24 protein-coding genes (1 of these 24 running past the window's edge) are annotated in these 57,671 nt (G+C 69.0%); 14 read left to right on the top strand and 10 right to left on the bottom strand.

The genetic code is table 11. The features are described 5' to 3' along the window. A partial coding sequence (locus NS1_RS21145; protein ID WP_157125326.1) for a non-ribosomal peptide synthase/polyketide synthase occupies positions 1–22,850 on the bottom strand: 22,850 nt, incomplete at its 3' end. A 419-nt stretch (positions 22,851–23,269) separates the two neighbouring features. Further along, positions 23,270–24,013 carry a precorrin-4 C(11)-methyltransferase gene (gene cobM / locus NS1_RS21150; protein WP_062987028.1) on the bottom strand — a complete coding sequence of 248 codons (744 nt, stop codon included), beginning with the start codon at positions 24,011–24,013 and terminating at the stop codon, positions 23,270–23,272. Positions 24,014–24,105: 92 nt separating this feature from the next. Here cobM and NS1_RS21155 point away from each other — a divergent pair, with 92 nt between their 5' ends. After that, the gene (locus tag NS1_RS21155) at positions 24,106–24,795 is read left to right on the top strand and encodes a thioredoxin-like domain-containing protein (RefSeq protein ID WP_084503888.1); all 690 of its coding nucleotides are present in this window, start codon (positions 24,106–24,108) and stop codon (positions 24,793–24,795) included. 172 nt (positions 24,796–24,967) lie between these two features. Here the strand turns inward: NS1_RS21155 and NS1_RS21160 are convergent, their stop codons facing one another. The 3 genes from NS1_RS21160 to NS1_RS21170 are packed head-to-tail and all read right to left on the bottom strand — an operon-like array spanning position 24,968 to position 27,248. Beyond that, complete coding sequence (locus tag NS1_RS21160) at positions 24,968–25,393, bottom strand: PPOX class F420-dependent oxidoreductase (protein WP_062987032.1); 426 nt, start codon at positions 25,391–25,393, stop codon at positions 24,968–24,970. A 59-nt stretch (positions 25,394–25,452) separates the two neighbouring features. Next, positions 25,453–26,070 (bottom strand): LuxR C-terminal-related transcriptional regulator, encoded by a 618-nt coding sequence (locus tag NS1_RS21165; protein WP_062987034.1) that lies wholly within the window; start codon positions 26,068–26,070, stop codon positions 25,453–25,455. After that, entirely contained in the window at positions 26,067–27,248 is a 1,182-nt protein-coding gene (locus NS1_RS21170) for an ATP-binding protein (protein WP_062987085.1), read from the bottom strand. Before NS1_RS21170 ends, NS1_RS21165 begins: the two co-directional genes overlap by 4 nt. Positions 27,249–27,378: 130 nt before the next feature. Between NS1_RS21170 and NS1_RS21175 the strand changes: the two genes are divergently transcribed. The 4 genes from NS1_RS21175 to NS1_RS21190 all read left to right on the top strand — a co-directional run bounded on the left by NS1_RS21175 (position 27,379) and on the right by NS1_RS21190 (position 31,039). Further along, positions 27,379–28,419 carry an ABC transporter permease gene (locus NS1_RS21175; protein ID WP_062987036.1) on the top strand — a complete coding sequence of 347 codons (1,041 nt, stop codon included), beginning with the start codon at positions 27,379–27,381 and terminating at the stop codon, positions 28,417–28,419. A gap of 85 nt (positions 28,420–28,504) precedes the next feature. After that, the gene (locus NS1_RS21180; RefSeq protein ID WP_062987087.1) at positions 28,505–29,215 is read left to right on the top strand and encodes an ABC transporter ATP-binding protein; all 711 of its coding nucleotides are present in this window, start codon (positions 28,505–28,507) and stop codon (positions 29,213–29,215) included. A 34-nt stretch (positions 29,216–29,249) separates the two neighbouring features. Next, positions 29,250–29,681: an NYN domain-containing protein gene (locus NS1_RS21185; protein WP_062987038.1), complete on the top strand. Its 432-nt coding sequence runs from the start codon at positions 29,250–29,252 to the stop codon at positions 29,679–29,681. 47 nt (positions 29,682–29,728) lie between these two features. Then, the gene (locus tag NS1_RS21190; protein ID WP_056814132.1) at positions 29,729–31,039 is read left to right on the top strand and encodes a chloride channel protein; all 1,311 of its coding nucleotides are present in this window, start codon (positions 29,729–29,731) and stop codon (positions 31,037–31,039) included. Here NS1_RS21190 and NS1_RS21195 read toward each other — a convergent pair. Continuing rightward, positions 30,999–31,601, bottom strand: a complete 603-nt coding sequence (locus NS1_RS21195) for an SACE_7040 family transcriptional regulator (protein ID WP_062987040.1) — start codon at positions 31,599–31,601, stop codon at positions 30,999–31,001. The genes NS1_RS21190 and NS1_RS21195 overlap by 41 nt on opposite strands. Before the next feature lie 88 nt (positions 31,602–31,689). Here NS1_RS21195 and NS1_RS21200 point away from each other — a divergent pair, with 88 nt between their 5' ends. The 9 genes from NS1_RS21200 (at position 31,690) to NS1_RS21240 (ending at position 42,698) form a co-directional block, all read left to right on the top strand. Next, on the top strand, positions 31,690–33,297 hold the full coding sequence (locus NS1_RS21200; RefSeq protein WP_255284628.1) for a carboxyl transferase domain-containing protein: 1,608 nt from the start codon (positions 31,690–31,692) through the stop codon (positions 33,295–33,297). Between the two features lie 5 nt (positions 33,298–33,302). Next, positions 33,303–35,396: an acetyl-CoA carboxylase biotin carboxylase subunit gene (locus NS1_RS21205; protein WP_062987091.1), complete on the top strand. Its 2,094-nt coding sequence runs from the start codon at positions 33,303–33,305 to the stop codon at positions 35,394–35,396. Continuing rightward, entirely contained in the window at positions 35,393–36,553 is a 1,161-nt protein-coding gene (locus NS1_RS21210) for an acyl-CoA dehydrogenase family protein (protein ID WP_062987042.1), read from the top strand. The genes NS1_RS21205 and NS1_RS21210 overlap by 4 nt, the downstream gene beginning before the upstream one ends. 92 nt (positions 36,554–36,645) lie before the next feature. Beyond that, complete coding sequence (locus tag NS1_RS21215) at positions 36,646–37,110, top strand: MaoC family dehydratase (RefSeq protein ID WP_056814141.1); 465 nt, start codon at positions 36,646–36,648, stop codon at positions 37,108–37,110. A gap of 40 nt (positions 37,111–37,150) precedes the next feature. Continuing rightward, positions 37,151–37,966, top strand: a complete 816-nt coding sequence (locus NS1_RS21220) for an HpcH/HpaI aldolase/citrate lyase family protein (RefSeq protein ID WP_062987044.1) — start codon at positions 37,151–37,153, stop codon at positions 37,964–37,966. A 56-nt stretch (positions 37,967–38,022) separates the two neighbouring features. Then, the gene (locus NS1_RS21225) at positions 38,023–39,966 is read left to right on the top strand and encodes an acetoacetate--CoA ligase (RefSeq protein WP_062987047.1); all 1,944 of its coding nucleotides are present in this window, start codon (positions 38,023–38,025) and stop codon (positions 39,964–39,966) included. Between the two features lie 12 nt (positions 39,967–39,978). Beyond that, positions 39,979–41,193, top strand: coding sequence for a TetR/AcrR family transcriptional regulator (locus tag NS1_RS21230; protein ID WP_062987049.1), 1,215 nt, complete (start codon positions 39,979–39,981; stop codon positions 41,191–41,193). A gap of 81 nt (positions 41,194–41,274) precedes the next feature. Next, complete coding sequence (locus NS1_RS39205; RefSeq protein WP_062987051.1) at positions 41,275–41,688, top strand: DUF1254 domain-containing protein; 414 nt, start codon at positions 41,275–41,277, stop codon at positions 41,686–41,688. Then, on the top strand, positions 41,664–42,698 hold the full coding sequence (locus NS1_RS21240; RefSeq protein WP_062987053.1) for a DUF1214 domain-containing protein: 1,035 nt from the start codon (positions 41,664–41,666) through the stop codon (positions 42,696–42,698). The genes NS1_RS39205 and NS1_RS21240 overlap by 25 nt, the downstream gene beginning before the upstream one ends. Before the next feature lie 8 nt (positions 42,699–42,706). Here NS1_RS21240 and NS1_RS21245 read toward each other — a convergent pair whose 3' ends face one another. The 4 genes in view from NS1_RS21245 to NS1_RS21260 are tightly spaced (at most 30 nt apart) and all read right to left on the bottom strand, a layout consistent with a single transcriptional unit that may run on beyond the window. Continuing rightward, positions 42,707–43,366, bottom strand: a complete 660-nt coding sequence (locus tag NS1_RS21245) for a putative DNA-mimic protein (protein WP_063816219.1) — start codon at positions 43,364–43,366, stop codon at positions 42,707–42,709. Positions 43,367–43,396: 30 nt separating this feature from the next. After that, a complete protein-coding gene (locus tag NS1_RS21250) occupies positions 43,397–43,612 on the bottom strand; it encodes an MbtH family protein (RefSeq protein WP_056814159.1) in 216 nt (71 codons plus the stop codon). Then, a complete protein-coding gene (locus NS1_RS21255; RefSeq protein WP_062987057.1) occupies positions 43,609–45,735 on the bottom strand; it encodes an AMP-binding protein in 2,127 nt (708 codons plus the stop codon). The genes NS1_RS21250 and NS1_RS21255 overlap by 4 nt, the downstream gene beginning before the upstream one ends. After that, positions 45,735–57,671, bottom strand: partial view of a non-ribosomal peptide synthase/polyketide synthase gene (locus NS1_RS21260; protein ID WP_255284629.1) — the 3' portion only. It continues 6,033 nt past the right edge of the window; only the last 11,937 of its 17,970 coding nucleotides appear in the window; its start codon lies beyond the right edge, outside the window — the gene reads right to left on this strand; the stop codon is at positions 45,735–45,737. Before NS1_RS21260 ends, NS1_RS21255 begins: the two co-directional genes overlap by 1 nt.

Here is a 57,671-nt window from a genome sequence, read left to right on the forward strand (position 1 = left end):
TTGACGATCGCGCCATGGCTGACCGCCACACCCTTCGGACGACCCGTCGAACCCGACGTGAAGATCACATACGCCGTGTTCTCCGGACGCAGCGGCACGATGCGCTGGGCATCGGTGACGCGGGTATCGGCATAGCCGTCCAGGTCGAGCAGGTCGATCCTGACCTGTGCGGTGTCGATCTCCAGATCGGTGCCCGAGGTGAGCACACAGACCGGATCCGCCGTCGCGAGAATGTATTCCGTGCGCTCGGCCGGATGATCGGGGTCCAGCGGCACGTAGGCGCCACCGGCCACGCTCACCGCGTACATGCCGACGACCAGGTCGATCGAGCGGCGCATGCCCAGCGCCACATAGGTTTCCGGGCCGACACCGCGGTCGATCAGCCAGCGCGACAGGCGGTAGACCCGCTGGGCGAACTCGGCGTAGGACAGACTCGTGCCCTCGAAGGACAGGGCGGCGGCCTGCGGCGTGCGCGCTACCTGGGCCTCGAACATCGAGACTAGGGTGGCCCGCTGGTCCACCTCGTGCGCGGTGGCGTTCCACTCACGCACGACGAGTTCCCGTTCGGCGGCGTCGAGCAGTTCGATATCGCCCACGGCGACCGTCGGTTCCGTGGTGATCGCGGTGAGCACCCGGATCAGGCGCTCGGCGATGCGATGCACGGTGGCGGCGTCGAACAGGTCGCTCAGGTAGCCGGCGCGCACGCGCAGCTGGGTGTCGAGCTGGGCGATCAGCGACAGCGGGTAGTGGGTGGCGTCGGCGGCGTCGAGGCCGGTGACAGCCATGCCGTCGATGTCGGCGGCCTGTGCCTTGATGCCCTCGGCGTCGACCGGGTAGGACTCGAAGACCACCAGCGAGTCGAACAGGCCACCGATTCCGGCCGCGGACTGGATCTCGGCGAGGCCGATGTAGTGGTGGTCGAGCAGGTCGGCCTGCTCGCCCTGGGTGCGGGTCAGCACGTCGCGCACCGTTTCGGCGGCGTCGAAGCGCACGCGCACCGGGACGGTGTTGATGAACAGACCGACCATGGATTCCACGCCCGAGAGCTGCGCGGGACGGCCCGAGACGGTGGTGCCGAACAGCACGTCGTCGCGGCCGGTCATCCGGCCGAGCACGATCGACCAGGCCACCTGCAGGACGGTGTTCGGGGTGACGCCGAGGTCGGCGGCCAGCGCCACGAGCCGCGCCGTGGTCGGCTCGTCGAGGTCGAACAGGTACTCGTCGGACAACGCGGCGATCTCGCGGCTCGCGTCGGGGCGGGCCAGCATGGTCGGCTCGGTGACGCCGCGCAGCGCGTGCGACCAGGCTTCGACCGAGACCGAGTGGTCCTGGCGGGCAACCCATTCCAGGAAGTGGCGGTAGGAGCGAACGGCGGGCAGCGCGCTCGCGTCGCCGTGCAGGGCGTAGAGCGCGAGCAGGTCACGCATGACCAGCGGCGTCGACCAGCCGTCGAGCAGGATGTGGTGGTTGGACACCACGAAGCGCCACTCGTGCTCGGCGATCTGGATCAGCGTGAAGCGGATCAGCGGCGGGTTCGCCAGGTCGAAGCGCGCGGTGCGGTCGGCCTCGACGAGGTCGGCGTATTCACCGGTCTCGATGCGATCGTGTTCGGTCCACGCCACGCGGGTGGTGTCGAGGACGACCTGCACGGCATTGCCGTCGTGGTCGGTGACGAACGCGGTCCGCAGGGTTTCGTGGCGGTCGAGCAGCGCCTGGGCGGCGGCGCGCAGACGGGTGGCGTCGACGCGACCGGTGAGCGTGAGGACCGCCTGGGCGGTGTAGACGTCGACCGAGGTGGCGGCCAAACGGGCGTGGAAGAACAGACCCGCTTGCAGCGCGGCCAGCGGCCACACCTGGGTGAGCTCGGGGTAGCGCTTCTCCCAGGTGTCGATATCGCGCTGGGTGGAGCGCACGAGGGCGAAGTCGGACGGTGTGTGACCGCCCGCGTCGGACGAATTGGCGTGCCGGGCAACAGCTTCCAGCGCGGTGATCCACAGGTCGGCGAACTCGCGCACCTCGGCCTCGGCGAGCAGCGTGCTCGGGTAGCCGATATTGGCGCTGAGCTTGTCGCCGACGACGATCGCGTTCACGTCCAGTGGCGCCATCGCGGGCATGTCCGCGTCGTAGGCGCCGCCGAGCGCTGCCAGCTCGGGTGCGGGGATCCAGCCGAAGCCGCGCAGGGCATCGGGGACATCGCTGTCGGCGACGCGACCGAGGTAGTTGAAGCTGATCTGGCCGGGGAGCTGCGTGGGCAGTTCGGCGGCGGTCTCGGCGTTCATGTACCGCAGCAGGCCGTAGCCGATGCCCTTGTCTGGCACCGAGAGCAGCTGTTCCTTGACCACCTTGACGGCCTGGCCGAGCGCCGGTCCACCGGCGAGAGCGGCGTCGATGTCGATGCCGGCCAGGTCGAGGCGGACCGGGAAGATGGCGGTGAACCAGCCGACGGTGCGTGACAGGTCGGCGCCGGGCGCGACCTCTTCCTCGCGACCGTGGCCTTCGAGGCGCACGAGCAGTGCGTCGCTGGTCGAGTCGGCGCGGCGGCCGTCACCCAGCGCGCCGGGGCCGGTGCGGGTGGAGCGCCACTTGGCGGCGGCCAGCGCGAGCGCGGTGAGCAAGCCGTCGTTGACGCCACCGTGGAACAGGGCGGGGACCGTGGTGAGCAGTGCCTTGGTGACCTCGGCGGAGACCTCGACCGGCAGCTTCTCGACCACGCCGGAGACGTCGACCGCCGGGTTCATCGCCCGCTCGGTGAGCAGCGGGTCCGGGGTGTCGACGACCGCGCGCCAGAAGTCGAGCTCGGCGGCGCGTTCGGTGCTCCTCGCCTCGTCGGCGAGGGCGTGCGCCCAGGCCCGCATCGAGGTCGCGGGGGCCACCAGCTCCGGCTGTTGACCGGCCGAGAGCTGACCCCACGCGGCGACGAAGTCGGGGACGAGGATGCGCCAGGACACGCCGTCGACCACCAGGTGGTGCGCGACGACGATCAGTCGACCCGCCCGTGCGGCGGACCTGGTGGACGCGGCCGAGTCGCCGGCGTCCGGCGCGGCGGGCTCGAGCCACACGAATCGCACCACGACACCGTCGGCGGGATCGAGGCGATCCAGGCTGGCATCCAGTGCGGCAGAGGCGATGTCGACGAGCTCGGCGTCGGAGACGGTGGGATCGAAGACGGTGTGGTCGATACGCGCGGCGGCGTCGACCGTGCCTGCGGGGGCGGTGTCGACGACCCAGCGGCCGTCGACCTGGTGCAGGCGCGAGCGCAGCATGTCGTGACGGTCGATCACCGCGCCGACGGTGGCGGCGATGCCCGCGCGGTCGATGCCGACCGGTAGCTCGAGAGCCATGGTCTGGTTGAACCGGTTGAACGAACCGGACCGCTCCGCCATGAACCGCACGACCGGGGTCAGCGGCATCTCACCGACGCCGCCACCGGGCAGCTCGGCGAGGGTGATCGCGGAAGCCGCGGCGACATCGGCGGTTTCGGCGACCGAGGCCAGCCCCGCGACGGTGCGCTGTTCGAAAACGTTGCGCGGGGAGAACAGCACGCCACGGGCCTTGGCCCGGGAGACGAGCTGGATGGAGACGATCGAGTCGCCGCCGAGGGCGAAGAACGAATCGTCCACGCCCACGCGCTCCACACCGAGAACCTCGGCGAAGACCTCGGCGATGGTCTGCTCGATCGGGTTGCGCGCGGCGCGGAAGGTGACCTCGGTGGCGAAGACCGGCTCCGGCAGCGCCTTGCGGTCGAGCTTGCCGACCGGGGTCAGCGGCACGTGGTCGATCACCATGATCGACGACGGCACCATGTACGCGGGCAGACGATCCTCGACATGCGCGGTCAGGGCGGCGACATCGATCGAATGACCCGGTGCGGCAACCACATACGCGACCAGCGAGACAGCGCCCGCGGTGCTCTTGTGGCCGACGGTGGTCGCGAAGTCGACGGTCTCGTGCGAGGCGAGGGCGGAGTCGATCTCGCCCAGTTCGATCCGGAAGCCGCGGATCTTGACCTGGAAGTCGGAGCGGCCGACGTACTCGACGGTGCGATCAGCGGTCCAGCGCACCACGTCACCGGTGCGGTACATCCGCTCCCCCGGAACGAACGGGTCGGCGATGAACCGGTCGGCGGTGAGCCCGGCGCGGGCGTGGTACCCACGGGCCAGCTGGATGCCCGACAGATAGAGCTCACCCGCCACACCCACCGGAACAGGCTGGAGCTGGGCATCCAGGATCAGCGAACGCATGCCGCGGGTGGGGCCACCGATGGTGACCAGCTCGCCCGGCGCCAGCGCGGCGCTGATGTTGGTCATGATCGTGGTCTCGGTGGGGCCGTAGCCGTTGTGGAAGGCACGAGTCGTGCCGTCCGCCAACGGAACTGCCCACTTCGACACCAGATCGGCGGGCACCGCTTCGCCACCGGCGACCAGGACACGCAACGAGTCGAGACCGCTGGGGTCGAAAGTCGCCAGGGCGGCGGGGGTGATGAAGGCGTGGGTGACCCGCTCGGTGCGGATCAGCTCGGACAGTTCGTCGCCGCCGTAGACGCCCGGCGGCACCACGACCAGCGCGCCGCCAGGGGCCAGCGCCAGCAGCAGTTCGAGGATCGAGGCGTCGAACGAGGGCGAGGCGAAATGCAGTGCGCGAGTGTCGGTGTCGAGGGCGTAGCGCTGGGCCTGTTCCTCGCCGAAGTTCGCCAGACCGGCATGGGTGACGACGACGCCCTTGGGCACGCCGGTGGAGCCGGAGGTGTAGATGACGTAGGCGGGCTGCTCGGGGGTGGTCATCCGCACGAGTTCCGCGTCCGCGATCGGACCACCGTCGACGGTGGCCGGATCCAGCTCGTCGAGCACCAGCCAGCGCGCCGAATCCGGCAATCCGTCACGCACGGAGGCGACGGTGAGGCCGAGCGGCGAGCCGGAGTCGGTGACCATGTGCGCGATGCGGTCGGCCGGGTAAGTCGGGTCGACCGGCACGAAGGCAGCGCCGGTCTTGGCGACGGCCCATGCGGCCAGCACCGAATCGGCCGAGCGCGGAACCGCGACGGCAACGAGATCTTCGGCGCCGATGCCCTCGGCGATCAGCAAGCGCGCCAGCCGGTTCGAGCGTTCATCGAGCTCGGCGTAGGAAACGCTCGCCCCCTGGAACACCACGGCGGGGCCGGTCGGGTTCTGGGCGACGGCCTCGGCCAGGAGGTTGCGCAGGGTGCGGGCGGCTACCGGCGGTTCACCGACGCGGAACACCAGATCGGACCGCTCAGCGGCATCGAGGACATCGATCGCACCGACCGTGATCGCGGCATCGGCGGCGACGGCCTCGAGTACGCGCTGCCAGCGCACCGCGATGGCGGCGACGGTGTTCTCGTCGAACAGTTCGGTGGCGTAGTTCAGTGCCAGCGCCATCCCGCCGCTGCCGGGCTCGCCCAGCTCGGACAGGGTGAACTGCAGGTCGAAGCGGGCAACGCTCTCGTCGAGATCGAGCGCCGAGACAGCGAGCCCCGGCAGTTCGAGGGTGGTGCGGTCCAGGTTCTGGAAGGCCAGCATCACCTGGAACAGCGGGTTGCGCGACTGCGAGCGCTCCGGCGCGAGCAGTTCGACCAGACGCTCGAACGGGACGTCGGCATTGCCGTAGGCGTCGAGGTCGGCCTTGCGTGCGCGTTCCAGCAGGTCGGTGAACGACTCCGCCGGGCTGACGCCGGTGCGCAGGACGAGGGTGTTGACGAACATGCCGACCAGGTCGTCGAGGGCCTGCTCGCCACGGCCCGCGATGGGGGTGCCGATGGCGATGTCGTCGGAGCCGGACAGCCGGGCCAGCAGCACCGCGAGGGCGGTGTGCATGACCATGAACAGCGACGCGCCTTGACGACGGGCGACCTCGTCGAGCTTGGCGATCAGCTCGGGCGAGAGCTCACGGTGCACGGTGGCGCCGTGGTGCGAGGCGATCGCCGGGCGGGCGCGGTCGAACGGCAGGGTCAGTTCGTCGGGGACGCCGGCGAGCTGGGTCTGCCAGTAGCCGACCTGGCGCGACATCAGCGATTCGGCGTCGTCCTCGGTGCCGAGCACGGCGCGCTGCCAGATCGCGAAATCGGCGTACTGCACCGGCAGCGGCGCCCAGCCGGGGGCGGTGCCCTGGGCGCGGGCGGTGTAGGCACGCATCACGTCACGGGTCAGCGGCGCGATGGAGAAACCGTCGGCGGCGATGTGGTGCACGACCACGACCAACACGTGCTCGACGGGGGCGCTGTCGGCCGATCCGGCCACGCTGAACAACCGCGCGCGCATCGGAACCTGTTCGGCCACATCGAAACCGGTGGACACGAACTCGGTGACCGTCTCGAACAGCTCGTCACGATCGATCGCGACGGGGCGCAGATCCAGCGAGATCCGTTCCGCGGCAACGATCTGCTGCACCGGGGTACCGCCGTGCTCGGGGTAGCGGGTGCGCAGCGACTCGTGCCTGCGGACCAGGTCGGCGAGCGCGAGCGCCAGTGCCTCGGTATCGAGTTCGCCGGTGAGGCGGATCGCGACGGGCAGGTTGTAGGCAGCCGAGGTGGTGTCGTACTTGTTGAGGAACCACATGCGCTGCTGGGCGAACGACAGCGGAACCAATTCGCCTTCGGCGCGCTCACGGGCGACCAGCGCCGCGCGGGCGGTGCCGCCGGTGTGCGATTCCACCCGTGCGGCAAGGGCTTCCACGGTGGAGGCTTCGAACAGGGCGCGCACCGGCACCGTGGCGCCGAGCGCCGCGCCGATGCGGGCCACCACGCGGGTGGCGATCAGCGAGTTGCCGCCGAGGCCGAAGAAATCGTCGTCGACACCGACCCGGTCCAGGCCGAGGACATCGGCGAAGACCGCGGCCACGGTTTCCTGCACCGGTGTGACGGGTGCGCGGAAGGCCCGCGCCTGCACCGCGGGGGCGGGCAGCGCGCGGCGATCCAGCTTGCCGTTGACGGTCAGCGGGATCCACTCGAGGCGCACGAGCGCCGCGGGAACCATGTAGGCGGGCAGCTGTTCGGCCGCACCGCTGCGAATGACCTCGAGGTCGGGCTCCAGGTCGCCCTCGGCGACCACGTAGGCGACGATCCGCTGGTCACCCGGCTGATCCTCGCGCACGATCACCGCGGCCTGCGCGATACCCGGCTGCGCGAGCACGGCGGCTTCGATCTCACCGAGCTCGATACGGAAACCGCGGACCTTCACCTGGTCGTCGGCGCGGCCGAGGTATTCGAGTTCGCCGAAGCGGTTCCAGCGGGCGAGGTCGCCGGAGCGGTACAGACGCGAGCCGCCCTGATTCGGCCCTGCGAGGGGATTGGCGACGAAGCGGGTAGCGGTCAGGTCGGGGCGACCCAGGTAGCCGCGCGCCAACTGCGGTCCGGCGACATACATTTCGCCCGCGACACCCACCGGCACGGGACGCAACCGGTTGTCGAGGACGTACACGCCGAGCCCGGCGATCGCCCGGCCGACGACCGAACCCGCTGCGGCGGCAATGGTTTTCGCGTCCAGGGCACGGAACGACACGTGTACCGTGGTCTCGGTGATGCCGTACATGTTGACCAGCGTCGGCGAGCTGTCACCGTGGCGGGCGACCCAATCCGACAGACGACGCAGCTCGAGGGCCTCGCCACCGAACACCACGTAGCGCAGGGCCAGGGGCTCCAGGCCGGGTCCGGCGTTCCGGTCGGCCTCGGCCAGCTGGTAGAACGCCGACGGCGTCTGGTTGAGCACCGTCACCTGCTCCACGCGCAGCAGTTCCAGGAACTGCTCGGGCGAGCGCGAGGTGTAGTAGTCGACGACGATCAGCGAGCCGCCGAACAGCAGCGGGCCCCACAGCTCCCACACCGAGAAGTCGAAGGCGTAGGAGTGGAACAGCGTCCACACATCGCGCGGGCCGAAGCCGAAGTCACGGTCGGTGTTGGCGAACAGCCGCACCACATTGCGGTGCGCGACCGCGACGCCCTTGGGGCGACCGGTCGAACCGGAGGTGTAGATGACGTAGGCGACGTTGTCCGGCGAGAGCGGTGCCAGCCGGTCGGCGTCGGTGATCGTGGCGTCGTCGGCGTCTTCGATATTGCCGGTTTCCACGGCGAATCCGTCGAGCACCACCGAGGGCAGATGCTGCGGCACCGTCACCTGGACGGTGGAATCGAGGACCACGCTGGTGGGGCGCGAGTCTTCGAGCACGTAGGCGATGCGCTCGGCCGGGTACGTCGGGTCCACCGGCACGTAACCCGCACCGGTCTTGACGACGGCCAGCAGCGCGACGACGAGATCGAGCGAGCGCGGCAGGATCACCGCGACCAGTGATTCCGGGCCCGCGCCGTCGTCGATCAACCTGCGCGCCAACACATTCGCGCGGCGATCGAGTTCGGCGTAGGTCAGCGACTCGACCCCGAACTTGGCGGCGATGCGGTCCGGGTAGGCGGCGGCCGCGGCGTCGAACAGGTCGACCAGGGTCGTGTGCTTGTTGCCGAACAGCCCGCGCCGGTAGCCCGCGGGGGTGCTGGCGTCGTGGATGACCGGCAGACCGATGGCGTCGGCGCCGGAGGACACCCAACGCTGGGCGACATCGCGCTGTTCGGCCTCGCCGAGCAGGTCGATATCGCCGACGATCACGTCGGGGTTCTCGGCGACGCTGCGCAGGATGCGCACCAGCCGGTCACCGAAGGCGGCGACGGTCTCGGGGTCGAACAGATCGGTGGCGTAGTTCCACGACAGTGCGAGGGAGCCGTCGGCGGCTTCGCCCACGGTGAGCTGCACGTCGAACTTCGCTGTGCCCGGATCGAAATCGACGACATCGAGCTCGAGGCCCGGCAGTGCGATGGTGCCGGTGTCGGCGGCGGTGGCCGCCTCGAAGGTGAGCGCCACTTGGAACAGCGGGTGGTGCGCCTGCGAACGGGTGGGGCTGAGGACGTCGACGAGGCGCTCGAACGGCACATCGGCGTTGGCGAAGGCGGACAGGTCGACCTTGCGGATCTGATCCAGCAGGTCGCTGAAGCTCGCGCCGGAGTCGACCTCGCTGCGCAACACCAGGGTGTTGACGAACATGCCGACCAGGTCGTCGAGCGTGCGCTCGCCACGACCGGCGATGGGAGTGCCGATGGCGATGTCGGTGCTGTTGGACAGGCGCGCGGCCCAGGTGGCCAGTGCCGCGTGCATCACCATGAACAGGGTGACCCCGCGAGCGCGGGCGATCTCGGTGAGCGCATGGTGCAGGTGCGCGTCGATCGAGAAGCGGTGCAGGTCACCGGCATTGGTGGCGACCTCGGGACGCGGACGATCCGCGGGTAGCTCGAGCTGATCCGGCAGGTCACGCAGTTGCTCGGTCCAGTAGGTGAGCTGGCTCGCGGCGACCGATTCGGGATCGGACTCCTCGCCGAGGACCTCACGCTGCCACAGGGTGTAGTCGGCGTACTGGACTTCCAGCGGCGACCAGGCGGGGATCTCGCCCCGGGTGCGCTCGGTGTAGGCCACCACGACATCGCGCAGCAGCGGCCGCAGCGAGAAGCCGTCACCGCTGATGTGGTGCATCACCAACACGGCCACGTGATTACGGTCGTCGACGCGCAGCAGGCTCGCGCGGAAGGGAACCTCGCGGGTCACGTCGAAGTGGACGCTCGCCAACTCGACCACACGCGCGACCACGTCGCTCGCGGCGACCGGCTGGGCGGGCAGCGCGAGACGGACCTCGTCGGCGGGCAGGACCTGCTGGTAGCCGGCGCCTTCGTCGACCGCGCCCGCGGCGACGTCGGATGCCGGGTAGAAGGTACGCAGTGATTCGTGCCGGGCCACCACATCGGCGACGGCCGCTTCGAGCGCGGCGACGTCGAGGTCACCGGTGAGGCGGATCGCGACGGGGATGTTGTTGACCGCGGTGCGGTTGTCGAAACGGTTGAGGAACCACATCCGCTGCTGGGCCTGCGACAGCGGCACCAACTCGGGACGCGGGCGCGGGACGAGCGGGATCCGGCCGCCACGACCGGTATGCGTTTCCACGCGAGCTGCCAGCGCCGCGACGGTCGAGGCCTCGAACAGCGCGCGCAGCGGCACCTGGGTGTCGAGCGCCTCGGACAGGCGCGCCGCGGCCCTGGTGGCGACCAGCGAGTTGCCGCCGAGTTCGAAGAAGTCGTCGTCGAGGCCGACCTGACCGGCGCCGAGTACCTCGGCGAAGGTGGCGGCGACGATCTGCTGCACCGGGGTGACCGGCGCCTGGAAGGTGCGGGTGGCGACCACCGGCGCGGGCAGCGCCTTGCGGTCGAGCTTGCCGGAAGCGTTGAGCGGGAACGCGTTCAGGACCACGTACGCGGCGGGCACCATGTAGACGGGCAGCTCGGCGCCGAGGGCGTCCTTGACCGCGTCGGTGTCGATGGTGGCGCCGGTCTCCGGGATGACGTAGGCCACCAGCTGATCGCCGGTGTGCTCGTCGGCGCGGACCACGACCACCGACTGGGCGATCTCCGGCAGCGCGGTGAGCGCCGACTCGATCTCGCCCAGTTCGATGCGCAGACCACGCAGCTTCACCTGGAAGTCGGTGCGGCCCAGGTACTCCAGCTCGCCGTCGGCGGTCCAGGTGACGAGGTCGCCGGTGCGGTACATGCGCTCGCCGCCCGCGAACGGGTCGGCGACGAAGCGGTCCATCGTCAGGTCGGCGCGACCGACGTACCCGTGGGCCAGCTGCACGCCCGCGAGGTAGAGCTCACCCGCGACACCCACCGGAACCGGTCGCAGTCGCGAATCCAGCACGTACAGACGGGTGTTGAACACCGGGGCGCCGATCGGCACCGTCTCGGTGTCGGCGTCGGTGACCTCGTGATAGGTCACGTCGACCGCGGCTTCGGTCGGACCGTAGAGGTTGTGCAGTGCGGCGCCGGTCAATTCGCGCAGACGCTGCGCGGTCGGCGCGGGCAGACCCTCACCGGAGGCGAACACATTGCGCAGCGAGACACACTCGGCGGCCAGCGGTTCGGTGACGAACACCGCCATCATCGACGGCACGAAGTGCACCGTGGTGACCTGTTCGGCCCCGATCAGCCGGGCCAGGTAGGCCGGGTCGCGATGCCCGTCCGGCTTGGCGACGACCAGGCGCGCGCCGACCTGCAAGGGCCAGAAGAACTCCCACACCGACACGTCGAAGGTGGCGGGGGTCTTCTGCAGCACCACGTCGTCGGCGGCGAGGCCGTAGGCGGCGTGCATCCAGACCAGGCGGTTGACGATCGCCGCGTGACTGACCGCGACGCCCTTCGGACGACCGGTCGAGCCGGAGGTGAAGATGACGTAGGCGGTGTTGTCCGAGCGCAGCGGGCGGTGCCGGTCGGCATCGGTGACCGGCGCGTTGGAGTGGCCGGACAGGTCGAGCTGGTCGATGCGCACCTCGCGACCGGCGGCAGCGGGCAGGCTCTCCCCGGAGGTCAGCACGCAGACCGGCTGCGCGGTCTCGAGGATGTGCTCGATGCGCTCGGTCGGATGGTCGGGATCGAGCGGCACGTACGCGCCACCGGCGGCGGACACGGCGTACATACCGACCAGCAGGTCGATCGAGCGCCGCATGCCGAGTGCCACATACGATTCCGGGCCGACACCGGCGTCCTTGAGCCAGCGCGCCAGCTGACGCACCCGCCCGGCGAACTCGGCGTAGGACAGACTCGTCCCCTCGAACGTGAGCGCGATCGCGTCGGGGGTCCGCGCGACCTGGGCCTCGAACAGGGCGTGGAGAGTGGCCGGTTCGTCGTCGCTCGGCGTGCTCAGCGCGGCGTCGACGGCGAATTCGGTGTCGTTCCAGCGATCGAGCACCAGGGCGCGCTCGGCGGAGTCGAGCAGTTCGATGTCCCCGACGGGGGCCGAGGGGTCGACCACGACGGCGGTGAGCACGCGCAGCAGTCGGGCGCCGAAGGTCGCGGCGAAGCCCGCGTCGAAAAGGTCTGTCGCGTAGACGAGTTCGGCGTCCATATGGCTGTCGTCGTCGGCGGGGACCTCGCTGAGCGCGAGTTGCAGATCGAACTTGGCCATGTGCTGGTCGATGCCCAGCTCGGAGACCGTGAGGCCGGGCAGTTCCAGGGTGGTGCGGCCCAGGTTCTGGAACGAGAGCATCACCTGGAACAGCGGGTGCCGCGACTGCGACCGCGTCGGGTTGAGCACCTCGACGAGGCGCTCGAACGGTACGTCGGCGTGCGCGAAAGCGGCCAGGTCGTCTCCGCGGACCTGAGCGAGCAGCTCGGTGAAGCTCGCGCCCGGGTCGACCTGCGCGCGCAACACCAGGGTGTTGACGAACATGCCGACCAGATCGTCGAGCGCCTGCTGACCACGGCCCGCGACCGGGGTGCCGATGGCGATGTCGGAGGTGCCCGACAGCCGCGCCAGCAGGACGGCGAACGCGCTGTGCACCACCATGAACAGGGTGGTGCTGTGCTCGTGGGCGACCCGGTTCAGTGCCTCGACGAGCTCGCCCGGCACTTCGAAGCGGTGCGTGCCCGCCTGGTAGCTGGCCTGCGCGGGCCGCGACTTGTGGCCGAGGCGCAGTTCGTCGGGCAGGTCGGCCAGCGCGCCGCGCCAGTGCTCGAGCTGCTCGGAGATCAGCGAGGTGGGATCGGTTTCGTCGCCGAGGACTTCGCGCTGCCAGAGCGCGTAGTCGATGTACTGCACGGCCAGCGGCGGCCAGCCGGGTTCGGTGCTCGCGGTGCGGGCGACATAGGCGGTCATCAGGTCGCGCACCAGCGGGCGCAGCGAGAAACCGTCGGCGGCGATGTGGTGGACCACCATCACCAGCACGTGCTCGCGTTCGCCGAGCTCGTAGACCCGAAGGCGCACCGGCGCGTTCGCGGTGACATCGAAACCGCGGCGGGCGAACTCGTAGAGCGAGATCGCCATATCGGTCTCGTCGGCCTCGATCAGCTCGACGTCGGGAATGGAGCCCGCGGCGGCGAGGACCTTCTGGTACGCGGTGCCTTCCGCCATGGTGGCGCGCCCCGACTCGGGGGCCACGTACACGGGGTAGACCGTGCGCAGGGTCTCGTGGCGGGCGATCACGTCGGCGACCGCGCCGCGCAGGGCGGGCAGGTCGAGCAGGCCCTGCAGGCGGACCGCCACCGGGATGTTGTAGGTGCCGGTGTCGGCGACGTCGAAGCGGTTGAGGAACCACATGCGCTGCTGCGCGAGCGACAGCGGCGGGTGCTCCGGACGCGGACGGGCGGTGAGCTCGGCGCGCAGACCCGAACCCGCGTGCGATTCCACCCGCGCGGCCAACGCGCCGACGGTGGGCGCCTCGAACAGCGTGCGGACGCCGACCTCGGCGTTGAGCGCCTTGCTCAGGCGGGCCGCGACCTGGGTGGCCACCAGGGAGTTGCCACCGAGGGCGAAGAAGTCGTCGTCCACGCCGACGCGCTCGGCGCCGAGCAGGTCGGCGAAGATCTCGGCGACGATCTCCTCGATCGGGGTCGAGGGCGCGCGGAACACCTTCGCCTCGAACACGGGCGCGGGCAACGCTTTACGGTCGAGCTTGCCGGAGGCGTTGAGCGGGAAGGCATCGAGCACGACCAGAGCCGAGGGCACCATGTAGGTGGGCAGCTCGGCGGTGACGCCCGCCTTCACGGTGGCCACGTCGACGGTCGTTCCCGCTTCGGGCACCAGGTAACCGACGAGCTGGTCACCGGCGTGCGCGTCGGAGCGCACGACCACGACCGACTGCGCCACGCCCGGCTGGGCCAGCAGGGTCGCCTCGATCTCACCGAGTTCGATGCGCAGACCGCGCAGCTTCACCTGGAAGTCGGTGCGGCCCAGGTAGTTCAGTTCACCGTAGGAGAGCCCGTTGCCGGCGGACACCGCGGTCCAGGTGACGAGGTCGCCGGTGCGGTACATCCGCGAGCCTGCCGCGCCGTACGGGTTGGCGACGAAACGGTCAGCGGTCAGGTCGGCCCGGTTGAGATAGCCCACGGCCAGCTGATCGCCCGCGAGATAGAGCTCACCCGCGACACCGGGGGCCACGGGGTGCAGCCGCGAATCCAGCACGAACACCCTGGTGTTCCACACCGGGCGGCCGATCGGCACCGACTCCACATCGGCGTCGACGACCTCGTGATAAGTGACGTCGACCGCGGCCTCGGTGGGGCCGTACAGGTTGTGCAGGCGGGCGCCGGTGAGCTCGCGCAGCCGCTGCGCGGTGGGCGCGGGCAGCGCCTCACCGGAGGCGAACACCTGACGCAGGCGCACCGCGTCACCGTTGCCGTTGCTGCCGAGGGTCGAGACGAACACCGACAGCATCGAGGGCACGAAGTGCGCGGTGGTGATGCGGCGCTCGGCGATGATCTGGGCCAGGTACACCGGGTCGCGGTGGCCGTCGGGCTTGGCGACGACCAGGCGGGCGCCGGTCTGTAAGGGCCAGAAGAACTCCCACACCGACACGTCGAAGGTGGCCGGGGTCTTCTGCAGGACGGCGTCGGCGGCGTCGATCGGGTACTCGTGCTGCATCCACAGCAGCCGGTTGACGATCGCCGCGTGGTCGACCGCGACGCCCTTGGGGCGACCGGTCGAGCCGGAGGTGAAGATCACGTAGGCGGTGTTGGTGGCCCGAAGCGGCTGCACGCGTTCGGCATCGGTGATCGGGGCGCCGCTGAAATCGGCGGGCGAGAAGATGTTCTCGACCACGTGCACGGTGACGCCGTCGGCCTCGAACGAGTCGCGACGGCTGGTGAGCACCAGGCGCGGCCGCGCGGTCTCGATGATGTGGCCGATGCGGTCGGCGGGCTGATCGGGATCGAGCGGCACGTAGGCGGCGCCGGTCTGCAGCACCGCGTACATGGCGACGACCAGCTCGGTGGAGCGCCGGATCGCCAGTGCCACATGGTCACCGGGGCCCACGCCGTCGGCGATCAGGCGGCGCGCGATGCGGTTGGCCCGCTCCTGGAGCTCGCGGTAGGACAGTTCTTCCTGCTCGAAGACCAGGGCGACGGCGTCCGGGGTCCGCTCGACCTGCGCGTCGAACAGCGACACCAGCGTGCCCTGCGGGACCGCGTGCGCGGTGTCGTTCCAGTCGACGAGAACCTGCGCGTGCTCCTCGGGCGCGAGCAGATCGATATCGCCGACGAACACCTCGGGATCGGCGACGATCGCGGCGAAGATGTTGTCGAGCCTGCGCGCGAACGCGGCGATCGTCGATTCCTCGAAAAGGTCGAGCGCGTAGGAGAACTCGGCCGCCATGCCGCCGGCTTCGCCGTCGGAGTCCTGCACCTCGGTGAGCGTGAGCTGCAGGTCGAACTTGGCCAGCTGTGGGTCGTAATCGATGCCGCTGACCGCGAGGCCGGGCAGCTGGAGCGAAGCCTGCTTGTTGTTCTGGAACGACAGCATCACCTGGAACAGCGGGTGGCGCGCCTGCGAACGGGCCGGGTTGAGCACCTCGACGAGCCGCTCGAACGGCACGTCGGCGTGCGCGAAGGCCTGCAGGTCGGTCTCGCGGGCCTGGTCGAGCAGGGTCGCGAACGGGGTGGCGCCCTCGACCTGCGAGCGCAGCACCAGGGTGTTGACGAACATGCCGACCAGGTCGTCGAGCGCCTGATCACCACGGCCCGCGACGGGGGTGCCGATCGCGATATCGCTGGTGCCGCTGGCGCGGGCGAGCAGCACGGCCAACGCGCTGTGCATGACCATGAACAGCGAGGCGTTGTAGCGGCGCCCCAATTCGACCAGGGCGCGCTGGGTTTCGCTCGCGATCACGAAGCTGTACGTGCCGCCCCGGTAGGAGGCGGCGGGCGGGCGCGGATGATCGGCCGGGAGGACCAGCTCGTCGGGTAGGTCGGCGAGTTCCTTTGCCCAGTAGGCGATCTCGGAGGAGATCAGCGACTGCGGATCGTCCTCGGAACCGAGCACCTCACGCTGCCAGAGCGCGTAATCGGCGTACTGGACCGGCAATTCGGCCCAGGTCGGCGCTTCCCACGAGGTGCGGGCCGCGTACGCCATGATCACATCGCGCGAGAGCGGCGCCATCGACCAACCGTCGGCGGAGATGTGGTGCACCACCATACCGAGCACGTACTCGGACTCGGACACCTCGAAAAGCCGTGCGTGCAGCGGCACTTCGCTGGTCACGTCGAACGCCATCGACGCCAGGTCGATCAGGTGATCGATGAGGTTGTCCTCGGTGACCCGGTACGGGGTGAGGTCGGGGACGATCTGCGCGGCGTCCAGGACCACCTGCACGGGGCCGGTGCCGGAGTCGGGGAACACGGTGCGCAGCGACTCGTGCCGGTCGATGACGTCGATGACCGCGACCTGCAATGCGGCCACGTCGAGATCACCGGAGAGCCGGATCGCGACGGGGATGTTGTTGACCGCCGAGGCGGTGTCGAAGCGGTTGAGGAACCACATGCGCTGCTGTGCCAGCGACAGCGGCACCCGGTCGGGGCGCTCGCGGGCGACCAGCGCCTTGCGCGCGCCGTCGCCGGCCTGGGACTCCACCCGGGCGGCCAGCGCCGCCACCGTGGGAGCCTCGAACAGCATGCGGACCGGGACACGGGTATCGAGGGCGATACCGATGCGGGAGGCGACCTGGGTGGCGATCAGCGAGTTGCCGCCCAGCTCGAAGAAGTCGTCCTCGACGCCGACGCGGCCCAGTTCGAGCACGTCGGCGAAGATCTGCGCGACGATCTGCTCGATCGGGGTGGTCGGGGCACGGAACTCGCGCACCTCGAACACCGGCGCGGGCAGCGCGCGACGGTCGAGCTTGCCGTTGACCGTCAGCGGGATCGCGGCGAGCACCATGATCGACGAGGGCACCATGTACGCGGGCAGGCGCTGCGCGACGTGGTCGGTCAGTTCGGCGATCTCGATCGATGTACCGGGAACCGCGACGACATAGGACACCAGCGAGGTGCTGCCGCCCTTGTTCTTGTGGCCGATGCTGACCGCGAAATCGACGGTCTCGTGCGAGGCGAGCGCGGAGTCGATCTCGCCCAGCTCGATACGGAAACCGCGGACCTTCACCTGGAAGTCGGAGCGGCCGACGTATTCCACATTGCGATCAGCGGTCCAGCGCACCACGTCACCGGTGCGGTACATCCGCGCGCCGGGGGCGTAGGGATTGGCGACGAATCGGTCGGCGGTCAGTGAGGCGCGCGCGTGGTAGCCACGGGCCATACCGACGCCGCCGATGTAGAGCTCACCCGCGACGCCCACCGGCACGGGGCGAAGGCGGTCGTCGAGGATCAGGGTGTGCACGCCGCGGATGGGTCCGCCGATGACGACCCGCTCCCCCGGGATCAGCCCTTCGCTGAGGTTGGACGCGATGGTGGTCTCGGTGGGGCCGTAGACATTGCCCAGCATGCGGCGTGAACCGTCGGGCAGGCGCACCGCCCACTTGGCGACCAGCTCCGGCGGCACCGCTTCGCCACCGGCGGCGAGCACCCGCAGGTGATCGAGGCCGCGCGCGTCGAAGGTGGCCAGCGCGGCGGGGGTCACGAAGGCGTGGGTGACCTGTTCGGTGATGAGGATGTCGCGCAGTTCCTCACCGCCGTAGACGCCCGGCGGGACGACGACGAGGGTGCCGCCGCGACCGATCGCGAGCAGCAGTTCCAGCACCGACGCGTCGAACGAGGGCGAGGCGAAATGCAGTGCGCGCGTGTTCGAGTCGAGCGAGTAGAGGTCGATCTGCTCGGCGCAGAAGTTGGCGACGCTGGCATGGGTCACCACGACGCCCTTGGGCACACCGGTGGAGCCGGAGGTGTAGATCAGGTACGCGGGCTGCGCGGGATCGGTCGGGCGGACCAGTTCGCGCGGGGCCAGCGGGGCATCGGAGATGTAGTCGAGGTCGAGGTCGTCGACCACCAGCCAGCTCACCGAATCGGGCAGCTCGCCTGCTTCCCCGGTGACCGTGATACCCACGGACACACCGGCATCGGCGATCATGTGGGCGATGCGATCAGCCGGGTAGTTCGGGTCGACGGGCACGAACGCGGCGCCGGTCTTGGCGACCGACCACACCGCCAGCACCGACTCCAGCGAACGCGGCACGGCCACGGCCACGAAGTCCTCGGCGCCCAGACCCTGCTGGATCAGCAAGCGCGCCAACTGGTTCGAGCGCCGATCGAGTTCGCCGTAGGAGACAGCTGTCCCCTCGAACACCACGGCGGTCGATTCGGTGTCGCGGGCGGCCTGGGCGATGAGCTGCGGCAGGGTGCGCGCCACCGCGGCGGTGGCGCCGAAGCGGGTGACCAGGTCGGTGCGTTCGGCGGCGTCGAGCACATCGATCGCGCCGACGGTGACGGCCGGGTCGGCCAGGATCGCGTCGAGCACGCGGCGCCAGCGCAGCAGCAGCTCTTCGACGGTCGACTGGTCGAACAGGTCGATGGCGTAGGTGAGCACGCCGGTCATACCCGACAGCGAGCCGGTGCCGGTGTGTTCCTCGGTCAGCGTCCACTGTAGGTCGAACTTGGCCATGTCGACCTCGACCTCGTCGGCCGTGACCGTGAGACCGGGCAGCTCGAGCGTGCCGTGCGACATCTCCTGGAACGACAGCACCACCTGGAACAGCGGGTGCCGGGCCTGCGAGCGCGACGGGTTGAGTACGTCGACGAGCCGCTCGAACGGCACGTCCGCGTTGGCGAACGCGCTCAGGTCGGTTTCGCGGGTGCGGGCGAGGAATTCGGTGAACGGCTGGGTGGGGTCGACGTCGGAACGCAACACCAGGGTGTTGACGAACATGCCGATCAGGTCGTCCAGCGCCTGCTCACCACGGCCGGCGATCGGGGTGCCGACAGCGATGTCGGTGGTGCCCGACAGACGCGCGAGCAGCACCGCCAGGGAGGCGTGCACCACCATGAACAGGGTGACGCCGTTGGCGCGGGCCACGGCGGCGAGCTGTTCGTGGGTGTCGGCGTCGATCTCGAATCCGACGCGTGCGCCACGGAAGCTCTGCTGCTGCGGGCGCGGGCGGTCGCTGGGCAGGTCGAGCTGGTCGGGCAGGCCCTCGAGCGCGCGCTGCCAGTAGTCGAGCTGACGCGCGGCCATCGAGGTCGGGTCGGACTCGGCGCCGAGCAGATCGTGCTGCCACTGGGTGTAGTCGCGGTACTGGACCGGCAGCGGCAACCAGGCCGGGGCCTCGCCCGCGGCACGGGCCAGGTAGGCGGTGGCGACGTCGCGGGCCAGCGGGCCGAAGGAGAAACCGTCGGCCGCGATGTGGTGGACGACGAAGGCCACCGCGTATTCCGGTGTGCCCGCGCCGTGACCGGCGGGCTCGGAGGCGGTAGCGGAGCGTGACCACGCAGAGCCCTCGGGAGCGGCGCCGTTGGACTCAGCCGTTCCGCCGACCACCTTGAAGATCTGCACGCGGATGGGCAGTTCCAGGGTGACGTCGAATCCGGTGGAGGCGAAGTCGATCAGTTCCTCGCGCAGGCGCGACTGGTCGATCGGGGTCACCGCGATGCCGAGATCGAATTCGTCGGCGCCGAGCACCTGCTGGAAGCCGCCGTCGGCGTCGGGGAAGATCGTGCGCAGCGATTCCTGGCGCACCACAACATCATTGAGCGCGGCGATCAGGGCGTCGACATCGACGCGGCCCTTCATCTGCACCACGAAGGGCAGGTTGTAGGTGGGCGCGGTGGGGTCGAACTGGTTGATGAACCACATCCGCTGCTGGGCCAGCGACAGCGGGACCTGCTCGGGATGGGGCTGCGCGACCAGCGGCGGACGCGCGGCGGAAACATCGGCGGGCGTGGCGGATTCGGCCCGCGAGGCGAGACCGGCCACGGTCGGGGTCTCGAACAACGCGCGCACACCGAGCTGGATGCCGAACGCGGCGCCGACGCGGGCGACGACCTGGGTCGCGACCAGCGAGTTGCCACCGAGTTCGAAGAAGTTGTCGTCGGCGCCGACCCGAACCTGGCTCAGCACGTCGGCGAAGATGCCGGCCACGATCTGTTCGGCCGGGGTGCGCGGTGCGCGGAAATCGCCTGCGGCGGCGGTGAAGACGGGCTCTGGCAGGGCCTTGCGGTCGAGCTTGCCCGAGGTGTTGAGCGGGAACGCGTCGAGCACCATGATCGACGCGGGCACCATGTAGGCGGGCAGCTTCTCGGACACGAAGCGGGTCAGCGTCGCCGGGTCGGCGGACTGACCCGGCGCGGGCACGATGTAGGCCACGAGCTGCTGGCCGGTCGCGGTGTCGACCACGAGGACCGCGGCCTGGCTGACGCTCGGGTGCGCGAGCAGGTCGGTTTCGATCTCACCGAGCTCGATGCGCTGACCACGGAACTTCACCTGGAAGTCGGTGCGGCCGATGTATTCCAGCACGCCGTCGGCGTTCCAGCGCACCAGGTCACCGGTGCGGTACATGCGCTCGCCGGGGGCCCCGACGGGGTTGGCGACGAAGCGATCCGAGGTCAGATCGGGGCGGCCGCGGTAGCAGCGGGCAAGCTGTCGACCGGCCAGATACAGCTCACCCGGCGCGCCGATCGCGGCCGGTCGCAGCCGCGAATCCAGTACGTAGACTTCGACATTCCACTCCGGGATACCGATCGGCACCTGGGTGGTGTCGGCTTCGGTGGCCTCCCAGTAGGTGACCGAGACCGCTGCCTCGGTGGGGCCGTAGAGGTTGTGCAGGCCGGCATCGGAGATCGCGCGCAGACCTGCGGCGGTCTCGGGAGGCAGCGCTTCACCGATGACGAAAACCGCACGCAGCGTGGCACATTGGGCCTGCGTCGCGTGGGAGACGAAGACCGTGAGCATGGACGGGACGAAGTCCGTCACGGTGACGCCGTGGCGTTCGATCATGTCCGCGACGTAGAGCGGGTCGCGGTGGCCGTCGGGGCTCGCGATGACCAGCTTCGCGCCGACCATCAGCGGCAGGAAGTAGCCCCACAGCGACACGTCGAAGGTGGTCGCGGTCTTCTGCAGGTAGACGTCGTCGGCGGTCAACCGGTATTCGTCGAGCATCCACAGCTCTTGGTTGACGATCGCGTGGTGGGTGACCGCGACGCCCTTAGGGCGACCGGTGGAACCCGAGGTGTAGATGACGTAGGCCGTGTTGTCCGGGCGCAGCGGGGACAGGCGGTCGGCATCGGTGACAGGTGTGGCGTCGAAACCGGTTGTGTCGAGTCGATCGATCTCGACGCGGGCGACGGTGTCGGGCAGGTCGAGGTCGTCGCCGGTGGTCGTCAGGACGCAGACCGGTGCCGCGGACTCGAGGATGTAGGCGGTGCGGTCGGCCGGATGATCCGGGTCGATCGGCACGTACGCGCCACCGGCCCGCAGCACGGCGTGCATGCCGATGACCAGGTCGAGCGAGCGGCGCATGCCGAGCGCGACGAGGGATTCCGGGCCGACGCCGTCGGCGATCAGGAAACGGGCCAGCCGGTTCACCAACGCGGCGAACTCGGCGTAGGTGAGGGTTTCGCCTTCGAAATCGAGGGCGATGTTGTCCGGGGTGAGCGGGATCTGCGCGTCGAGCAGCGCGGGCAGGGTGGTGGCGGGGACCTCGTGGGCCGCGTCGTTCCACTCCGTGAGCGAGCGTTCCAGCTCGGCCGTGCCGGTGACCGGCAGCTTCCACACCGGCAGCTCGGCGTCGGCGGCCAGGAACCGGTCGAAGAACTCGAGGAACCGGCCGTGATGGGTTTGCGCGTCGGCGGCCGAGTACAGGTTCGGGTTGGTCTCGAAGTCGATGTGGGAGCGGGTGCCACCGTGCGACTGATAGAAGTTGACGCCGAGGTCTTCGATGCTGCCTGTGGACAGCACGTTGAGCGTGCCCTCCATGCCACCGAAGCTCAGGTGGTTGTCGAACAGCATGATGTTGACCCACGGGCCGAAGAACTCCGTGGAGACTATGCCGTCGCCCGCCGAATCACGGCGGATGTCCTCGTGACGATAGCGCTGGTGGCGCAGGGCGCCGGAGACCTCGGTGGTCACCGAACGCAGCAGCTGCGCGACGGTGGTGTCGTGGCCCACACGCAGGCGCAGCGGGACGATGTTGGAAGTGACGCCGCCGGAGCGACGCATCACCGCGGTGGTGCGAGCGGTGACCGGCAGACTGAGGATCACGTCCTCGGTGCCGGTGATCTGGGCCAGATACGCCGCGAAACCCGCGATCAGCAGCGGTGCGGCGGTGCTGTCGTGGCGGGCGATCGCCGCGGTGAGCAGCTCGTCCTGCGCCGTGCTCAGCGCCGCGCTGGTGACGTCGTTGACCGGGGAGGGCGGGGCCGAGCGGCCGGTGAGGCTGCTGCCCTCTTCCAGACCCGCTACGCGCTGGGCCCAGTGTTGTTTGTCGGACTGGAAACGGGTGCTGTCGCGGTAGACGAGCTCGGACTCGTAGAGCGCGCGCAGGTCGGTGGCTTTGTTCGGCGGGGCCGGGGTGCCGGTGACCTCGGCGGTATAGAGCTCCGCCGTGCGGTTGACGAAGTTGTTGGCGCCGAAACCGTCGAGCACGATGTGGTGGACGCGGGCATACCAGTACCAGCGATCATCGCTGAGCTGCAGCGCGGCGGCCTGGACGAGGCGGTCTTCGACGATGTCGAGCGGGCGGCTGTACTCGGCGCGCATCCACGCGGCGGCGGCCGCTTCGGGGTCGGACTCGCCACGCAGATCGACATAGATCAGCGTCGCGTCCTGGGTGGGGTCGATGGTCTGCATCGGCTCACCGTCGACCTCGACGATGCGCAACCAGCCCGATTCGAGGTCGGTGGCCGCGTCGGCGCTCGCACGCTCGAGCACGGCGACATCGAGGCGTCCGCGCAGGTCGACGTACTGGGCGATATTGATCGGCACCTGTGGGTCGACGTGCTGCGCGTACCAGATACCCAGCTGTGCGGGCGAGAGCGGGAAGTACTCCGAGGAGCCTCCACGTCCGTCACCAGTTTCGCCGTTTCCGCCGAAATCCAGCCGGTCCAACCCAAACCTCGCTTCCGGAACACCCAATCAGGCGCTCCCCGACGACACCGGAACGCGAGCGCCCACCTAACTACCAGCGTGGCGCCCGCGTCTCGGGTTCAGTTCTCGAATCAATCAGGCAAAATGTCCATTGGCACTATCTGTCGCCCGGGTCGGTCTCGTTACACAGCCGAGACCATGCACCTGACCGTCCGGCCGCCAGCGCCGGTCTACTCGTCGCAAACCATCGCACCAATCTACCGGTGTGGCCGCCCCGCAACCAACCACCTCCATAGCTCGCAAACATCGCCCCTGGTGGAGCCACTGCCCCACGTTTGCTGACGCTTGTCCGCGTTCTCACATCCCTGCCCGATCAGCGGTGCACCGCAGGAACTGAGTGATGGCTCACACCGATCGGTCTGCTGTCGCGGCAGCGGGTGTTACCGGGTCCTGGCGGGGTCGTAGAGGTGCGACTGGGCGCAGTCGATGGCTGTGGACAGCGCGCGCCCGACCAGGATCACCGCGGCTTGACGGAGGTCGGCGGCCTCCACCTGGTCGGCGATGTCGGCCAGCGTGCCGCGCAGAACGAGTTGTTCGGGTTGGCTGGCGCGATAGACGACGGCGACCGGGCAGTCCGCACCGTATTCGGCGACCAGCTCCTCGGCCAGCCCCCTGATCCGGGTGATGGCGAGATGGAGGACGAGGGTCGCGCCGGTGGCGGCGAAGTTCCCCAGGGCCTCGCCCGCCGGCATCGCGGTGGAGCGGGCCTGGGTCCTGGTGAGCACGACCGACTGGACGACCTCGGGGACGGTCAGTTCGGTCCCTAGCGCCGCCGCGGCGGCCGCGTAGGCGGGGACGCCCGGGGTGATGTCCCACGGCACGTTGCGGGCATCGAGTCTGCGGGTCTGCTCGGTGAGGGCCGAGTAGAGGGAGGGATCGCCCGAGCACAGCCGCGCCACGTCACGGCCCGCCTCGGTAGCGCACACGAGATGGTCGATGATCTGGTCCAGGTTCAGATGCTGGGTGTCGATCATTTCGGTGTCGGGCGCGCAGTGCGCGAGGACCTCGGGGTCGAGGTAGGTGCCCGCGTAGAGGCAGACCGGACTGTCGCGTAGGAGCTCGACCGCTCGCACCGTGAGCAGGTCGGCGGCGCCGGGGCCTGCCCCGATGAAGTGCACAGTCATAGTCGGGAGTCTAGAAGTGCCCCCGAGACCGGGAGACAAGTAGGTTCTGTGTCGGATGGCAAGCGGCGGCGACGAGGAAACGGGGGTCCGCGATGCGGGTTTCGAGTAGGTCCGGTGGGTTGCGCGGCGCGGGCGCTTGCGCGGTGGTGGTCGTGGCCGCCACGCTGGCGACGGGGTGCTCGGCCGAGAAGGTCGTCGGTAAGGCCACCGCTACCGCGGACAGCTTCGCCCCGTCCTCGGACAACCGTGACCCATCGCTCCGGATTCCCGGCGTCGTCGTCACCGAGATCGCGCCGGGGCAGCAGCATGTGCGCCCGAACCAGCGAGTGGCCTACCCGTCGATTCCCCCGGTGGGCGGACCGCATGACGCGCAATGGGCGGCCTGCACCGGTGTCGTCTATGCGAAGGCCCTGCGCACCGAGAACGCGGTGCACTCGATGGAGCACGGCGCGGTATGGATCGCCTACGACCCCGCGAAGGTGAGCCCGCAGGACCAGGCGGCGTTGAGCGCGAAGGTCACCGACAGGCAGTACACCCTGATGTCGCCCATCCCCGATATGGACCACCCGATCTCGTTGCAGTCGTGGGGCCATCAGCTCACCCTCGACGACGCCACCGACGAACGCATCGACCAGTTCATCGTGGCCCTCCGCGAAAACCCTTACACCACCCCGGAAGTCGGCGCGACCTGCTCGTCTCCCCTCTTCGACCGCACCGATCCCCCACCGTACGACCCGACCCCACCGGGCCCCGACGCCGTTCCGATGTCGGGTATTCGGTGATCGGACCAGAGCGGCGGACGACCATGGGGGTGGTGTTCCTTGCGGTGCTCACACGCGCCGCGCACGGATGGAACATGACTGCCCTCGGCGAAAATTCGAAAGGCGCGACCGTGCGAAAAATGGTCGATCCGGGCAAACAGTTCGTGCTGTCGAGTCGCTGGTCAGCGACGGCCTAACCGGTCATATCGAACTGCGCGATGATCTTGGTCGGCCGAACCCGGACCACGAGTTCACCTGCCACCCCATTGCGCTTGCCGAACTCCTCCGCCTTGTCCGGCCCCATGTACCGGGCGGCGATGGTGGTGGCCGTGCGCACCAGCTCGTCGAGGTCTTCGGACAGCGTGACCGTCCCCTGCACCTCGACCAGCCCATACGGCGGTTCCTCGAGATCGACGCACACCGCGACGCGGGGATCACGCGCGAAAGCCCGCCCCTTGGCCGAGTTCTTGCCCGTATTGAAAACCAGCTCGTCACCTTCGACGATGAACCACACCGGCGTCACCAACGGACGCCCATCCGCCGCCGCGAACGCCACCTTGCCCGTTCGCGTTCCGTAGGAAAGAAATTCGAGCACCTTGGGATCAGACAGAGAGGCCATGCACTCAGGGTAGACGCAGCGCCGGAGGTGACGGCGAAGGTGAAAGTGCATGTCGACGGTCAGATCGCACCGCTTTGTCGAGCGGTCGCGACGGCGGAGGTTCGGGACTTGACGCCCAGTTTGGCGTAGATGTGGACGAGGTGGGACTTCACGGTGGTTTCGCTGAGGAACAGTTGTTTGGCGATGTCGCGGTTGGACAGGCCCGCGGCGACCAGGCGCAGGACTTCGACTTCGCGGGGGCTGAGGGTGGTGTCGGCTCGGCGGACTCTGGTCATCAGGCGGGAGGCGACGGTTGGGGAGAGAACGCTTTCGCCCGCGGCGGCGGCGCGGACTGCGGCGAGGAGTTCGGTGGGTGGGGTGTCCTTGAGGAGGTAGCCGACGGCGCCTGCTTCGATGGCGCCGAGGATGTCGGCGTCGGTGTCGTAATTGGTGACGACGAGGACGTTCGGTGGGGTGGGAAGGGCGCGCAGGTCGGCGGTGGCGGAGGCGCCGGAGCGGCCGTCGCCGAAACGCAGGTCCATGAGGACGAGGTCGACGGGGGTCGCGGCGCAAAAAGCCACTGCCGCATCGGCATCCGCGACATCGCCGACGACGGTGATGTCGGCGGCGGCGTCGAGCAGCGCGCGAAGACCCGCGCGGACGATGGCGTGGTCGTCGGCGAGGAGAAGGCGGATCATGAGGCGGATCCGAGCGGGAAGGACACCGTCACGGCGGTATGGCCGGGTTCGGATTCGACGGTCATCGCACCGCCCTGTTGCTCGACGCGACTGCGCATGGCGGCGAGGCCGAACGCGCCGGATCGGGGGTGGCGCAACATGTCCGGTGCGATCCCGATCCCGTCGTCGACGATGTCCAAGTGCGCGTCGGTGTCGCCGTAGGTGAGGGTGACCCGCATGCGCGCGGCCTGCGCGTGCTGGACCACATTGGCCACCGCACTCTGCGCGATCCGCACCAGGGCGGCCTCGACCGGCATCGGCAGTCGTTCCGGTTCACCCTCGACGAGCAGTTGCGTGGTCAGTGTCGGCGACTGCGCGCGAAGGCAAATACGTTCCAGCGCTTCGGCGAGCGATTGTCCGTCCAGCGCGGCGGGCGACAATTCGTCGATGAGCCTTCGGGTTTCGGCCAGGTCTTCGGCGGCGGTCTCGCGTGCGAGCCGAATACGATCCAGCGCAGGATGATCCGGTGCGGCCTGCTCAGCGGCGTGCAGGAGTAGTTGGATGCTGCTCAACCCCTGGGCGACGGTGTCGTGGATTTCCTTGGCCAGGCGTTCGCGCTCGGCGAGCTTGCCCGCTGTTCGTTCCTGTTCCGCGAGAATCGCTCTGGTGCCGATCAATTCGTCGATCAACCGCTCCCGCTCGACCGCCTCACGATGCAGGGCCTGATAGCCGAGCCCGATCCCGATCGCCACCAACGCGCCGAGAACCGGCCCCACCACCGCACCCGCGGACCAACCACGATGCGCCGCGAACCCGAGTACACCGACCGCCGTCGCCGAGACCACCGCGACCAGACTCCACGGCCGTGGCAGCAGGTGCAGGTAGACGAAGAACAGCCCGAAGGCGAGATAGACCGCATCAGGAGTGAGCGCGAGCAAGACCAGCCACAACACGGTCAACGCCGCCAGCCACACCCACACCGCCCCATCGGGAACCGTCCGCGAACGCGAGCGAGGAAACTCGGTCCCCGCGAAATAGACCAGCAACCACACCACCGTCAGCGCGACCACCGCGATTCCGTGACCGCCGCCGTCGGGCAGCAACGCACGCACCGCGACCACCACCGCCAGCACCGTCACCAGCACATGCAGGCCGAGGCGCAGAGTGGTGACCACCGGGGTCAGGGGGGACGAGTGCACGTCGACCAGCTTATGTGCGGCAACCACACGGGCATCCATCGAAAGATGTAAACGCCGCCAGACCTTGGATGGACGGCGTTTCGTGCGCCGGTGCGATGGCGTCGGCAGTCGAGATCGACAGAGTGGAGTCATGTTCGTCGCACTCCGAGATCTCCGAGCCGCCCGTGGCCGCTTCCTGCTCATCACCACCGTCGTGCTGTTGGTGGCGGTGCTGGTGAGCTTCCTCAGCGGTCTCACCGCCGGGCTCGCACACCAGAACATCTCCGCGGTCCAGGGCATCGACGCCGACCAGGTGGTTTTCGCCGAGACCGGGGCCGATCCATCCTTCGACTCGTCGGTTCTCACCGAGCAGCAGATCGCACAGTGGCAATCGGCGGACGCGACCCCGATCGGCATCTCACGCACGAGGGCCGAGCACGCCGGCGCCAGCCCGACGCAGGTCGCGTTGTTCGGCGGCGACCCGTCGGCATTCAGCAATCGCCCTGCTACCGCACCCGGCGCCGTGGTGCTGAGTTCGGCGGCGGCTCGTGAGCTGTCGGCGGGTACCGGTGACGTTGTGCTGCTGGCGGGCCACGAGTTCACCGTCGCCGACGTCGCCGGTGACGAGTGGTACAGCCATACCCCCGTGATCTGGACGAGCATGCAGGACTGGCAGGCAGCCAGCCCGCGCGCCGGTGCCGCGACCGTGCTCGCGGTGACCGGCGATGTCCCCGGCGGCCTCGACGCCGAAGCCGGAACGCACTCGCTGCCCGCCGAGGATGCCGTCCAGGCGATCGGCTCCTACCAGGCCGAGAACAGTTCACTCACCCTGATGACGGTGCTGCTGTTCGCCATCTCGGCGCTGGTGATCGGGGCTTTCTTCACGGTCTGGACCGTGCAGCGCCAACCCGACATCGCCACCTTGAAGGCGCTCGGCGCGACCACCGGCTCATTGGTTCGCGATGCCCTCGCCCAAGCCGCGATCGTCCTGACCGCGGGCGTCACGGCGGGCCTGGCGATCACCGCCCTCGCCTCGCTGTTCCTCGGCGAGGCAATGCCTTTCGTGCTCAGCCCCGCGACGACCCTGGTCCCCGCGCTGGCCTTGATCATCCTCGGTCTCGTCGGCGCCGCTGTCGCCCTGCGCTTCCTGTTCACCACCGACCCGCTGACCGCGCTCGGCGCGACCCGCTGACGAACCCATGACGACCGTCGCCCGCACCGACGCCGTAGTCGCGTCGCCGATCCGGTGCACCACGCGACCAACCGAAGGATCCACCGTGGCAATCACTCTTACCGACGTAACCCTCACCTACCCCGACGGCGCCGACCGTCTCACCGCCCTCGACCGCGTGAACATGCACGTCCCCGGCGGCACCATCGCCGCGGTGACCGGCGCGTCCGGATCAGGAAAGTCGAGCCTGCTCGCCGTCGCCGCGACCCTGATCCGGCCCGACTCGGGCACGGTTGTGCTCGAAACCGATTCGGCCACTACAGATCTGGCTACGCTGAGCCGCCGAGCCGCCGCCTCGGCTCGCCGGACCTCGATGGGCATCGTCTTCCAGCAACCGAATCTCATCCCGTCGCTCACCGCCGTCGAGCAGCTGGAAGTGACCGCCCACCTCGGCGGACCGAAGCGAGCATCGCGTAGTGAAACCAATTCCCGCGCAAAGGAACTACTCGAAGCGGTAGGTCTGGCCGAACAGGCTCACAAACGTCCCGCCCAGCTCTCCGGCGGCCAACGCCAGCGCGTCAACATCGCCCGAGCCCTGATGAACGACCCCGCCCTGCTCGTGGTCGACGAACCGACCAGCGCGCTGGATTCCGAACGCGGCGCCGCGATCATCGCCCTGATCACCACCATCGCCCGCGAACACCGCGCCGCCACCATCCTGGTCACCCATGACCCGACCCACCTGCACCGCATGGACGCGGTCTACCGCATGACAGACGGCCGCCTCACCGACGTCGCCGTCCCCGCGCCTGCCTGACGCCTGACCGTCCGCCACCGGGCAGACTGGGCCCATGAGCGATCCGAGGCATCTCATCGTGGTGGATGCGGCCAATGTCATCGGCTCGCGCCCCAACGGTTGGTGGAAGGACCGCGCGGGCGCCGCGCGCAGGCTTCTCTCCGACCTGGCGAACCTGACAACCCGCCTGCCCGAGACCACCGCGGTCACCGTCGTCCTCGAAGGCGCGGCCAAAGCCGCCGCCGACGGCGCCGAGCCCTCCGCGCCGCGGCTGAAGGTGGTCCTCGCCGACCGCTCGGGTGACGACAAGATCGTCGACGTGGTCGCCGAGCCCGATTCCCACGAACAGATCACCGTCGTCACCGCCGACCGCGAACTCCGCACCAGAGTCCAAGCCCATGGCGCCCAAACCGTCGGCCCCGGCTGGCTCTGGAACCGGATCGAGGCTTCACCCGCTTCGGGTGAGGACAGGACCGAGTCGGGCTGACAGGCTGACTTCGCTCCTCATCGTGGGGATTCGGTCATGGAGGTGTGATGGCGGATACGCATGCCCCGGACGTCGATCCGGTTGCGGTCATGCGCTCCAAGCGGTACCTCGTGGCTCTACTGCTGGCGGCGGCTCTGGGCATACCGATCTCTTTGGTCGCGTATGGCTTCCTGGCCGCGGTAACGAAGATCCAGCAGTTCCTCTTCAGCGACCTCCCGGGTGACGTCTTCTCCGGTGGCACGCCATCATGGTGGCCGCTGCCCTGGTTGGTGCTCTGCGGCGTGTTGACCGGGGCGACCATCCGCTATCTGCCAGGCAACGCCGGTCACTCTCCGGCATTCGGGTTCCACGCCGGAGGCACGCCGGTCGACAAGGAATTGCCGGGCATCATCCTGGCGGCACTGGCCACGCTCAGCCTGGGTGCCGTTCTCGGTCCGGAGGCCCCGCTGATCGCGATCGGCGGCGGACTCGCAGTGCTCACGGTGCACCTGCTGAAGAAGGACGCGCCTCCGATGGCGCTGGTGATCATGGCGTCGGCGGGCAGCTTCACCGCCATCAGCACCCTGTTCGGCTCCCCGATCCTGGCTGCGTTCCTGATCATGGAAGCCGCCGGAATCGGCGGCGCGACGCTGAGTCTCGTCGCGGTACCGGGACTGCTCGCCTCCGGTATCGGCGCCGTCGTCTTCGTCGGACTCGACAGTCTCACCGGACTCGGCACGTTCTCCCTCGCGCTGACATCCGTTCCGGCGGCGGTGAACCCCACTGTGGCCACGATGTGCTGGGCTGTCGTCGTCGGTGCGATCGCGGCGCTCCTCGGCTGGGCGATCCGCTGGGGCGGGCTGGCACTTCGACCGCTCGTACACACCCATCGCATCCTCGTGACGGCAATGCTCGGGTTGCTCGTCGGTCTTACCGCCACCGCCTACCAGCTGATTTCCGGGAACAGCTTCAACCAGGTGTTGTTCTCCGGGCAGGACGCCCTACCCGAACTCGTCGCCCACGCCGCCGACTATTCCGTGGGTGTCCTGCTTCTGCTCGGTCTCTGCAAAACGGTTGCCTATTCGATTTCGTTGAGTGCGTTTCGTGGTGGACCGGTCTTCCCGTCGATCTTCATCGGCGCCGTTCTCGGCATCGCGATGAGCGGACTGCCGGGCATGAGTATGGGCCCGGCGATCGCGATGGGCATCGGGGCGATGTGCGCGGTGATGCTGCGCCTCCCGTTGACCTCAGCGCTGCTGGGTGTTCTGCTGCTCGGTACCGACGGCATCTCGGTGACCCCCCAGGTGGTCGTCGCTGTGGCCGTGGCCTTTGTCCTGATCAATGTCCTGCCGACAACGCCGCCAAAGCCATCTGCCTGAGCACCGGACGGGCCCGCGAAGCGCTCGCCGCCGACGCGCTGTGCGGGGTGGAGTTGATCAGGCCGAAGGCGGCGTGGGCCTGAATACGGGCGGCTTCCTCGGGGAGACCGGGGTTCAGTTCGCGCAGGACGCCCACCCAGATCTCGACGTATTGACGCTGGGTGCGGCGCAGGATCCGGCGGTCGTTGGCGGGCACATTGTCGAGGTCGCGGTCCTGGATGCGGATGAGTTCGGGATTACCGAAGGCGAAGTCGAGGTGGAAGTCGACCAGGGCCGTCAGCGCCGAGGCGGCCGACGGCGATTCGTCGACGACGGCGCGACCGCCCGAGAGCAGGCGCTCACTGATGCCGACCAGGAGTTCGACCAGCAGCGCCTCTTTGTTCGCGAAGTGACGGTAGACGGCGGGGCCGCTGATGCCGACCGCCGCGCCGAGGTCGTCCAGACGCACGCCGAAGAAGCCGCGGTCGGCGATGAGACGGGCGCCCGCGGCGAGCAGCTGTTCGCGACGCTGAGCTTTGAGCTGCTCGCGCCGGGTCACCTGGACAGGCTCGCTAGTCGACATTGTGGCCGCCCCCTCTGGACAACTTGGTTAGTGAAGATTAACCTGAATTTCAGTTATTAGCGATTAACCGAATGAGAGAATGGGCGCGATGACGGTTACGCACGAGACCGAAGACGGCACCGTGGCCGCGACGAGCAACCGGGATACGCACGGCACCCTGGTCGCGGATCTGCGGCAGCGGCTGGCCACAGCCGCGCTCGGTGGTCCGCAGAAGTCCCGCGAACGCCACGTGGCCAGGGGCAAGCTGCTCCCCCGCGAGCGCGTCGACCAGTTGCTCGACCCCGGCAGCCCCTTCCTCGAACTGTCCCCGCTGGCGGCCGACGGCATGTACGGCGACGAGTGCCCCGGCGCGGGCGTGATCGCGGGCATCGGCCGCATCGCGGGCCGCGAGTGCCTGATCCTGGCCAACGACGCCACGGTCAAGGGCGGTACCTACTACCCGATCTCGGTGAAGAAGCACCTGCGCGCGCAGGAGGTGGCCGCACAGAACAACCTGCCTTGCGTGTACCTCGTGGACTCCGGCGGCGCCTTCCTGCCACATCAGGACGAGGTGTTCCCCGACCGCGAGCACTTCGGCCGCATCTTCTACAACCAGGCGAACATGAGCGCCGAGGGCATCGCCCAGATCGCGGCGGTGATGGGTTCGTGCACCGCCGGTGGCGCGTATGTGCCCGCGATGGCCGACGAGGCCGTCATCGTGCGTGACCAGGGCACCATCTTCCTCGGCGGCCCGCCGCTGGTGAAGGCGGCGACCGGCGAGATCGTCACCGCCGAGGACCTCGGCGGCGGCCTGCTGCATTCGCGCACCTCCGGCGTCACCGACCACCTGGCCGAGGACGACCGCGACGCGCTGCGCATCGTCCGCAATATCGTCGCCACGCTCGGCCCGCGCCCCGAGGCGCCGTGGGAGGTACTGCCGAGTACCCCGCCCGCCAAGCCGGAGGACGAGCTCTACGACGTGGTCCCCGTCGACCCGCGCACACCCTATGACGTGCGCGAGGTCATCGACCGCATCGTCGACGGCGAGAGCGGCTTCCAGGAGTTCAAGGCCGAATACGGCAAGACCCTGGTCACCGGCTTCGCCCGCATCCACGGCCATCCCGTCGGCATCGTCGCCAACAACGGCGTGCTGTTCAGCGAATCCGCCATGAAGGGCGCGCATTTCATCGAACTGTGCGACAAGCGCAAGATCCCGCTGCTGTTCCTGCAGAACATCACCGGCTTCATGGTCGGGCGCGATTACGAGGCGGGTGGCATCGCCAAGCACGGCGCGAAGATGGTCACCGCCGTCGCGTGCGCGCGGGTGCCCAAGCTCACGGTCGTGATCGGTGGCTCCTACGGCGCGGGCAACTACTCGATGTGCGGGCGCGCGTATTCACCTCGCTTCCTGTGGATGTGGCCCAACGCGCGCATCTCGGTGATGGGTGGCGAACAGGCCGCGTCGGTGCTGGCGACGGTCCGCGGCGATCAGCTCGACAGCGCGGGCAAGCCGTGGTCGACCGAGGATCAGGAGGCGTTCAAAGCTCCGATCCGCGAGCAGTACGAGACCCAGGGCAACCCCTACTACGCGACCGCACGCATCTGGGACGACGGCGTGATCGCGCCTTCCGACACCAGAACCGCGCTCGGCCTTGCCCTTTCGGTGTGCGCGCAAGCGCCGCTCGAACCCGTTTCCTACGGCGTCTTCCGGATGTGAGCGACATGCTGAACAAGAACCACCCCGTCGAATTCGACACCGTCCTGGTCGCCAATCGTGGCGAGATCGCGGTGCGAGTGATCAAGACGCTGCGCGCCATGGGCATTCGCTCGGTCGCGGTCTACAGCGACGCCGACGCCGACGCGCGCCATGTGCGTGAGGCCGATGTCGCGGTGCGGCTCGGGCCCGCGCCGGCACGCGAGAGCTACCTGTCGATCGAGAAGGTCGTCGACGCCGCCGTTCGGTCCGGTGCGCAGGCTGTGCATCCGGGCTATGGCTTCCTGTCGGAGAATTCGGCCTTCGCGGCGGCGCTGTCCGACGCGGGCATCGTGTTCCTCGGCCCGCCGGCCAAAGCGATCGAGGTGATGGGCGACAAGATCACCGCGAAGAAGACGGTGACGGCGTTCGGGGTTCCCGTGGTGCCCGGCATCGCCGAGCCCGGCCTGACCGATGACCAACTGATCGCCGCCGCGACAGAAATCGGCTATCCGGTACTCGTGAAGCCCTCCGCCGGTGGCGGCGGCAAGGGCATGCGCCGAGTCGCCGACCCCGCCGATCTGCCTGCCGCGCTGGTGAGCGCCCGGCGCGAAGCCGGTGCGGCCTTCGGCGACGACACTCTGTTCCTCGAACGGTTCGTCAACCGGCCCCGTCACATCGAGGTACAGGTCCTGGCCGACAAATTCGGCAATGTGGTGCACCTGGGCGAGCGCGAATGCAGCTTGCAGCGCAGGCACCAGAAGGTGATCGAGGAAGCGCCGTCACCACTGCTGGACGCGCAGACCAGAGCGCGGATCGGCACCGCCGCCTGCGATACCGCCCGCAGCGTGGACTACGTGGGCGCGGGCACCGTGGAGTTCATCGTCTCGGCCGACCAGCCGGACGAGTTCTTCTTCATGGAGATGAATACTCGCCTGCAGGTGGAACATCCGGTGACCGAGCTGGTCACCGGCGTCGATCTGGTGGAGTGCCAGGTGCGGGTGGCCGCGGGCCAGAAGCTGGCGCGCACCCAGGACGAGATCCACCTCGTCGGGCACGCGGTCGAAGCGCGCGTCTACGCGGAGGACCCGGGCCGCGGGTTCCTGCCGACCGGCGGCACCGTGCTCGCGCTGTCGGAGCCCGAAGGCGCTGGCGTGCGGGTGGATTCGGGCCTGTCGGTAGGCACCGTGGTCGGTAGCGATTACGACCCGATGCTGTCGAAGGTGATCGCGCGGGGCAACACGCGCGCCGAAGCACTCGCCGCGCTCGATCGGGCACTGGAACAGACTGTGCTGCTCGGCGTGACGAGCAATATAGAGTTCCTGCGGTTCCTGCTCGCCGACGACGACGTACAGGCGGGCCGTCTCGACACGGCACTGCTGGACCGGCGGGTCGCCGACTTCGTGACCGCTGAGGTCACCGATGCCGAATTCATCGCTGCCGCGGCCCATCACTGGTTGCGACGTTGGCCCGCCACCGGTGGCGATCCCTGGGCGGTCCCCTCGGGATGGCGGCTCGGCACACCGGCCCCGACCTCGATCAGACTGTCCGCGGGCGAGCAGGTGCGCCACGTTTTCATCGCGGGCACACCGGCTTCGGCGACTGTGTGGCTCGACGAGCCGGGGGCCGAGGTGTCGACATCGACCGAACTCGCGCCGCACACGCTCACCGCCACTGTCACTGCCGAGGGTCTCGCGGCGACTCTCGACGGACTGCGCCGTACCTACCGCATCGCCGAGGCCGACGGTCAGCTGTGGGTGAGCCACGACGGCGCCCTCGCCGTTCTGCGCGAGGTCGCCGAGGCGAGCGTGCGCGGCGATGCCGCCCATGTCGGTGACGCCGAGATCCGCAGTCCCATGCCGGGTTCGGTGATCGCGACGCCGGTCGAGAACGGCGCGACCGTCGCTGTCGGTGATCCGGTGATCGTCATCGAGGCCATGAAGATGGAGCACGCGCTCACCGCGCCGGTGGCAGGCACGGTGGAGGTGCTCGCCGCGCCTGGCGCCCAGGTGAAGCTCGACCAGGTACTGGTGCGCGTCGTCGCCCATCCCGCAGAAACCGCCGCGGCCGATAGCGCCGTAGCAGAAACCACCGAAACCGAGCGCGAAGGATCCCTCGCATGACCGACTACCTGTCCTCCGGTTCGTTGCCCGAGGAATATCGCCAACTCGCGCTGACCGTGCGCGACTTCGCCAACCAGGTCGTTGCGCCGGTGTCGGCGAAACACGATGCCGAACACAGCTTTCCGTACGAGGTCGTGGCGGGCATGGCCGAGATGGGACTGTTCGGCCTGCCGTTTCCCGAGGAGTTCGGCGGCATGGGCGGCGACTACTTCGCCCTGTGCCTGGCGCTCGAGGAACTCGGCAAGATCGACCAGAGCGTGGCGATCACCCTGGAGGCGGGCGTGTCGCTGGGCGCCATGCCGATCTACCGCTTCGGCAACGACAAGCAGCGCACCGAATGGCTGCCACAGCTCACCAGCGGGCAGGCGCTGGCGGGCTTCGGACTCACCGAACCCGACGCGGGCAGCGACGCGGGCGGTACAAGGACCACCGCCGTGCAGGACGGCGAGAGCTGGGTGATCAACGGCAGCAAGCAGTTCATCACCAACTCCGGCACCGACATCACCCGACTGGTCACCGTCACCGCGGTCACCGGGCAGTCCGGCGGCAAGAAGGAGATCTCCACCATCCTGGTGCCGACCTCCACGCCGGGTTTCGTGGCCGAGCCCGCCTACAACAAGGTCGGCTGGAACGCTTCCGATACCCACCCGCTGAGCTTCACCGATGTGCGGGTGCCGCAGGAGAATCTGCTCGGCGAGCGTGGTCGCGGCTACGCCAACTTCCTGCGCATCCTCGACGAGGGCCGCATCGCCATCGCCGCGCTCGCCGTCGGCGCCGCGCAGGGCTGTGTGGACGAGAGCGTGCGCTACGCGGGCGAACGTCAGGCATTCGGGCAGGCGATCGGCCGCAATCAGGCCATCGCGTTCAAGATCGCCCGGATGGAGGCGCGGGCCCATGTCGCGCGCACCGCCTACTACGACGCCGCCGCGTTGATGCTGGCCGGCAAACCGTTCAAGAAGGCGGCGTCGATCGCGAAGATGGTCGCCAGCGAGGCGGCGATGGACAACGCCCGCGACGCCACCCAGATCTTCGGCGGCAACGGGTTCATGAACGAGTACCCGGTGTCGAGGCACTACCGTGACAGCAAGATCCTGGAAATCGGCGAGGGCACCACGGAGGTTCAGCTGATGCTGATCGCAAGGGAGCTGGGTCTGTGAGCGCGCCTGATCACGGCGGCCCGAAGGCGGCAGCGGAGCGTGACCACGCAGGGCCTCGAGAGCAGGCGCCGTCGAGCACCGAGGAACGCCGGGTGGTCCAGCGTGGCCTGTGGTTCGAGGAGTTCGAGATCGGCACGATCTACGAGCACCGACCCGGCCGCACCATCACCGAGGCCGACAATGTCCTGTTCACCACGCTCACCATGAACACCCAGGCACTGCACCTGGACGCGGCCTTCGCCGACGCGCAGCCGCCGTTCAACCAGCGCTTGGTGAACTCGATGTTCACCCTCTCGACCCTGGTCGGGCTCTCCGTCGCCCAGCTCACCCAGGGCACGCTGGTCGGCAACCTCGGCTTCTCCGAGATGACCACGCCCGCGCCGCTGTTCCACGGCGACACCATGTACGCCGAGACGATGGTCACCGACAAGCGGGAATCCAAGAGCCGTCCCGGCGAGGGCATCGTCAGCCTGGCGCACACCGCACGCAACCAGCACGGCGTGATCGTGGCAACGGCGGTACGCAAGACGTTGGTCCGCAAGGCGCCGACAGCATGAGCAACCGCCCCACGCCTGGCACCCGTCGAGAGGACGCAGTATGAGCTGGCAGCCGAGTGGTCCCGCGTGGCTGTTCTGTCCCGCCGATCGCCCCGAACGCTTCGCGAAGGCCGCCGCGGTGGCCGATGTGGTGATCCTCGATCTCGAGGACGGTGTCGCGGCGGGTGACAAGGCCGCGGCCAGGCAGGCGCTGATCGACACCCCACTCGACCCGCAGCACACCGTGATCCGCGTCAACGCGGCGGACACCGACGACTACGCGGCCGATCTGGCGATCCTCGCCCAGACCGCCTACCGTCGGGTGATGCTGCCCAAATGCGAATCGGCCGAACAGGTTCGAAGCCTCGCTGGCTACGAGGTGATCGTGCTGGTCGAATCGCCGCTCGGTGCGGTGCGAATCACCGAGTCGGTGCAGGCCGACAATGCCATCGGCGTGATGTGGGGCGCCGAGGATCTGGTCGCCGGACTCGGCGGCAACTCGAGCAGGCACGCCGAAGGTGGCTACCGGGAGGTCGCCCGCCACGTGCGCTCGTCGACCCTGCTGGCGGCCAAGGCATTCGGCCGCTTCGCGCTGGACTCGGTGTACTTGGACATCAAGGATCTCGACGGTCTCGCCGCGGAGACGAGCGATGCCGTCGCCGTCGGTTTCGACGTCAAGGTCGCCATCCATCCGAGTCAGGTCGCCGTGATCCGCGCGGGCTACGCGCCCGACCCCGCCGAGCTCGACTGGGCGCGCCGGGTGCTGGCGGAGGTGCCCGACCACCGTGGCGTCTTCGCGTTCGAGGGTCGTATGGTCGACGCTCCGGTGCTGCGGCACGCCGAACAGATAGTCCGGCGCGCGGGCGTGCCCGGCTGAACATCGGGTAACCACTCCCCGATACCCGAAGTAGTCCAGTCCGAGGAGGACATCCGGTGCAACCGCAGTGGGTACCGAACGCACACGACGTCGCGTCGGCCCGAATCACCGACTTCGCCGCCTTCGTCACCGCGCGAACCGGCGAGGAATACCCCGACTACCAGGCACTGTGGCGATGGTCGGTGGACGACATCGCCGGTTTCTGGCAGGCGGTGTGGGACTATTTCGAACTCGGCGAGACCGCCGGTGAGGTCCTCGGCTCGCGGGAGATGCCGGGCGCGCAGTGGTTTCCCGGCACCCGGCTGAACTACGTCGACCAGATCATCCGGATGGCCCAGTTCGGCCGCCCGGCGGTGATCGCCCTGCACGAGGACGCCGAGCCGAGGGAGGTTTCCTGGTCGGAATTAATCGAGCAGGTCACGGTGTTCGCGCGCACATTGCGTGAGCAGGGTGTCGAAGCGGGCGATCGGGTGATCGGCTACCTGCCCAATATTCCGGAAGCGATCGTCGCGTTCCTCGCCACCGCGAGCATCGGCGCGGTGTGGAGTGCCTGCGGTCAGGACTACTCCGCCAAGGCCGCGCTCGACCGGCTCGGCCAACTCGAACCGACGGTGCTGGTCACCGCCGACGGCTACCGTTTCGGTGGCAAGGAGCACGACAAGCGGGCCGACATCGCGGCCTTGCGCGATGGGCTGCCCAGCTTGCGCGCCACCGTCGTCGTCTCTCAGCTCGAACTCGAGGTCTCCGACACGCTGTCCTGGACGGACGCGGTCGCCGACGCCGGGCTCGGTGTGATCGAGACTGTCCCTGTCGATTTCGATCATCCGTTGTGGATCGTGTTCTCCTCCGGCACCACCGGATTGCCCAAAGGCATCGTCCACGGACACGGCGGCGTACTGCTCGAGCACCTGAAAGCCGTAGCGCTGCAATCGAACATGGGCCCCGAGGACACGTTCTTCTGGTACACCAGCCCGAGCTGGATGATGTGGAACTTCCAGGTGGCCGGGCTGCTGACCGGTTCCACCATCGTTACCTACGACGGCAGCCCGACCGCGGGCGGACCGGATGCGCTGTGGCGCATAGCGGCCCAGGTGGGCGCCACCGTTTTCGGCACGAGTCCCGGGTACGTGCTCGGGTGCATCAAGGCGGGGTCCGTGCCGCGCACCGATCACGACCTGTCGGCCCTGCGCTCGGTCGGCATCACCGGTTCGTCGCTGCCGGTGTCGAGCGCGCTGTGGTTGAACGAGAATGCGGGCGAGCATGTTCAGGTGAACTCGATCAGCGGCGGTACCGACGTGGTGTCGGCGTTCGTCGGCGGCGTGCCGACCGTGCCGGTCTGGCCGGGCGAGCTGTCGGCGCCGTATCTCGGCGTCGCCCTCGACGCTTTCGACGAGCAGGGCCTGCCCGTGCGCGGCGAGGTCGGCGAGCTGGTGGTCACCGCGCCCATGCCGTCCATGCCGGTCAGCTTCTGGCGTGACGACGACGGAAAGCGTTACCACGCGGCCTATTTCGACACCTTCCCCGGCGTATGGCGCCACGGCGACTGGATCACCCTGACCGAACACGGCAGCATCGTCGTGCACGGCCGCTCCGATTCCACCCTCAACCGCCACGGCATCAGGATGGGCAGCGCCGACATCTACCAGGTCGTCGAACAGTTCCCCGAGATCGCCGAGGCCCTGGTGATCGGCGCCGAACAACCCGACGGCGGCTACTGGATGCCACTGTTCGTGCTGCTCGCCCCCGGCGCGGAACTCACCGAAGACCTGAAAACCCGCCTCGCCACGGCGATCCGCACCGAGGTCTCCCCCCGCCACGTCCCCGACGAGATCCGCGAAGCCCCCGGCATCCCGCACACCCGAACCGGCAAGAAACTGGAAGTCCCCATCAAGAAGCTCTTCCAGGGCGCCGACCCCGCCCGCGTTGTCGAACGCAGCGCCGTCGACGACCCCGCGCTGCTCGACTGGTATGCCCGCATAACCCCGCCCGACAAGCCCTAATACACTTCTCGCATGAATGTCAGCGAGTCTCGTGGGGCGCGTGGGGTAGCTGGGACCGAAGTGCGGCGTAGGCCGAAGAATCGTCGGGCGCAGATCGCGGCGTCGTCGGCGGTGGCGTTCGGGGCCGCGGGGTATCACGGGGTGAGCATGGAGGACATCGCGTCCGGGCTGGGAATCAGCTCGGCCGCGCTGTACCGGCACTACCCCAGCAAGTACGCGTTGTTCCGGGAGGAGTTACTTCGGGTCGGGCAGGCGTTCACCGCGTCGATCGTGGTGTCGGCCGAGGACACGCTGCCCGCGGCGCAACGGTTGCGGCACATGCTGACCGGGCTGATCGGCGCGACCGTGGAGAATCGCGCGACGGTGCGGCTGGTGCGGTGGGAGGGCCGCTACCTCGAACCGACCGATCGAGTGGTGCTCGACGAGCAGCAGGAGTCGGTGCTGGTCGCGCTCGACGAACAGTTGGCGGACTTGCGTCCCGAATTGACCCCGGCTGAGCAGCGCATGATCTCCACGGCGATTCTCGGTGTGATCACCAGCGTCGCCGATCACCACGCGGCACTGCCCGTTCGCACGCTCAACAGGTTGCTCGGTTCGGCCTGCATGGCACTGACGGACAGGGAATTGCCGCCCGCGGCAACCGTTTCGGAGCAGGGCGCCCGCGCCGAGATTCCGGATTCGTTCAAACACGAACTGCTGCTTCGTAAAGCGGTGGACCTCTTCCACAAACGCGGCTATCCCAATGTCAGCGTGGAGGACATCGCCTCGGCGGCGGGATTGTCGGCGGCGTCGGCGGTGTACCGGTTCTATCGCGGCAAGAGCGATATCCTCGCCGCCGCGTTCCGGCGGGCGGCGGACCGGGTGTCCGGGGCGATCGGGCCCGCGGTCGCGAGCACCTCCGACAGTGGCGCGGCGCTGGGCGTGCTGGTCGATCAGTTCGTGGCCGACACGTTCAACGAGCGAGCGCTCGCCGTCGTCTATTACGCCGAATTCGGGCACGTGCCCGCCGAGGAGCGTGCCGTCCTGCGCAATATCCAGCGGTTGAGCGTGCAGGAGTGGGCGCGGCTGGTGCGCGAGATGCGGCCGGAGCTTTCCGCGGCCGAGGCGAGATTCCTGGTGCACGCCGCGTTCGCCATGGTCATCGACCTCGGTCAGCGGTTCGGCGACGACCCGATCGCGGGCCGGGCCAGGGTGGGGTTCCTGATGCGGCGGGTGCTGCTCGGTTGAGGCAATTCACCCGTCGCGTATGAGGCAGACCGTTCTCGATTCGGCCTACGCTCGGCGATCAGGCCGTCGAACGGAGCGTGCATGGATCCCCGCGCGAGCGCGCTGACCAGGCGATCGTTGCTGGGGCTCGGTGCCGCGGTCGCGGTGGGAGCGGTGTTGCCCGCATGTGGCGACGAACAGACGTCCTGGCCGGTCCGCACCACCGGTCGCCCGGATGTGCTCGCCCTGGCGATCGACGCCTACATCTTCGGTTATCCGTTGATCATGATGGACGTGATGCGGGCGGCCAGTGGTCCGAACAACAGCCTCGATCACAGCGTGCTGCCCGATCCCTACGACCGCGGCGTGGCCAGACTCAGCAACGACATGGTCTACACGCAGGCGTGGCTGGACCTGACCGATGAGCCGATGGTGTTGCAGATTCCCAGGGCGGAGCCCGACCGGTTCTGGCTGTTCCAGTTGCTCGACGGGTGGGCAATACCGTGCACGACCTGACCAGCAAGAATCCGCGGACCGCCGTGAACGCCGACGGTCCGCCCTCCACCTATCTCCTCACCGGCCCGCAGTGGACGGGCGAGCTGCCTGCGGGGATGACACGGCTGCGGATGCCGTCGGAGCTGTGCACGATCGTCGGGCGGATCCAGATCAACGGCACCGAGGACGCGCCGAAGGTCAACCAGTGGCAGCAGCGGATGAAACTGATCCCGCTGAGCGCCTGGAACCGGGTTGAACTCGACAGCACGGTCAGCCGCGTCCACCCGATCGACCGTGGGCCGGAACCCCCGACGAAACGGATCGCGGCACTGGACGGCCGCACCTATCTCAACCGCGTCTGTCGGCTGATGATCGCCGATCCCCCCGCCGCCGACGACGCACCGCTGATGACCGAGCTGGCCACGGTCGACATCCAGCCCGGCGGAGTAGTCGACAACCTTCCGGCCGACGTCCTCGACGAAGCGGTCCGCCAGGCCCAGCGCAGCATCGCCGACTGGCAAGACCCCACCGCCCGCCGGGTCAACGGCTGGGAAATTCCCATCGACCTGGGCGGCACCTACGGCACCGACTATCTACGTCGCGCGGCCAACACCAGGCTCTCGCCCGGCCTCGCCCCCATCCGCGACGTCCTCTACGCGAACCTGGACGCGCCCGCCACCGACGACCGAGGCGAAGCCCTGCGCTACCGAATCCGCTTCGAACCAGGCCAATGGCCACCCCCTGTCGATGCCTTCGCCACGATCACCGCCTACGACACCCAAGGGTTCCTGGTCCCCAACCCCGACAAGATCTATTCGGTCGGCAACTTTCCCGCCGTGGTCCGCGCCCCCGACGGCTCCGTGGAAATAGCTGTCCAACAACAGGACCCACGCCCCGCCGTCCCCACGGGTAACTGGCTCCCCATTCCCTCGACCGGCGCTTTCTCCCTGACTCTGCGCCTCTACGCACCCAAGGAGGCCGCGCTCGACGGGAAGTGGCAGCCACCACCGATGACCCGCGTCGACGATTAGGTCCGGATTCACCCGAATTCGATGACGGTGCCGTTCTCGATCGAAACCCTGGCGGCCTCGAAGAACAACAGCCAGGTGGTCAACTCCCGGTAGAACGGGTGCTCCGCGTCGTTGTTGCTGTCCAGCACTGCCCGGATCCGGGCGAGCTCGGCATCGGAAAGTTCACCATCGACCAGACTGATACCCAAATACGGTGCGACATAGGCAAGTTCGCGCATCAGCGCCACGCTCGACCCGACCATGCCACCGGCGATGTCGACCCCGTCGCCGACGAAGAGAACCTCATCGAATTCGACGGGAACGTAGAGACCCTCGCAATCCGAGTGGCAGACGAGGTGGGAGTCGAAGGTGGATCCGACCAGGTCGATGACTGGATCATCCGAAGCCCGCTCACCCTCGGCAACGGGAGTCAGCGGTTGCTCGGGGTACTCGCGCGCCAGGGCATACGCACGTCGCAGCGAGTGCACGAAAGAGTAGGGCACGCCCAATATCCGAGCGCGGTCCACTGCTGAGCCCGCGACCCTCGGCTCCTCGTGAGGGGGTAGCCCCTCTTGCACCAGCAATTCGTTGAGCGCACGCAATTGATCTGTCAGCCTGTCGAGATTTTCCGGGTCACTGCCGTCTTCCACGGCATAGGCCAGTCCCCCGGTTCCTACGGTAAGTCCCATGGGGAGAAGCTAGCTCGACGGTCTGACAGATCAGGGCTTGTTGGACATGGCGGCGATGAGGGAGTTGGGGCGCATGTCGAGCCAGTGGGATTCCACGTAGTGCAGGCAGGAGGTTCGGGGCGCGGCGCCGAAGGCTACCGACCAGCCTCCGGGGACGGCGGCGAAGGTGGGCCAGAGGGAGTGTTCACCCTCGGTGTTGACCAGGACGTAGAACTGGGCGTTGTCGTCGTCGAACGGGTTGGTCATGGGGTGGCCTTTCCGAGGAGAGTGCCCAGATGGGCTAATGCTGATGGGGTGCCTTCGATGTCGTGGTGGGCGAGCTCGCTGGTGCGGAACAGGCGGTCGCTGTGGGTGGGGTGGGCGGGCGCGAAGTGCGGGGTGAAGTCGGTGGTGGTGATGCCGTAGGCGGTGATGAGGGTGCCTAACCGGGAGGGGTCGGGCGGCTCGGTGAGGACTACGGTCGCGCCGACGCGAAGGGGTAGCAGGTAGCCGTGCCAGGCGGTGGCGTCGCCGGTGTGGGCCTGGTGCAGGTAGACGTCGCGAGTGGAGAGATGGTGGCGGGCCTGCATGGCGGTCACCCGGTGGACCGCGGCCTCGTGGCTGATGGTGACGCTGTGGGTCGAGCCGGGCGGAAACAGCACGAGGGCGGAGTGCTGCGGCAGGATCGGGGCGCGATGTTCGCCGCGGGCGATCGGTTCGCTGGAGTAGGCCGACAGCGCGACCCGGTCGACCGTGACCGTCGGGATGTCGTAGGCCCCGAGGTGTTCGCGGGCCGCGATGGTCAGGGCCAGTGCGGGGTTGACGACCGGTGGGATCAGGGGGTTCGCGGTGTCGATCGGCACCACGGTGCCACCGGCCTTGAGCACCGCGTAGGCGGCGACCACGAACTCGATGGAACGCGGAACATCCACGAGCACAGCGGATTCGGGTCCGATGCCGAGGGCGGACAGATGCCGGGCCAGTTGGTTGGTGCGCCGGTCGAGGTCACCATAGGTGATGATCGATGTCGGGCCGTCGCTCGGCGCATGGACGACGGCCGGGTCGAAAGGGGTCGCGGCGGACTGCGCTTCGAATTCGTCGAGCAGGAGCTCGCCCGGCAGTCCCACCGCACCGGAATAGTGCCCGTCGTCGATGCGGCCGACGAATTCGATCTCGGCGGTCCAGGCATCGCCCGGCGGCCTGCGCCGCACCAGGTCGCCGGTGGCGAACATGCGGTCGTCCACCGGGCCGATGGGGTTGGCCAGGAAGGTCGCGGCGGTGGCCTGCCTGCCGACGTAACCGCGCGCCAATTGCACACCGGAGACGTAGAGTTCACCGATCTCACCGTCGGCGACGGGGCACAGGTGCTCGTCGAGGATCAGCAGTTCGACATCGTCGGCGGCCGATCCGAACGGGACCACCTCCAGATCGGCCCCGGTCACCTCGTGCGCGACGAACTCGCCCGCGGTTTCGGGCCTGCCGTAGACATGCCACAGGGTGGCTCCGCTCACCGAGCGCAAGGCGGCAGCGGTTTTCGCGAGCAATGACCCACCGGAGCCGAGCACCACGCGCAGCGAATCGAGGCGTTCCTCGGCATCGGGCAGCGCCGCCAGTTCGGCCAGCTCGGCATGGTCGAGACATGCTGTGGTCACGCCTGTTCGGGAGATCGCGTCGGCGAGCACTTCCGACGGCGAGACCACCAGCGTGGCACCGGTTTGCAGGGCGAGCAGCATCTCCCCTACCGCGGCCTGCCCGCTCAGCGGTGCGTGCCAGAGCACGGAATCACCGGCGCCGATACCGCAGAGACGCTGGCGCCAGCTCGAATTCGCCTGCGCCGCGCGATGTCCGACGACGACCGCGGTCGAGGCGGCGATGTCGACGACGAGATAGGCCGGGTTGTCCGCGGTAGGCCCTGGTAGCTCGTCGGGAGTGATCTCGACGGTGGCGTCGGTGTACAGAACCGGGAACCCGGCCGGGTGCCGCGTCCGGGCGCTCGTGAGGACGAGCGTCGGCGCGGCCAGCGCCGAGGTGCGGCTTTGCACTTCCGCCGGGGTAGCGGGGTCGAGCAGAACGAAGGCACCGCCCGCGGCGAGCACCGCGTGCACGGCGACAACGAGTTCCGCCGAGCGCGGTAGCGACACCGCGACGGTGGCCTCGGGGCCGACGCCGTGCTCGATGAGAGCCGCGGCCAAGGCATCGACACGCTCGGCTAGTTCGCCGTAGGTGAGGCCGATTTCGCCGTCGCGCACCGCGAGGATGTCGGGTTCGTTATCGGCGTAGGTGGAGAAGGCGGCGAGCAGGGTCGCCGGGTCACGCGGCCGGTCGCCGTCCAGGTCACGCAGGAGCGCGGCGAGGGTGGCGGCGGTCGTGACCGAATCCGTGTGCGACATCAGAGTTGTCCTTCCGAGTCGTCAGCCGACCCCGCCCCGGCGATTACCGCGGCAGCATCGGTCACCAGTGTTTGCAGAGTGGAAGACAGACCGACCGCGCCGAGTGCGGCGAGCACGCCGGGCACGAGGCCGGCCAGCGCGACGTTCACCAACGCTTCAGGTTTCATCTTCGCGCCCATCGCCCTGCTCACCGCGGTGAGTTTGGCGTCGAGTGCTCCGTAGGAGATGGCGTGCTCGCCGTGGGCGAATGCCACGGTCGCCGGCGCGAGCCGAGCTGCCGAGCCGACGAGGCCCGGAAGATCGGCGATGGTGTAGGTGCTCGGTGGTGGGGTCTTTTCGGCGTCGGTGCGCATGTCGATGGCGCGCACCGCCACGGCGGGATCGGCGGCGACGGCGGCGAGGATCTTGCGGAACCGTTCGGCCAGCGCTTCGACCGTCGACGCGTCGAAAAGGTCGATGGCGTAGCCGAAGTGGACGTCGAGGCCGTCTAGTACGCCGTTGTCCGAGTAGCGCTGCAGGGCGGTGAGGTGCAGGTCGAACTTGGCTTCCGTCAGGCCGGGGTCCAACGTTCGAACGTGTAGGCCCGGTAGGTCGATACCGCCCGGCGGCATGTTCTGGAAGGTCAGCATCACCTGGAACAGCGGGGTGTAGGCGCCGGTTCGCGTGCGTCCCATGGCATCGACCACCTGCTCGAACGGGACGTCGGCGTGGGAGAGGGCGGCCAGGTCGCGTCGCTTGGCCTGGGCCAGCAGATCGGTGAACGGTGCGCGTGAGTCGAGCTCGGTGCGCAGGGCGACGGTGTTGACGAACATGCCGACGAGATCGTCGAGTTCGCGAGCGCCGCGACCGGATACCGGGGCGCCGATGGTGATGTCGGCGCTGCCGGATTGTTTGGCGAGCAGGACGGCCAGGGCGCTGTGAACCACAGTGAACAGGGTGGTTCCGTTGGCGCGAGCTACCTGGTCGAGGCTGCGGGTGAGCTCGGCATCGATCTCGAATTCGAGCGTCGCGCCGCGCATTTCACGCCGGGCCGCGCGCGGGCGGTCCGTCGGCAGCGCCAGCAGTTCGGGTGCGCCAGCGAGTTCGCGGGTCCAGTAGGTGAGCTGCTGGGTGAGCACGCTGTCGGGATCGGCCTCGGTGCCGAGCAACTCTCGTTGCCAGGCGCTGAAGTCGCCGTACTGGATTTCCAGCGGGCTCCAGCCGGGTTCGCGCCCTTGGCTGCGATCGACGTAGGCGCGCACCAGGTCTCGGGTGAGCGGGTCGATCGAGTAGCCGTCGGCACTGATGTGGTGCACCACGACGACGAGGACGTGATCGTTGTCGGCGACGCGGTAGAGGGCGACTCTGATCGGGGGCGCGGCCGTGATGTCGAAGGGCTGCGCGACGAGTGCCGCGATTCGGGTTTCGACATCGGTGGGCGCGACCGGGATCGGGGCGAGGTCGACGGCCGCGGACCAGGCGGGCATCACCTGTTGCACGGGGCCGCCCGCGGTGTCCGGGTAGCGGGTGCGCAGGGTGTCGTGGCGGGCCAGGAGGTCGGCGATCGCCGCTTGTAGGGCGGGCAGGTCGAGCTTTCCGGTCAGGCGGATGGCGGCCGGGATGTGATAGGCCGAGGACTGCGGAGACAGTTGGTGCAGGACCCACATGCGTTGCTGCGCGGGCGAGAGGACCGCGGGACCTTCGCTGGTGCGTTTGGTCAACGGCGGGCGGGCGGCGGTGCGATCGGCGGTGGCGAGGTGTTCGGCCAGTGCGGCCACCGTCGGGGCATCGAAGACCGCTGCTACCGGGACTCGGATGCTGAGCGCGGCGCCGAGACGCGCGGCCAGCCGGGTTGCCATCAGCGAGTTGCCGCCGAGAGCGAAGAAGTCGTCGTCGAGTCCGGCGGTCGGGCAGCCGATCACCTCGGCGAAAGTCCGGGCGACAAGTTGTTCGACCTCGGTGACCGGGGCGCGGAAGGCGGCCTCGGCGAACTCCGGTTCGGGCAGGTCGGCCCGGTCGACCTTGCCGTTGGCATTGAGCGGCAGCGCGTCGAGCACCACCAGCGCGGCGGGAACCATGTAGGCGGGCAGGCTCGCGGCGAGTTCACCGCGCAGTCGGGCCGCGACGGATTGTGCGTCGCCCGGGGCCAGATCGGCGACCGCCGCGTAGGCGATCAGCCGCGCCCCCGCACGCTCGTCGGTCTTGGCCACGGCGACCGCGGCCCGCACATCGGCGCAGCGCAGCAGGGCTGTCTCGACCTCGCCGAGTTCGATGCGGAAGCCACCGATCTTGACTTGGAAGTCCGCGCGTTCGAGGTACTCGAGGGTGCCGTCGGCACGCCACCGCACGATGTCGCCGGTGCGGTACATCCGCGATCCGAGCGACGCACCTGCCCTGGTGGCGAAGGGGTTGGCGACGAAGCGGTCGGCGGTGAGCGCTCGGCGGCCGAGATAGCCGCGGGCGAGTTGGTCTCCGGCCAGGTAGAGCTCGCCCGCTACGCCGATCGGGACCGGCCGTAGACGAGCGTCGAGAACGTAGAGGGCGCTGTTCCACGCCGGGGCGCCGATCGGAACAACGTGCGACGGGTCATGGGCTACTTCGTATTCGGTGATCGAGACGGCGGCCTCGGTCGGGCCGTACAGGTTGTGTAGGGCGGCGGTGGTGCCGCTGGCACGGAACTGGGTAGCGGTGGCGGCGGGCAGTGCTTCGCCGATGGCGAGGACGGCGCGCAGCGACACCGGGAGTTCGGTTTCGGTGGTCAGGAGCATGCCGACGAGTGAGGGCACCGCGTGCAGGACGGTGACGCCGTGCCGGGTCATGGTGGTGCGCAGCCGATCTGGATCACGCTCGTCGCCGGGGCGGGTGACGATCAGGGCACCGCCGGAGCTCAGGGGCGACCAGAACTCCCAGACCGAGAGGTCGAAGGTGGCAGGGGTTTTCAGGAGAACGCGATCGGTGGTGGTCATGGCGAAGCGGTCGTGCAGCCAGGCGAGCTGGTTGACGATCGCGGCATGCGGGACGGCTACGCCCTTGGGGCGACCGGTGGAGCCCGAGGTGAAGATGATGTACGCGGGGTGCTCCGGACGCAGCGGGGCGATGCGCTCGACATCGGTCACCGGGTCGGTCGAGAGGTCCTGCAGGGCGCGGTGATCCAGCTCGAAGACGGGGACGTCGACCGAGATCGGGAGACCGTCGACCGCGGTGGTGAGCACGCACAGCGGCGCCGCGGTGGCGACGATGTCGGCGATGCGGTCGACGGGGTGATCGGGGTCGATCGGCACGTACGCGCCGCCCGCCCGGACCACGGCGTGCATGGCGATCACGAGGTCGATACCCCGGCGCATGGCCAGCACGACGGCGCGTTCCGGGCCGACGCCCTCGGCGATCAGGAGCCGAGCGACACGATTGATCTGGGCATCGAAGGTGGCGTAGTCCAGGGATTCGCCGGTCTCGTCGTCTACCAGCGCGAGCGCTGTCGGGGTTCGGTGTGCTTGGCGGACAACCAGTTCGGCGAGGGTTGTCGACTCGACCGGATGAGCGGTATCGTTCCATGTCTCGAGGAGCAGGATGCGGTCGGTGCCGAGCACATCGAGGTCGCCGACGACGACATCCGGTGTAGTGGTAACGGATTCGAGCACCCGGCGCAGCTGACCGACGAAACGTTCCGCGGTTGCGGCGTCGAACAGATCGGTGGCATAGCCGAGGGCCATCTCGATGCCCGCCGGAGAGCCATCGGCGGTGTAGTTGTCGAGGGCGAACAGGTGCAGGTCGAACTGTGCTACGCCGGAGTCGAATTCGATGTTCGAGACGGTCAGGCCGGGCAGTTCCAGCTGACCACGCTCGTGGTTCTGGAACGAATAGCCGACCTGGAACAGCGGGTGCCGCGCGGTGGAACGGGCCGGGTTGAGCACCTCGACCAACCGCTCGAACGGCACGTCGGCGTGCGAGAAGGCGGCGATATCGGCGGTGCGTGCCGCGGCGAGCAAAGCGGTGAACGCGGCGTCGCCCGCGACCTGGGTGCGCAGCACGAGGGTGTTGACGAACATGCCGATGACCTCGTCGAGTTCGGCTTCGCCGCGTCCCGCGTTCGGGGTGCCGACGGCGATATCGGCGGTGCCGGAAACTCTGGCCAGCAGGGCCGCGAAGGCCGCGTGGACCACCATGAACAGCGTGGCGCCGTTGCCGCGACCGAGGGCGATCAGCGCGGCGTGCAGATCGGCGTCGACGGTGAAGCTCACCTTGTCGCCGCGCAGGCTCTGGCGGGCGGGACGTGGCCGGTCGGTCGGCAAGGCCAGCTGATCGGGCAGTCCGGCGAGCTGGGTCTGCCAGTAGCGAACCTGCTGGGCGGCAACGGATTCCGGATCAGACTCGTCACCGAGTAGGTCGCGTTGCCACAGGGCGTAGTCGGCGAACTGCACGGCGGGCGGCGCCCAACCGGGTGCGGCATCGGCGAGCCGGGCGGTGTAGGCCCGCATCAGGTCGGCCACGAAGGGCGCGACGGAGGAGCCGTCGGCGGCGATGTGGTGCATGACGGCGGCCAGCACGAATTCGGTGTCGGCCACCTGGAACAGGCGCATGCGCACCGGAATCTCGGTGGTGACATCGAAGGTGGTCTCGGCCAGTTCGCGAATCGCCGCGGGCAGGTCCGCGTCGGCGACCGCGATCGGTTCCAGCGACACCACGGCGTCGGCGGCAGCCACGATCGACTGCGTCGGAGTGCCGTCGATATCGGTCCCCGTGGCTCGCGACACCGGGTACATGGTGCGCAGCGACTCGTGCCGGGCGACCACGTCCGACATCGCGGCCTGCAACGCACCGGTATCGAGCGCACCGCTCAGGCGCAGCGCGAACGGGATGTTGTAGGCCACCGACGCGCCGTCGAAGCGGTTGAGGAACCACATCCGCTGCTGAGCCGGGGACAGCGGAAGGAACTCGGGACGGGCCCGGCCCACCAGCGCGGGCCGATCGACCTCGGACTGAGCGTCGACGGCGGCGGCCAACTCGGCGACGCGCGGGGTCTCGAACAGGGTCCGCACACCGACGCGCCGGTCGAGGGCGGCACCGATGCGGGCGACGGCCTTGGCTGCCAGCAGCGAGCTGCCGCCGAGGGCGAAGAAGTCGTCGTCGGCGCCGACCGGCTGCCCGTCGGTACGGCCGAGGACCTCGGTGTAGACGTCGGCGATGATCTGCTCGGTGATCGTGGCGGGCTTGCGGTAGGCGGTGGTCTCGAAGACGGGTGCCGGGAGTGCGGCACGGTCGAGCTTGCCGTTGACCGTGAGCGGGATGCGGTCGACCAGTACCACGGCAGCCGGGAGCATGTGTTCGGGCAGGGTCCGCGCCAGCTCTTTGCGCAGGTCGGCGGTGTCGACGTGGGTCGATTCCGCGACCAGGTAGGCCACGATTCGCGGCTCGTCGACCAGGTCGGTACGGACGAGGACCGCCACTTCGCGCGGGGCCACCGAACTGCGCAGCAGCGCGGCCTCGATCTCGCCGAGCTCGACGCGGAAGCCACGCAGGTTCACCTGCTGGTCGGCACGACCCAGGTATTCGAGTTCGGCGGCTGCCGAAGCCGGCGACGCGGGATCGTCCGGCGCTATCGTCCAGCGGGCGAGGTCGCCCGAGCGGTAGGCGACGGATCCGGCGGGCCCGTAGGGGTCGGCGACGAAGCGGCTCGCGGTCAGGTCGGGCCGCCCCAGGTAGCCGCGCGCCAACTGCGGGCCGGAGACGTAGATCTCGCCGGGCACGCCGACCGGAACGGGGCGCAGACGCGAATCCAGCACGCGCACTGTCAGTCCCGCGATGGCGCCGCCGATCACGCTGGCGGAGCCCGTGTTCGGGGTGATCTCCCGGTAGGAGGCATGCACGGTGGTCTCGGTGATGCCGTACATGTTCACCATGCGGGGCGAGTCCGGGTAGCGGGCGAACCAGCCGGCCAGACGCTGGGGTTCGAGCGCCTCGCCACCGAAGATCACTGTGCGCAAAGCGTATTCGGAGGGTTCGAGGGTGGCCAGGTCGGCGGCGACGAGCCCGTAGAACGCTGACGGCGTCTGGTTGAGCACGGTGACGCGTTCGGCGCGCAGCAGCTCGCGGAACTGTTCGGGCGAGCGGGAGGTGAAGTAGTCGACCAGGACGATCGAGCCGCCGTGCAGCAGGGCTCCCCACAGCTCCCACACCGAGAAGTCGAAGGCGTAGGAGTGGAACATCGTCCACACATCCGAGGGGCCGAAGCCGAAACGCGCCGCGGTGTTGTCCAGCAAGGCGACGACATTCGTGTGCGGAACGACGACGCCCTTGGGGCGACCGGTCGAGCCGGAGGTGTAGATGACGTAGGCGGTGTTGGCAGGGTCCAGGGGCGTACGCCGGTCCGCGTCGGTCAGGGGCTCGGCGGCGAAGTCGGACAGGTTGCCCGCGTCGGGATCGATGACCGGGCCACCGAACCAGTCGGGCGCCAGGCCGGTGTCGGCGTTGGTGATGGCGCAGTGCGGCCGGGCGTCGTCCAGCACGTATTCGATGCGATCGGCCGGGTAGTTGGGGTCGATCGGCAGGTAGCCGCCGCCCGCCTTCAGCACGGCGAGCAAGGCGACGGGCAACTCCACCGAACGCGGAAGTGCGACCGCTACCAGCGATTCCGGGCCGACACCCGCGGCGACGAGACGCCGCGCCAGGCGGTTGGACCAGGCGTCGAGCTCGCCGTAGCTCAGGCTGAGATCGCCCGCCTTCACAGCGACGGCGTTCTGGTCGAGGGCGGCGGCGCGGGCGAATCGGTCCACCATGGTGTCGGCGGCGGCCACCGAAGCGCCGGTGGACGACCAATCGTGCAGGGTGCGCTGCTGTTCTTCGGCACTGAGCAGTTGGATGTCGCCCACCACGACCGTCGGGTCGGCGACGACGGCGGCCAGCACCTGGGTGAAGCGACGGGCCAGCACCGCGACGCTGCCCTCGTCGAACAAATCGGTGGCGTAGGCGATTTCGATCGACATGCCGTTCGCGCGTCCATCGATGTCGTCGGATTCGCCGACGGTGAACTGCAGGTCGAACTTCGCCACGGCGGCATCGAAATCGACAGGGTGGACGCGCAGCCCCGCAGCTTCCAGTGCCGGGACAGTGAAGTTCTGCAGAACCAGTGCCACCTGGAACAGCGGGTGGCGGTTACGAGCTCGCGCCGGGTCGACGGCATCCACGACCTGCTCGAACGGGATGTCGGCGTGCGAGAGGGCGTCCAGGTCGCCCGCGCGGACAGCGTCGAGGGCGGTCTCGAATTCGACGCGCGGGTCGATCTGGGTGCGCAGGACCAGGGTGTTGACGAACATACCGATCAGGCCGTCGAGGGCAGCCTCGCCACGGCCCGCCACCGGAGTGCCGATGGCGATGTCGCTGCCGCCGGACAGGCGCGCCAGGAGGACCGCCAGCGCCGCGTGCACGGTGCTGAACAGGGTGGCCTCGTGCTTGCGGGCCAGTTCGCGCAGTTCGCTGTGCAGATCGGAGTCGATCTGGAAGCGGTGGACGGCGCCACGGTAGGTGGATTCGGCGGGGCGGGGACGGTCGGTCGGCAGGTCGAGCTGCTCGGGCAGGCCGGCCAGGCCGTGGCGCCAGAAGGCCAGTTGGGTGTGCGCCGGCGAACCGGAGTCTGCCGCGTCACCGAGGTTTTCGTGCTGCCACAGGGTGTAGTCGGCGTACTGGATCGGCAGCGGGGCCCAGGTGGGGGTGGTCCCTTCGTGGCGGGCGGCGTAGGCGGCCATCAGGTCGGCGGCCAGCGGGCCGAGCGAGAAACCGTCCGCGGCGATGTGGTGGACCACCAGGACGAGCACGTGGTCGCCGTGCACCGCGAACAAGGCCGCGCGCAGCGGGATTTCGGTGGTCAGGTCGAAGCGGACCGCGGCGCAGGACAACAGGCGTTCGGGCAGTTCCGCCTCGGTGATCGCCTCGGGCCGCAGGGCGAGTTCCGCCGTGTCCGAGATCAGCTGTTCGGCGCCCTCCGGGCCGTCGGGGTAGCTGGTTCGCAGGGTCTCGTGCCGGATGACCACGTCGGTGAGGGCGGCTTCGAGGGCGGCGATATCGAGGTCGCCGGTGAGCCGCAGCGCGACCGGGATGTTGTCGACGGCATCGCCGATACCGTCGACGTCGGCTAGGTAGCGGTTGAGGAACCACATCCGGCGCTGCGCGGCCGACAGCGGAATCCGCTGTGGCCGTCCGCGAGTGGTGAGTTCGAGGCGGCCACCGGTGCCGCGCAGGGCGGTGCACCGGTGGGCCAGGTCGGCCACGGTCGGCGCGTCGAACAGCAACCGGACCGGGATCTGGGTGTCGAGGGCGGCGCCGAGGCGGGCCGCGACCTGGGTGGCATTGAGGGAGTTGCCGCCGAGGGCGAAGAAGTCGTCGTCGAGACCGACTTCGCGATCGGCGGGGAAACCGAGGACCGTCGCGAACGTGGCTGCCACGATGCGAGCGACCTCGGTGGTCGGCGCCCGGAACACCGCGGCCTCGAAACTCGGTGTGGGCAGCGACTTCCGGTCGAGCTTGCCGGAGGTGTTGAGCGGGAACTCGTCGAGGACCACGAACGCCGTGGGAACCATGTAGGCGGGCAGGGTACGGATCAGCGTGGCCTTCACCGCATCCACGTCGAGGTGCTGTGGTGCGACGAGATACGCCACCAGTGCGTCGTCGCGGGCGATGACCGCGGCCTGGGTGATCTCCGGAAGTCCGGACAGGACGGCTTCGATCTCGCCGAGCTCGATCCGCAGACCACGCAGCTTCACTTGGAAGTCGGTGCGGCCCAAATACTCCAGCTCACCGTCCGTGGTCCATGTGACGAGGTCGCCGGTGCGGTACATGCGCTCGGCGGGGGTGAACGGGTCGGCGACGAAGCGGTCCGCGGTGAGGTCGGCACGGCCCGCGTAGCCTCGCGCCAGTTGAGCACCTGCCAGGTACAGCTCGCCGGGAACGCCGACGGGAACCGGATGCAGTCGACCGTCGAGGACGTACACCCGGGTGTTGTGCACAGGCGCGCCGATCGGGACAGAGACGGTGTCGGCGTCGATCACCTCGTGGAAGGTGACGTCGACCGCGGCCTCGGTGGGGCCGTACAAGTTATGCACAGCCGTACCGGTGCGTCGGCGCAGCAGTTGGGCGGGCGTGGGCGGCAGCGCCTCGCCCGATGCGAACACCAGGCGCAGCGATGCGCAGCTCGCGGTGGTCGCAGCGCTCGCTTCGTCGAGCGCGGCGACGAAGACGGCCAGCATCGAGGGGACGAAGTGGGCGACGGTGATCTGCTCGGTGTCGATCAGCTGGGCCAGGTAGGCCGGGTCGCGGTGGCCGTCGGGGCGGGCCAGCAGAAGGCGGGCACCGATCTGCAAGGGCCAGAAGAACTCCCACACCGACACGTCGAAGGTGGCGGGGGTCTTCTGCAGGACGACGTCGTCGGGGGTGAGGCGGTAGGCGTCCTGCATCCACACCAGGCGGTTGACGATGGCGCCGTGGGAGACGACGACACCCTTGGGCTGACCGGTGGAGCCGGAGGTGAAGATCAGGTAGGCGGCGTTGCCGGGAGTCAGGGTGGCGAGGCGGTCGGCATCGGTGATCGGCTCGGACGAGTAGTCGGTGGTGTCGAGTTGCTCGAGGTCGAGAATCGCGGGGCGAGCGGTCACGCGCGCGTCCTCGCGATCCTGCGCGAACAGGTCGATGTCGTCGATCGCGCGGGTCAGGACGCAGACCGGGTCGGCGGCGTCGATCACCTGGGCGATGCGCTCGGCCGGGTGGTCCGGGTCGAGCGGCACATAGGCGCCGCCCGCGGCGAGGACCGCGTACATGGCGACGACCAGGTCGGTCGAGCGACGCATACCGAGAGCCACGGTGCGATCGGGGCGAACACCGATCGAGATCAGCAGGCGAGCGAGCCGATTCACCTGGGCGGCGAACTCGGCGTAGCTCAGCGATTCGCCGTCGAAGCTCACGGCGGTCGCCTCCGGGGTGCGCTGGGCCTGCGCGGTGAACAGCGAGACCAGCGTCATGCGCTCGTCGACCGGGTACGCGGTGGCGTTCCAGGTGTCGAGCAGGTGTGTGCGCTCCGCGGTGTCGAGCAGGTCGATGTCGCCGATCACGACGGTGGGATCGGCGGTCACCGTATCCAGCATTCGCAGGAAGCGGGTGCCGAGATCTGTGATGGTCTGCGCGTCGAAGAGGTCCGTCGCGTACTCGAAGCGGCCGAAGAGTCCGTCGGAGGTCTCGCGCAGGGTGAGGTGCAGGTCGAACTTCGCTGTGTGGGTGTCGATCTCGATTTCGGTGGCGGTCAAGCCCGCGAGTTCGAGTTCGGTTCGGGAGTTGTTCTGGAAGTCGAGCATCACCTGGAACAACGGGTGCCGCGCGGTCGAGCGCTCGGGATTGAGCGCCTCGACGAGACGGTCGAAGGTGACGTCGGTGTTGGCCAGGGCGCGCAGGTCGCTGTCGCGGACCGTGCCGAGGAGTTCGGTGAAGGTGGCGTCGGGCCGGATCCGGGCCCGCAGCACGAGCGTGTTGACGAACATCCCGACCAGGTCGTCGAGCGCCTGGTCACCGCGGCCTGCGACCGGAGTACCGATCGAGATGTCCTGTTGGCCGGACAGTTTGGTGAGTGTGGCGGCGAATACGGTGTGCAGCACCATGAACAGCGAGGCGCCGGCATCCGCGCCGAGGCCGCGCAGTCGTTCGGTGATCGCGGCGGGCACCGTGAAGGTCTGGCGCGCACCGCGACCCGAGGCCACCGCCGGGCGCGGACGGTCACTCGGCAGCGAGAGCAGGTCGGGCAGATCCGCCAGTTCAGTGGTCCAGAAGGCGATCTGGCGCGACAGGGAGGAGTCGGCGTCGTCCTCGGCACCGAGGGCATCGCGCTGCCAGAGGGCGAAGTCGGCGTATTGCACCGGCAGTGGCGTCCACTGGGGTGCGGTGCCCGCCCGGTGAGCGGCGTAGGCGACCATCACGTCGCGGGTCAGTGGTGCGACCGACCAGCCGTCGGCGGCGATGTGGTGCAGCACGATGACGAGGACGTGCTCGTCGGCGCCGGTGTGCAGCAGATGCAAGCGGACCGGCGGTTCCTGGTCGACCGTGAACGGGACAGCGGCCAGCGCGCGGATCCGACTGTCGAGGTCGACCGGGGCGATCGCGTGCGGTTCGAGGGTGATCGTCAGCTGGTCGGCGTCGAGCACCTGCTGGAACGGGATGCCGTCGACGGCGGGGTAGCGGGTCCGCAGCGCTTCGTGCCTGGCGAAGACCGCGGCGACGGCCGCGTTCATCGCGGTGTAGTCGATCGCGCCGGTCAGGCGGATGGCGGCGGCGATATTGTCGGCGACCGATTCGGCGTCGAACTGGTTCAGGAACCACATGCGCTGCTGGGCATACGACAGCGGAACCCGGTGCGGCCGTTCGCCTGCCACCAGGGCGGGCCTCGGCGCGACCGCTTCCGCGGAGTCGAGCACCGCGGCGAGTGCGGCCACGGTCGGCGCCTCGAACAGCACCTTCAGTGACACCGCGCGACCGAGCGTGGTGCCGAGGCGAGACACCACCTGGGTGGCGACTAGGGAGTTGCCGCCGAGCGCGAAGAAGTCGTCGTCGGCGCCGACCTGCTCGACCCCGAGCACCTCGCCGAACACCTGAGCCACCGCGGACTCGATGCCCGCGGCGGGCGCACGGAAGGCGCGCGCGGTGAACACCGGCTCCGGCAGCGCCTTGCGGTCGAGCTTGCCGTTGGGGGTGAGCGGCAGCGCATCGATCACGACGAACGCGGACGGCACCATGTGCGGGGCGAGGGTGCCACGCAGGGTAGCGGTGATCGCGTCGACATCGAGAGCCACTGCCGTCGTATCGACAGCTCGGTCTTCGGTGGCAGCGGGCACCAGGTAAGCGACGAGCTGGTCGCCACGGTGGGCGTCGGCACGGACGAGCACGACGGCCTGGCGGATCGACGGCAGGGCGAGCAGGGCGGTTTCGAT

The sequence above is a fragment of the Nocardia salmonicida NBRC 13393 genome, from assembly GCF_001613085.1.
In the GTDB taxonomy this organism is placed as follows: domain Bacteria; phylum Actinomycetota; class Actinomycetes; order Mycobacteriales; family Mycobacteriaceae; genus Nocardia; species Nocardia salmonicida.

Coding starts and splice junctions, on each gene's coding strand:
- NS1_RS21255 (WP_062987057.1), bottom strand. CDS start 45,735: ATGTCGCACACGGATTCGGTCACGACCGCCGCCACCCTCGCCGCGCTC.
- NS1_RS21230 (WP_062987049.1), top strand. CDS start 39,979: ATGAATGTCAGCGAGTCTCGTGGGGCGCGTGGGGTAGCTGGGACCGAA.
- NS1_RS21245 (WP_063816219.1), bottom strand. CDS start 43,366: ATGGGACTTACCGTAGGAACCGGGGGACTGGCCTATGCCGTGGAAGAC.
- NS1_RS21190 (WP_056814132.1), top strand. CDS start 29,729: ATGGCGGATACGCATGCCCCGGACGTCGATCCGGTTGCGGTCATGCGC.
- NS1_RS21155 (WP_084503888.1), top strand. CDS start 24,106: ATGCGGGTTTCGAGTAGGTCCGGTGGGTTGCGCGGCGCGGGCGCTTGC.
- NS1_RS21220 (WP_062987044.1), top strand. CDS start 37,151: ATGAGCTGGCAGCCGAGTGGTCCCGCGTGGCTGTTCTGTCCCGCCGAT.
- NS1_RS21210 (WP_062987042.1), top strand. CDS start 35,393: ATGACCGACTACCTGTCCTCCGGTTCGTTGCCCGAGGAATATCGCCAA.
- NS1_RS21185 (WP_062987038.1), top strand. CDS start 29,250: ATGAGCGATCCGAGGCATCTCATCGTGGTGGATGCGGCCAATGTCATC.
- NS1_RS21175 (WP_062987036.1), top strand. CDS start 27,379: ATGTTCGTCGCACTCCGAGATCTCCGAGCCGCCCGTGGCCGCTTCCTG.
- NS1_RS39205 (WP_062987051.1), top strand. CDS start 41,275: ATGGATCCCCGCGCGAGCGCGCTGACCAGGCGATCGTTGCTGGGGCTC.
- NS1_RS21250 (WP_056814159.1), bottom strand. CDS start 43,612: ATGACCAACCCGTTCGACGACGACAACGCCCAGTTCTACGTCCTGGTC.
- NS1_RS21195 (WP_062987040.1), bottom strand. CDS start 31,601: ATGTCGACTAGCGAGCCTGTCCAGGTGACCCGGCGCGAGCAGCTCAAA.
- NS1_RS21205 (WP_062987091.1), top strand. CDS start 33,303: ATGCTGAACAAGAACCACCCCGTCGAATTCGACACCGTCCTGGTCGCC.
- NS1_RS21165 (WP_062987034.1), bottom strand. CDS start 26,070: ATGATCCGCCTTCTCCTCGCCGACGACCACGCCATCGTCCGCGCGGGT.
- cobM (WP_062987028.1), bottom strand. CDS start 24,013: ATGACTGTGCACTTCATCGGGGCAGGCCCCGGCGCCGCCGACCTGCTC.
- NS1_RS21160 (WP_062987032.1), bottom strand. CDS start 25,393: ATGGCCTCTCTGTCTGATCCCAAGGTGCTCGAATTTCTTTCCTACGGA.
- NS1_RS21200 (WP_255284628.1), top strand. CDS start 31,690: ATGACGGTTACGCACGAGACCGAAGACGGCACCGTGGCCGCGACGAGC.